The sequence below is a fragment of the Streptomyces sp. NPDC001348 genome (assembly GCF_053597535.1).
Genome location: NZ_JBSFIK010000001.1, coordinates 318,601 through 376,271, shown reverse-complemented (window position 1 = coordinate 376,271; position 57,671 = coordinate 318,601). Strand labels below are relative to the sequence as shown.

General features: G+C 71.7%; 41 protein-coding genes and 1 pseudogene (1 of these 42 running past the window's edge). 30 read left to right on the top strand and 12 right to left on the bottom strand.

Annotation, left to right across the window (positions count from 1 at the left end; translation table 11 throughout):
- On the bottom strand, positions 1-4,079 hold the beginning of the coding sequence (locus ACWC21_RS01685) for an HYD1 signature containing ADP-ribosyltransferase family protein (RefSeq protein ID WP_450876972.1). 4,168 nt of this gene lie to the left of the window's left edge; 4,079 of the gene's 8,247 nt are visible here — the first part of the coding sequence; the start codon lies at positions 4,077-4,079; the stop codon falls past the left edge of the window.
- 292 nt (positions 4,080-4,371) lie between these two features.
- Between ACWC21_RS01685 and ACWC21_RS01680 the strand changes: the two genes are divergently transcribed.
- Entirely contained in the window at positions 4,372-8,796 is a 4,425-nt protein-coding gene (locus ACWC21_RS01680; RefSeq protein WP_450876970.1) for a LamG-like jellyroll fold domain-containing protein, read from the top strand.
- A gap of 149 nt (positions 8,797-8,945) precedes the next feature.
- Positions 8,946-9,923 carry a phosphotransferase gene (locus ACWC21_RS01675; protein ID WP_450876968.1) on the top strand — a complete coding sequence of 326 codons (978 nt, stop codon included), beginning with the start codon at positions 8,946-8,948 and terminating at the stop codon, positions 9,921-9,923.
- A 63-nt stretch (positions 9,924-9,986) separates the two neighbouring features.
- On the opposite strand, the gene ACWC21_RS01670 is transcribed toward ACWC21_RS01675, so the two are convergent.
- Complete coding sequence (locus tag ACWC21_RS01670) at positions 9,987-11,492, bottom strand: MFS transporter (RefSeq protein ID WP_450876966.1); 1,506 nt, start codon at positions 11,490-11,492, stop codon at positions 9,987-9,989.
- A 197-nt stretch (positions 11,493-11,689) separates the two neighbouring features.
- Between ACWC21_RS01670 and ACWC21_RS01665 the strand changes: the two genes are divergently transcribed.
- From ACWC21_RS01665 to ACWC21_RS01655, 3 genes are all read left to right on the top strand, one after another.
- Positions 11,690-12,427, top strand: a complete 738-nt coding sequence (locus ACWC21_RS01665) for a TetR/AcrR family transcriptional regulator C-terminal domain-containing protein (RefSeq protein ID WP_450876964.1) — start codon at positions 11,690-11,692, stop codon at positions 12,425-12,427.
- Positions 12,428-12,634: 207 nt separating this feature from the next.
- Positions 12,635-13,168 carry a hypothetical protein gene (locus ACWC21_RS01660; protein ID WP_450876962.1) on the top strand — a complete coding sequence of 178 codons (534 nt, stop codon included), beginning with the start codon at positions 12,635-12,637 and terminating at the stop codon, positions 13,166-13,168.
- 110 nt (positions 13,169-13,278) lie between these two features.
- Positions 13,279-13,905, top strand: a complete 627-nt coding sequence (locus tag ACWC21_RS01655; protein WP_450876960.1) for a class F sortase — start codon at positions 13,279-13,281, stop codon at positions 13,903-13,905.
- Positions 13,906-13,967: 62 nt separating this feature from the next.
- Here the strand turns inward: ACWC21_RS01655 and ACWC21_RS01650 are convergent, their stop codons facing one another.
- The gene (locus ACWC21_RS01650) at positions 13,968-14,369 is read right to left on the bottom strand and encodes a response regulator transcription factor (protein ID WP_450876958.1); all 402 of its coding nucleotides are present in this window, start codon (positions 14,367-14,369) and stop codon (positions 13,968-13,970) included.
- 466 nt (positions 14,370-14,835) lie between these two features.
- On the opposite strand from ACWC21_RS01650, the gene ACWC21_RS01645 reads away from it, so the two are divergent.
- From ACWC21_RS01645 to nirD, 3 genes are read left to right on the top strand one after another with little or no spacing between them, the layout of a single operon-like run.
- Positions 14,836-16,053: an NAD(P)/FAD-dependent oxidoreductase gene (locus ACWC21_RS01645; protein ID WP_450876956.1), complete on the top strand. Its 1,218-nt coding sequence runs from the start codon at positions 14,836-14,838 to the stop codon at positions 16,051-16,053.
- Positions 16,053-18,671, top strand: coding sequence for a nitrite reductase large subunit NirB (nirB, locus tag ACWC21_RS01640; protein ID WP_450876954.1), 2,619 nt, complete (start codon positions 16,053-16,055; stop codon positions 18,669-18,671). The genes ACWC21_RS01645 and nirB overlap by 1 nt, the downstream gene beginning before the upstream one ends.
- Positions 18,668-19,027, top strand: a complete 360-nt coding sequence (nirD, locus tag ACWC21_RS01635) for a nitrite reductase small subunit NirD (protein ID WP_450876953.1) — start codon at positions 18,668-18,670, stop codon at positions 19,025-19,027. The genes nirB and nirD overlap by 4 nt, the downstream gene beginning before the upstream one ends.
- A 3-nt stretch (positions 19,028-19,030) precedes the next feature.
- Here nirD and ACWC21_RS01630 read toward each other — a convergent pair whose 3' ends face one another.
- Positions 19,031-20,008: a DMT family transporter gene (locus tag ACWC21_RS01630; protein ID WP_450876951.1), complete on the bottom strand. Its 978-nt coding sequence runs from the start codon at positions 20,006-20,008 to the stop codon at positions 19,031-19,033.
- Between the two features lie 80 nt (positions 20,009-20,088).
- Here ACWC21_RS01630 and ACWC21_RS01625 point away from each other — a divergent pair, with 80 nt between their 5' ends.
- A complete protein-coding gene (locus ACWC21_RS01625) occupies positions 20,089-20,931 on the top strand; it encodes an AraC family ligand binding domain-containing protein (protein WP_450876949.1) in 843 nt (280 codons plus the stop codon).
- Between the two features lie 36 nt (positions 20,932-20,967).
- On the top strand, positions 20,968-21,552 hold the full coding sequence (locus tag ACWC21_RS01620; protein WP_450876947.1) for a TetR/AcrR family transcriptional regulator: 585 nt from the start codon (positions 20,968-20,970) through the stop codon (positions 21,550-21,552).
- A gap of 40 nt (positions 21,553-21,592) precedes the next feature.
- On the opposite strand, the gene ACWC21_RS01615 is transcribed toward ACWC21_RS01620, so the two are convergent.
- Entirely contained in the window at positions 21,593-22,516 is a 924-nt protein-coding gene (locus ACWC21_RS01615) for an oxidoreductase (protein WP_450876945.1), read from the bottom strand.
- Between the two features lie 304 nt (positions 22,517-22,820).
- Between ACWC21_RS01615 and ACWC21_RS01610 the strand changes: the two genes are divergently transcribed.
- Entirely contained in the window at positions 22,821-23,360 is a 540-nt protein-coding gene (locus ACWC21_RS01610; protein WP_450876943.1) for a DUF4232 domain-containing protein, read from the top strand.
- A gap of 132 nt (positions 23,361-23,492) precedes the next feature.
- Here the strand turns inward: ACWC21_RS01610 and ppdK are convergent, their stop codons facing one another.
- Positions 23,493-26,213 carry a pyruvate, phosphate dikinase gene (gene ppdK, locus ACWC21_RS01605; RefSeq protein WP_450876941.1) on the bottom strand — a complete coding sequence of 907 codons (2,721 nt, stop codon included), beginning with the start codon at positions 26,211-26,213 and terminating at the stop codon, positions 23,493-23,495.
- An 818-nt stretch (positions 26,214-27,031) separates the two neighbouring features.
- Between ppdK and ACWC21_RS01600 the strand changes: the two genes are divergently transcribed.
- From ACWC21_RS01600 to ACWC21_RS01590, 3 genes are all read left to right on the top strand, one after another.
- Positions 27,032-27,820 carry a DUF4397 domain-containing protein gene (locus ACWC21_RS01600; RefSeq protein WP_450876939.1) on the top strand — a complete coding sequence of 263 codons (789 nt, stop codon included), beginning with the start codon at positions 27,032-27,034 and terminating at the stop codon, positions 27,818-27,820.
- 10 nt (positions 27,821-27,830) lie between these two features.
- Positions 27,831-28,622 (top strand): class F sortase, encoded by a 792-nt coding sequence (locus tag ACWC21_RS01595; RefSeq protein WP_450876937.1) that lies wholly within the window; start codon positions 27,831-27,833, stop codon positions 28,620-28,622.
- 75 nt (positions 28,623-28,697) lie between these two features.
- Positions 28,698-29,216 (top strand): universal stress protein, encoded by a 519-nt coding sequence (locus ACWC21_RS01590; RefSeq protein WP_450876935.1) that lies wholly within the window; start codon positions 28,698-28,700, stop codon positions 29,214-29,216.
- A gap of 98 nt (positions 29,217-29,314) precedes the next feature.
- Here the strand turns inward: ACWC21_RS01590 and ACWC21_RS01585 are convergent, their stop codons facing one another.
- Complete coding sequence (locus tag ACWC21_RS01585; RefSeq protein WP_450876933.1) at positions 29,315-29,653, bottom strand: helix-turn-helix transcriptional regulator; 339 nt, start codon at positions 29,651-29,653, stop codon at positions 29,315-29,317.
- A gap of 158 nt (positions 29,654-29,811) precedes the next feature.
- Between ACWC21_RS01585 and ACWC21_RS01580 the strand changes: the two genes are divergently transcribed.
- The 3 genes from ACWC21_RS01580 (at position 29,812) to ACWC21_RS01570 (ending at position 31,750) form a co-directional block, all read left to right on the top strand.
- Positions 29,812-30,312 carry a universal stress protein gene (locus ACWC21_RS01580; protein WP_450876931.1) on the top strand — a complete coding sequence of 167 codons (501 nt, stop codon included), beginning with the start codon at positions 29,812-29,814 and terminating at the stop codon, positions 30,310-30,312.
- A gap of 77 nt (positions 30,313-30,389) precedes the next feature.
- Positions 30,390-31,427 carry a TerC family protein gene (locus tag ACWC21_RS01575; protein WP_450876929.1) on the top strand — a complete coding sequence of 346 codons (1,038 nt, stop codon included), beginning with the start codon at positions 30,390-30,392 and terminating at the stop codon, positions 31,425-31,427.
- On the top strand, positions 31,424-31,750 hold the full coding sequence (locus ACWC21_RS01570; protein WP_450876928.1) for a hypothetical protein: 327 nt from the start codon (positions 31,424-31,426) through the stop codon (positions 31,748-31,750). Before ACWC21_RS01575 ends, ACWC21_RS01570 begins: the two co-directional genes overlap by 4 nt.
- Positions 31,751-31,824: 74 nt before the next feature.
- Here the strand turns inward: ACWC21_RS01570 and ACWC21_RS01565 are convergent, their stop codons facing one another.
- Complete coding sequence (locus ACWC21_RS01565; protein ID WP_450876926.1) at positions 31,825-33,027, bottom strand: ROK family protein; 1,203 nt, start codon at positions 33,025-33,027, stop codon at positions 31,825-31,827.
- Positions 33,028-33,150: 123 nt separating this feature from the next.
- On the opposite strand from ACWC21_RS01565, the gene ACWC21_RS01560 reads away from it, so the two are divergent.
- The 3 genes from ACWC21_RS01560 (at position 33,151) to ACWC21_RS01550 (ending at position 39,165) form a co-directional block, all read left to right on the top strand.
- Positions 33,151-34,644, top strand: coding sequence for an MGH1-like glycoside hydrolase domain-containing protein (locus ACWC21_RS01560; RefSeq protein WP_450876924.1), 1,494 nt, complete (start codon positions 33,151-33,153; stop codon positions 34,642-34,644).
- An 18-nt stretch (positions 34,645-34,662) separates the two neighbouring features.
- On the top strand, positions 34,663-36,600 hold the full coding sequence (locus tag ACWC21_RS01555; RefSeq protein ID WP_450876922.1) for an amylo-alpha-1,6-glucosidase: 1,938 nt from the start codon (positions 34,663-34,665) through the stop codon (positions 36,598-36,600).
- A 948-nt stretch (positions 36,601-37,548) separates the two neighbouring features.
- Positions 37,549-39,165, top strand: coding sequence for a sulfatase-like hydrolase/transferase (locus tag ACWC21_RS01550; RefSeq protein ID WP_450877025.1), 1,617 nt, complete (start codon positions 37,549-37,551; stop codon positions 39,163-39,165).
- Between the two features lie 86 nt (positions 39,166-39,251).
- Here the strand turns inward: ACWC21_RS01550 and dusB are convergent, their stop codons facing one another.
- A complete protein-coding gene (dusB, locus tag ACWC21_RS01545; protein ID WP_450876920.1) occupies positions 39,252-40,439 on the bottom strand; it encodes a tRNA dihydrouridine synthase DusB in 1,188 nt (395 codons plus the stop codon).
- Positions 40,440-40,522: 83 nt separating this feature from the next.
- Between dusB and ACWC21_RS01540 the strand changes: the two genes are divergently transcribed.
- Entirely contained in the window at positions 40,523-41,965 is a 1,443-nt protein-coding gene (locus tag ACWC21_RS01540) for an MFS transporter (RefSeq protein ID WP_450876918.1), read from the top strand.
- 160 nt (positions 41,966-42,125) lie between these two features.
- Here ACWC21_RS01540 and ACWC21_RS01535 read toward each other — a convergent pair whose 3' ends face one another.
- Positions 42,126-43,031: a helix-turn-helix transcriptional regulator gene (locus ACWC21_RS01535; RefSeq protein WP_450876916.1), complete on the bottom strand. Its 906-nt coding sequence runs from the start codon at positions 43,029-43,031 to the stop codon at positions 42,126-42,128.
- Positions 43,032-43,131: 100 nt separating this feature from the next.
- Here ACWC21_RS01535 and ACWC21_RS01530 point away from each other — a divergent pair, with 100 nt between their 5' ends.
- Together ACWC21_RS01530 and ACWC21_RS01525 are read left to right on the top strand one after the other, a co-directional pair.
- A complete protein-coding gene (locus tag ACWC21_RS01530) occupies positions 43,132-44,559 on the top strand; it encodes an MFS transporter (protein WP_450876914.1) in 1,428 nt (475 codons plus the stop codon).
- Positions 44,560-44,854: 295 nt separating this feature from the next.
- On the top strand, positions 44,855-46,054 hold the full coding sequence (locus ACWC21_RS01525) for an IS701 family transposase (protein WP_450876912.1): 1,200 nt from the start codon (positions 44,855-44,857) through the stop codon (positions 46,052-46,054).
- A 2-nt stretch (positions 46,055-46,056) separates the two neighbouring features.
- On the opposite strand, the gene ACWC21_RS01520 is transcribed toward ACWC21_RS01525, so the two are convergent.
- Complete coding sequence (locus ACWC21_RS01520) at positions 46,057-47,964, bottom strand: helix-turn-helix domain-containing protein (RefSeq protein ID WP_450876910.1); 1,908 nt, start codon at positions 47,962-47,964, stop codon at positions 46,057-46,059.
- 395 nt (positions 47,965-48,359) lie between these two features.
- On the opposite strand from ACWC21_RS01520, the gene ACWC21_RS01515 reads away from it, so the two are divergent.
- Both ACWC21_RS01515 and pabB read left to right on the top strand, forming a co-directional pair.
- Positions 48,360-49,034, top strand: coding sequence for a methyltransferase domain-containing protein (locus ACWC21_RS01515; RefSeq protein WP_450876908.1), 675 nt, complete (start codon positions 48,360-48,362; stop codon positions 49,032-49,034).
- Between the two features lie 61 nt (positions 49,035-49,095).
- Positions 49,096-51,240, top strand: a complete 2,145-nt coding sequence (gene pabB / locus ACWC21_RS01510; protein ID WP_450876906.1) for an aminodeoxychorismate synthase component I — start codon at positions 49,096-49,098, stop codon at positions 51,238-51,240.
- Positions 51,241-51,564: 324 nt separating this feature from the next.
- On the opposite strand, the gene ACWC21_RS01505 is transcribed toward pabB, so the two are convergent.
- Positions 51,565-52,536: a transaldolase family protein gene (locus tag ACWC21_RS01505; protein WP_450876904.1), complete on the bottom strand. Its 972-nt coding sequence runs from the start codon at positions 52,534-52,536 to the stop codon at positions 51,565-51,567.
- A 296-nt stretch (positions 52,537-52,832) separates the two neighbouring features.
- Here ACWC21_RS01505 and ACWC21_RS01500 point away from each other — a divergent pair, with 296 nt between their 5' ends.
- From ACWC21_RS01500 to ACWC21_RS01480, 5 genes and pseudogenes are all read left to right on the top strand, one after another.
- Complete coding sequence (locus ACWC21_RS01500; RefSeq protein ID WP_450876902.1) at positions 52,833-54,002, top strand: 3-deoxy-7-phosphoheptulonate synthase; 1,170 nt, start codon at positions 52,833-52,835, stop codon at positions 54,000-54,002.
- Positions 54,003-54,043: 41 nt separating this feature from the next.
- Positions 54,044-54,814, top strand: coding sequence for a 2,3-dihydro-2,3-dihydroxybenzoate dehydrogenase (locus ACWC21_RS01495; protein ID WP_450876900.1), 771 nt, complete (start codon positions 54,044-54,046; stop codon positions 54,812-54,814).
- A gap of 43 nt (positions 54,815-54,857) precedes the next feature.
- Complete coding sequence (locus ACWC21_RS01490; protein WP_450876898.1) at positions 54,858-55,538, top strand: isochorismatase family protein; 681 nt, start codon at positions 54,858-54,860, stop codon at positions 55,536-55,538.
- Positions 55,535-57,424: an anthranilate synthase family protein gene (locus tag ACWC21_RS01485; RefSeq protein ID WP_450876896.1), complete on the top strand. Its 1,890-nt coding sequence runs from the start codon at positions 55,535-55,537 to the stop codon at positions 57,422-57,424. The genes ACWC21_RS01490 and ACWC21_RS01485 overlap by 4 nt, the downstream gene beginning before the upstream one ends.
- A pseudogene (locus ACWC21_RS01480) lies at positions 57,421-57,671 on the top strand (hypothetical protein); the annotation flags it as partial. The gene ACWC21_RS01485 and the pseudogene ACWC21_RS01480, both read left to right, overlap by 4 nt.

Below are 57,671 nucleotides of genomic sequence, written 5' to 3'. Positions count from 1 at the left end.
TGGCCGAGGGCGTTGGTGAAGGTCGCGGTCGCCGAACCACCGGCCGGCGGAATCGTGTCGGTTTCGTCGGCGCCCGGATACGTCGTGCCGGTGCTCCACTGCTTGACGGCCTGGTGCCACAGGGTGCTCGCGGTGGCGCGCCCCTGGCCGTCGTACGTCGTCGTGGTCTCGGCCGGGATCTCGTTCTCGTTGGCCGCGTACAGGGTTGTGGACGGGGCGTGGTCCGGCTCGGAGTAGGGGGCGTAGGAGGCTGATTCCCAGCCGTGGGAGTCGTAGAAGGAATCGGAGATGATCCGGCCGGAGTCCGAGTCGCCGTCGGCGGTCGCCTGGGTCTGGCGGGGCTGGAGCATCCCGTCGTAGATGCTGATCGAGGTGGAGTACGCGCCGTCCTCGCGCAGGGTGCGCGTGGTGACCGAGGTCGGGTCGCCGGGCTGGGTGATCGTGCCGCCGGGAGCGGGCACCGCGCCCGGGTTGATGGAGTACGCGAACTTCATGTTCGCGCTCTGGGTGGCCTTGTCGCGGCCGGGCAGCCAGACGGCGGTGCGGCGGCCGAGGGCGTCATAGGTGATGTCGGTGACGCGGTTGTTGGCGTCGACGTTCTCGGTGGTCAGGCCCCGCAGTGGGTCGAGGGTGGAGCTGACCTTCCACCTCTTCTCGTTGGTGGAGACGATGCTCGTCGGGTTGGTGTTGCCGCCCGCTTTGCTCCACGGGGGCGCGTAGTCGGTGTGCGTGTTGTTGCCGACGGCGTCGAGGGTGTCGGTGGCGCGGCCGGCGCCGTCGTAGGCGATGCCGCTGGTGGTGCGCCAGTTCTCGGCGCCGTCGCTGCCGTAGCCGGTGGCGAGCTGGGTCGCGGTGACGTGCGGGAGGGTGAGTGTGCCGTAGGCGCCGAGGTCGGTGATGGAGCCGTCGCCGTCGTAGTAGATCTTCTTGTCGGAGAGCAGCGTGTCGGTGCCGGGCTTGGTGCCGCACGGGCCGGAGACCGTGGTGATCCGGGACGGGTAGGAGAGCAGCATGCTGTTGCCGGCCGAGGACGCCGGGGCCGCGTAGTCGGTGCTCGTGCACCTCTCCTGGGCAGGCACGGACACGTCTCCGTGGGTGTCGACCGATTCGACGCGGCCCTGATCGTCGTAGGACGCGTCGGTGCGGGTGTGCCGCCAGGTGCCGTCGGCGAGCAGTGCGTAACCGTGGCTCTGGGCGGCCTGGATCCGGTGTGCGGTGAGGTCGGGCAGCGTGGAGGTGTCCGGCTTGCTGTCACCCGGGTTGTCGTCCTGGGTCCAGCCGGTCCACGGGGTTCGGTCGACGTGAGCGGTGGTGGTGAAGGTGAACGGGCCGTTGACGGTGGAGGCGTTCACGGTGCCGCCCGAGGCGGTGTAGGTGTCCGACTGCACTGCGGTACCGGCGAGTTGGTCGGCGTCTGTGACCGTTTCCACGGTCTTGCCGCCGACGGTGGCGTCGACATCGACCGAACGGCGGGTGCCGTCTGCCTTGTAGTCACCGTCCATGCCCTGCAGATAGGTGGTGGTCTCCTGGGTGACCGGCTCGGGAGCCTTTCCGGTACGGACGGTGACGGTGCGGAAGCCCCGGAACTGGTCCCAGGTCCGGTACTGGTCGTCGGTGTATTCGGAGTCGTCCCGGTGCCAGGCCGGCCCCGAGTAGGAGTACGTGGAGACCTGGGCTTCGGAACCGGCCGGAATCTCGGAGGCGTCCGGGTTGTACTGGGCGGCGATCGTCAGGTCGGCGACGGTGACACTGTGGACGGTGGTCTTGTTGAACCAGTCCGCGATGGGCTTGGAGTCGCCGGGCACCGTCCAGTACGCGGGATAGCAGGAGCTGGTGTTGGAGTCGGCCTGCTTGATGTCGAGCTTCTTGCCCGCGCACGGGTTCTGGTTGTACTCGACGGTGATCGACTCGCCGGTCTCCGTCTGCACGTTGGAGATGCGGGGCCGGTAGAGCGGCGGCGCGGACGGATGGTCGTCGTCGACCCTGTTGTCGATCTCGGTACCGGTGAAGGAGACCTGGTTCAGCTTGATGTCGCTGTTGCCGTTGTTGTAGGTGCCCTTGCCGGTGTGCCGGATGGACTGCAGCCACATCACGGCCTGGAGCGAGCCCGCGTCCTTCGGGTCGACGGTGGTGCCGGTGACGGGGTCGACGCTGCCGCCGGCGTCGGAGTAGACCTGGCCGAGGTCGTAACCGTCGACAGGGACCAGCTTGTCGGTCGAACCGTCCTTGACGTGCACCTCGGTGGTGATGGAGTCCAGTCGGGTGGTGGACCAGAAGGTGGGCGAGGAGACGATGCAGACGTCCGTCGGCACCTTGGTCGCGTCGTCCGGCAGCTTGGTCTTGTCGGTGGAGTCGCAGTGCAGGTCCCACGGCACGTCCGGCCAGTGCGGGGCCGTGTTGTCGTCCAGGTTCCCGGCCGAGCAGTCGGTGAAGGTGGATGTGGTCTGGCAGCGCTGCTTGGAGGTGAACACCACCTGGGCGGCCGGGGTGCGGCCGGCCTGCTCGTCGTCGAGGGTGTAGCCGTAGGAGATCGAGGTGAGTGTGCCGCCTCGGGTGTACGAGGTGAGGGTGCCGGTGTCGTCGGTGTCGCTGGTCGCTGCCGCCTGGCCGCCGCCGAGGTCGTAGTAGCCGGTCTCGGTGGAGTAGTCGTAGCGCTGGACGAAACCGGTCGGCGAGACGACGAAGTCCAGGTTCCAGCGCCAGCCCTCGGGCTTGTCGCAGCGCGATTTCTTGCCGTCGCCGTCGCTGTGGCAGGGGTCCGAGGAGCGGGGGTGCAGCACTGGTACACCCCAGGCGGCATGGGTGGAGTCGTCGCCGGAGGTCGAGGAGGCCTTACCGGCGGTTCCCGGTGCGGTCGGGGCGTGGTCGGCGCCGAAATAGGCGGCGGCGCCGTCGGTGGTCAGGACCCGGAAGTAGACGCCGTCGTGCAGGCCGTTGGCAGCGCCGGAAAGCTCCTGCACCACCGTGCCGTTGTCGCCCTGAAGCCTGAACTCCTTTATCTCGCCTGGTACCCCGGAAGAGGTGGTGGGCACGAGGCGGCCGGAGTGGGAGCCGAAGGAGACGGTCGCATTGTCGCCGCCCCAGCACTCGTCACCCGAGCCCTTGAGGATCTTCTTGCCGTCCGAATCGAGGAGTGAGCCGCAGGGGCGGTACGCCCGCTCCACGAATCCCGGCTGATAGCCCCAGCCGTCACCGATCCAGGACGCCTGGGAGTTGCGGGCGGAGGTCTCGCCGTCCACGGACTGTGAGTCGTACGACAGCGCCACCGCGGGCCCGGTGTCGCCGACGGCGGCGGGTACGTCGATCGGGTACGAGTACGTGTAAGCGCCGGTACCGCTGGCCTGCCAATTCCCCGCGGGGGTGAGTGAGGTGGCGGAGTAGTCGCCCTGGGAGCCGCGGCTGCCCGAGCTGACCGCCACCGCGGAGTCGCCGCTGGTGGTGGCGGTCAGCTGGTCGGCGGTGGCCCGGTTGGTGGACTTCAGGGGGGTACGGGTGCGGCAGGTAGGCAGTTGGGGGGTGGTGAGGGCGCAGGCGGGAAGGCGCGTGAGGGTGAGGCGGGAGCCGTAACCACCGCCGTAGGCCTTGGCGATCGAGGAGTAGTCGACGACGACGCGAATCTTGGCGGTGGGGGACTTCGCGCGACCCAGGCCGAACAGCAGCCCGGCGTCCGCTCCTGCGCGCAACGCTAGACCGTGGGAGGCCAGTTGGACCCTGATGCGCCCGGCCTTGTCCGTCTTGGCCTTGCTGGACGTATCGGCGGACGCGACCCACATGGGCAGGGACCCCGCCTTGACCGGCTTTGCCGCGAGCCCCACCGTGCTGGAACCGGCCTGCGGCCCGCGCGGCTTGACTACGGGCTGGTAGCGGGTGAGGGCGTGGTAGCCGCGTGGGCGGACTGCCTGAGGGCGTCGAAGAGGATGGTCGCCGACGCCCGGTGTGACGGGCAGAGGCTTCGGGTTCCACAGTTCCCCGTGGAAGACGTGTGGACCGATACCGTCCGCGGCGACCGCGCCGGTCACCAGTAACGCCATGACGGCGACGAAAGCCGAGACAAGCGTCAGCGTTCTTCTCACAGCCACGCGAGAAGTCCCCCCGTATGAAACGGATTTGACGATCCGTTGAATGAAAGGTCACGTGGTCGGCGTGATCCAGGAGGGGAGATTAGGAAGTACTTTGACCGACTCTCAAGACTTTTTGCCAATGCCATGACAATTATGTGATCGCCCTTGGCTTTTACTGTGTACGTTCTGTGCCGGGGGAGCGACCATCACCGTCGCACGTCGTCGCCGAGGCGTCCTGACCACCGCCCAGCGACCCGCTTCCTGCAATGCCTGAAGTGTCTGTCGTGCCGTCGTGTGAAGGAGCTCTGCCGTGCTGCCCTCGTCCGTCCGCAGACTCACGCTGATATCCGCAGTCGCCACGCTGCTACTGACCGGGCTGGCTATGCCCGCGGCCGGGCTGGCCTCGGATGATCCGGTCGACACCTCGGAGCCGCTGCTCGCGGCACAGGCACAGGCAGTCGCCGACGGCACGACCGTTCCGGTGGACGCGCTGACCAGTGAGACCGACACGGTGACCGCCGAGCCGGACGGCTCCTTCACCAGGACATCGTCCGTACTGCCGGTGCGTGTTCGCAAGGACGGCACCTGGGTGCCGGTGGATGCCACGCTAGCCGCCAACGCCGACGGCACCTACTCCCCCGAGGCCACTCCCAGCGGCGTGTGGCTGTCGGGGGGCGGCAATGGGCCGCTGGCCACACTCACCGACCCGGCTGGGCACAGCATGAGCTTGACGATGCCCTTCACCCTGCCGACTCCCCAGGTAAGCGGTGACACCGCGCTCTATGCCTCAGTGCTGCCCGGCGTGGACCTGTCGGTGTCCGTGACGGACCAGGGCGGATTCAGTGACGTCCTGGTGGTCCACGATGCGAAGGCCGCTTCCGATCCACGCGTCCGCAGACTCGCCGTTGCGACGGACACCGACGGTCTGAGCCTGTCCGCCACTGCGGCAGGCGGCATGACGGCGACCGCGCCCGACGGCTCGGTGTCGTACTCCAGTCCGCCGCCGCTGATGTGGGACTCGAGTACGACGGGCGCCGCGTCGGCGAGTGTCAAGCGCACAGCCCTCGGCCACACCGCGCCCGACACCGCGGGCTCCTCGGGCGCCTCCTCCGTCACCGGCCCCGGTCCCGGCGCCCAGGTCGGCCAAGTGCCCATGAAAACCACCGCCGACAGCATCACCCTGGCGCCGGACACGACCCTGCTGGACGGTCCCGACACGCACTACCCCGTCTACATAGACCCCTTCGAGGACCCCGTCACCAGCAAGTCCGGTGCCTTCGACGAGGTGTACTCCAGCTCCGACTGCTCCGACGCACCTCAGTACAACAAGCCGCAGACCAACGGGGAGGGCGTCGGCTACCAGCGGTGGGGCGGCCCTTGCGGCAGCGGCCTGGAACGCTCCTACTACGCGGTCAACACCAGCGGCCTGGACCCGTCCATGAAGGTGATCAAGGCCGAGGTCAAGGTCAAGACCACCTACGCGGCCAGCCTCGACTGCTCCCACGACCAGCCGATCACGCTGCACACCACCGGGTCCATCAACTCCGACACGGACTGGAAGCACCAGCCCGACACCCTCGACGACAACGGCTACCCCGCCGTGAGGACGACCGTTCCCAGTGGCGCGAACAGCAACTGCAGCAACAGCACGGCGAGCTTCCGCGTCGACGACCAGATCCAGAAGATCGCCGACGGCAACAAGGGCACCTGGACGATCGCCCTCTTCGGCAACGAGTCCAAGACCAGCTCGAACGAGGACTACCTGCGCATGTCACAGGTCCTCAGCCTCACCACGAACTTCGACATCCCGCCCGACACGCCCACGAAGCTGCACACCACGCCGAAAGCCCTCGGCGCGGACAGCGACTGCGCGACGGGCAGCGACGCGATCGGCTGGATCGGTGCGACGACGTACGACGACGCCGGCAGCAGGGTCCAGTTGCACTCCACTGTCGTCACCCACATCTCCGGCGAGCACGCCGAGGCCCACTACCGCGTCTGGGACCGCACCGACCTGGACGCCGACGGCAACGCCGTGGACAAGGGCACACCGGACAGCGACATGGTGGCCTCGGGCCAGGACGCCGACGCACCCATCGGCTTCACCCTCAAGGACGGCCACGAGTACGGCTGGGACGTCTACGCCCAGGACAACTCCTCGCTGCACATGAAGTCCCCGATCAGCGACCACTGCTGGTTCGACACCGACTTCACCCCGCCCCAGACTCCCGCCATCGCCGACAACCCGCACTTCCCGCCCGTCGGCAGCGGTGCCGGCGACACCTACGCCGGCAGCGGCGTGACCACCGGCTTCTCCGTCTCCGCCGCTGACGGCACCCCGGCCGACACCTGCGATCCGGCGGGCTGCAAATCCAGCGGAATCGACCACTTCCTGTGGCAGTTGGACAGCCAGCCGACCGCCACCACCGGCCACACCGCGAAGGTGGCCTCGGCCAGCGGCAGCACCGCATCCGGCACCGTCACCGTGCCGGTGACCAACTGGGGTGTGCACACCCTGTACGTCGCCGCCGTGGACAAGGCCGGAAACATCTCCCAGAGTCCCGCCGGCTACACCTTCACCGCCCCCTGGAACCCCAAGACCAAGATCGCCCCCGGTGACGTCACCGGCGACGGCAGCCCCGACCTGCTGGCCACCACCAGCACCGGCGACCTGGAGCTGATCCCCGGCGACAGCGACCCGGCCCAGGTACCCGCCCCCGCGCAGGACGGCCCCGTCAGCGGCACGCCGCCCGCCATCACCGGCCCGGTCATCGTCTCCACCGCCGAAGACGCACCCCCCACCGACGGCTCGGCAGCCCGCACCTGGAAGGACTACCTCGTCGCCCACCGCGGCAACCTGCACGGCGACGCCCATGACGACCTGTTCGCGTACAACGTCAAGAGCCACAAGCTGTTCGTGGTCAAGAACGACCTCGACCCCAAGGACGACAGCGCGGTCCCGCGCGACCCGTACTCCACCTTCCCCGGCTTCCTCGGCAACCGGTACGACGTCGTTACCAAAGACCCCTGCGAGTCCACCACGACCGTCCCCGCCGACCGATGCGCGGACGCGGGCTACGACCCGAAAGCGCCCTGGGACATCTCACAGTTGGTGGCCGCAGGCGATGTCTACGGCAACAATGACCATCCCGCTGTGATCACGGTCGAACACGGCAAGTTGTGGATCTACCAGACCTACGGCACCGGCCACATGGGACACCCACGGCTACTCGGCGACGGTGACTGGTCCGGCCTGACCCTGATCGCACCGGGCCGCGTAGGCGGCACGTTCACCGTGGACGCCGGCGGCAACGGCAAGGTCACCGGCGGAACCCCCACCCTCTGGGCCCGCGACGACACCTCCGGCACCCTCTACACCTTCCCGATCGACAGCGGCTCTCTCACAACCCCTCCCAAACTGCTGCACGCTCCCATACGCACCGCTTTTGTCTCCGCCCTCAAGACCACGGCCGGCGGCAGCGTCTGCCTCGACGACGCGAGCTCCCATACCGAAGACCACACCAAGATCCAGATCTCCACCTGCAACGGCTCCGCCGCCCAGAAGTGGGTCCTGCACGACGACGGCTCCCTGCGCGTCCTCGGCAAGTGCATCGACGTCACCGGCGGCGACACCGACAACGGCACGCTCGTACAGCTCTACACCTGCAACGGCAGCGCCGCCCAGAAGTGGACGCCCGGGGCATCCGGCAGCCTGGTCAACCCGCAGTCCGGCAAGTGCCTCGACGACCCGGGCGCGAGCACCACGAACGGTACGCAGGTCCGTATCTACACCTGCAGCGGCAACGCCGCCCAGAACTGGACGAGCAGCGCCGTCACGGGGTGGAACGCGCACCCTCCGACCGCCCTGCCCATGGTGCTGCGGGGGCATGACCACCCCACCATCGCCTCCCCCGGTGACGTCAACGGCCCTACCGGCGACCCCGACGGCAACCCGGACCTGTACGCCACCGACGCCGCGGGACAACTCACCGAATACCCCGGAGCAGCCCCCTCCGGCACCACGGCCGACTTCTCCGACCCGGTGGGGCTGGGCACGGTCACCGACACGAGCGCGCACCGCTGGAAGCTCACTGACGGCTCCGACACCACAGCTGCCGATTCCACCGGCGACCTTGGAGCAATGCTGGCAGGCGGAGCCTCCTGGGCCGCCGACACCGGCCGCGGGACAGCGCTGGACCTCAACGGCACGTCTGCCTACGCGTCCACGAACGCATCTGGCGTCGACACCAGCGGCAGCTTCACCGTCTCGGCCTGGGTCAAGCTCAACTCCCTATCCGGCGGCAATTCCACCTTCGTCTCACAGTCGGATGCGCCATCCGTCAGCGCCGCCAACGGATTCCAGCTCTACTACTCGTCCGGCGCCCAGGTCTGGGCCTTCGCACGTCACAACGACGACAGCACCGGCACATCTTTCACCGCCGCGTACGGCGCCAAGGCCGTGGCCGGCAAGTGGACCCACCTCGTCGGCGTCTACGACGCGGACGCCGGGCAACTCCTGCTCTACGTCAACGGTCACCTGTCCGCCGTGAAGGCGTACACCGGCACCGTCTGGGACGCGGACGGCCCCGTTCAGTTCGGACGTCGGCTCTCTCAGGGCACCTACGGGGAGTACGCGAACGGCCGTCTCGGTGACGTCCGCCTCTATGGCACCGCCCTGCCCCCGGCGGACGCGGCGGCGCCGGGCGGTGGTGCGGGGCTGTTGCAGCTCGGCTGAGTGTGCGTGGTACGGGAGGGACCCGACCTGCCCGGCAAGTCACCGACGCCGCGCCGGCCGCCAAGAGCTCATCGACGTAATGAGTTGCTGCACCCGAGACTCCGCATGCCATAGTCACGGTCGGCCATCGGCATCCGGAGAGGTACTGAATGCACCACGCAGTCGACTTCATAGCGGAGACCTACGAACTCGGCCCCGGGGCATGGACGATGACGCCCGTCGCCCGGGGCGCGTTGGGGCAGATCTGGAAGCTGTCCGGGAACGGCTCCTCGTGGGCGGTGAAGGAACTCCTCTTCGGCTGCGACGAAGAACAGGTCCGGCGGGAGGCCGCGATACGAAGTGCCATGGAGGGTCTGGGTATCGCGTCGCCACGGCTCATCCCCAATCGCCATGGCACGCACGTCTCACAGCTCACCGCTTCTTCGGGCGGGCCCTACGTGAAGTTGTACGACTGGGTCGACGGCACGGCGGCGGATGCATCGGATGCGGACATACTGGACTGGTTCGGCCGCACCATGGCACTGCTGCACACAGCGGGAGAGGGCGCGAGCGAGATGCCGGACTCCTGGTACGAGCAGTGCCCACAGGACACCGACTGGAAAGACCTGCACCAGAAGGTGTGTCGGGCCGGCCTGCCGTGGTCGGAGTCGCTGGGCCGGTTCATCGGCACGTCCGCGGCGGAGCTGGCGCGGTGGGTGACCGCGTCCGACCCCGGTGATCTGGTGACGTCGCATCTCGACCTGCAGCCCCAGAACGTTCTGGTCGGCCCCGACGGGCCGGTCCTCCTCGACTGGGACAACACCGGGCCCGTCTCGGCGGAACGGGAGTTCGCACGTGCCGTCTTCGTATGGTCGGGTGGCAATCGGGCGAACCTGGATTCGGCCCGGCGACTGGCGCGGGCCTATCGGAGCGCCGGAGGTCGCGCCACCGTCACGGGACCGGAGTCCTTCTCGATGCTTTTCGCGACGGCCCTCAACTACATCCGCGTCCAGGCCGAGTGCGCCGTCGACCCGACCGTGACGGCCGCGCAGCGCGCGTTCGCGAGCAAGCAGGTCGTCGCCTCCTTGCGCAGTGTGCCGGACCTGACGGCCGTCTCCCGGTTGGCTGCCGCGCTCGGGGAGGCGTAGGCGCGCACGCGGGCGGGCCGGTGCCTGTTCAGGCACCGGCCCGCCCGCGTGACGCTCCGCCGCTCAGGCGACCAGTTCCGGCTCCCGGGCGAGGGGCTCGGCCGGCTGCTCCGGCTTGGCGTCGCGCATCACCAGGGTGGCCAGGACCGCCGCCGCGAGGACGCCCGCCGCGCTGAGGGTGAAGGTGGTCGACATCGAGGCGGTGAAGGCCTCGCGGGCCGCGTGGAGGAGGGCCGGGTCGGCCGTCATGGACGCGCCGGCCATGGACTGGCGGGCCGTGGCGGGGGCGTCGGCGGGCATCCGGTTCGCGTAGCCGCTGGAGAGGAGCGAGCCGAGGATCGCGATGCCGAGGGCGGTGCCGGCCTGCTGGATGGTGTCGTTGAGGGCCGAGCCGACGCCCGCCTTGTCCGCCGGGATGGTGCCCATCAGCGCGCCCACCGCGGCCGGCATCGCCAGGCCCGCGCCGAGTCCGAGCAGACCGAGGGCGATCGCCGGGACGGTGAAGCCGGAGTCGGCGTCGACCGTGGTCAGCAGGGCGAAGCAGACGACCATCACCAGCATGCCGGTCAGGATCACGAAGCGGTTGCCGATCCTCGCCGCCAGCTTGGCGCCCCCCGTGTTGCCGATCAGCGCGGTCACCGCCAGCGGCAGGAAGGCGAGGCCCGCCTTGACGGGCGAGTAGCCGAGGACGAACTGCAGGTACTGGGTGAGGACCAGCAGCAGACCGCCGTTGCCGATCTGCACCAGCGACAGGGAGAGCGAACCACCGCTGAAGTTGCGGTGCTTGAACAGGGCCATGGGGACCATCGGGGCGGCGGCCACGTTCTGCCAGACGACGAAGGCGGTGAGCGTGACCACCGCGGTCGCCAGGGTGAGCAGGGAGCGGCCCGCGAAGGCGCCGTGCTGCGGGATCTCGATGATCCACCAGACCAGGGCGGTCATACCGGCGGCGGACAGCACCGCGCCCAGCGGGTCGGGCTTCTGCCAGGGTGCCTTGGACTCCGGCATGAGGAGCACGCCCGCTACGACGGCCAGGGCGACGACGGGCACGTTGAGGAAGAAGATCGAGTGCCAGGAGAAGTGGTCGATCAGGACACCGCCGAGGACCGGGCTGCCGACCAGGCCGAGCATCGACACCGAGCCCCACGCCGCCATCGCCCTGCCGCGCTCCTCCTCGTCGAAGACGGTGATGAGGATCGACAGGGTGGAGGGCATGATCAACGCTCCGCCGACGCCCATGGCCACGCGTGCGGCGATCACCTCGCCGGGGTTGGCGCAGAACACCGCGGCCAGTGAGGCGGCCCCGAAGAGCAGCAGACCGATCAGCATCACCTTCCGGCGGCCGAAGCGGTCACCGAGGCTGCCGGAGGTGAGCAGCAGGCCCGCGAAGACCAGGATGTAGGAGTCGAGGATCCACTGGGTCTGCTGGGCGTTCGCGCCGAGGTCCTCGGTCATGGAGGGCACCGCGACGGTGAGGGCCATGCTGTCGATCACTATGACCAGCGTGCTCAGGCACAGTACGACGAGGATCCACCAGCGGCGTGGATTGCGGGCTTCGCGGGTTTCCATCGGGGTTTCCTTTCGGACTGCCGGGTTGCGCACACTGTTCCCGCGATGCGTACACCGTTCCCACAGCGGGTGAGAACACTGTACGCAGACGAGAACAGCGTACGCAAGAGCTCGATCGGAACAGTGTGCGCAATAACCGATCGCTGTACGCTGGCCGCGTACGACGTACGCAGCAGGAGTCGTGAAGGAGAGCGCCCATGGCCGCCCCCAGGAGCAAGCAGCCGAACCCCGTCCCCTCCGTCTGGGCGAGGCAGCGGCGCGAACCCGACCAGCCCTCGCTCAGCCGGGAGGCCATCGTCCGCGAAGCAATCGCGATGCTGGACGCCGAGGGAGTGGAGGCGCTGAGCATGCGCAAGCTCGGGGCCCGTCTGAACGCCGGCGCGACCTCCCTCTACCGCCACGTGGCCACCAAGGACGAGCTGATGGAGCTGGCCGTCGACCAGGTCGTCGCCGAGATCCACGTACCGCCCGCCGACAGCCCCGACTGGCGGATGGCCGTCACCGAGGCGGCGAGCTCATTCCGCGCGACCGTCCTGCGGCACCCCTGGATGTCGTCGGTGCTCGGCCAGGCGGGGCTTGCCTACCTGGGCCCCGAGTACATGGCGTTCACCGAACGGCTCGCCGCGCTGTTCACCGCGATCGGTTTCCGCGAACCGGACGGCGGGATCTCCACGGTGCTGTCGTACGCGATCGGCATCAGCATCACGGAGGCCGCGTGGCTGACCACGGTGGCCCGCTCCGGGGAGACCGAGGCCGGATTCGTCGCGCGTCTGCTGCCCGCCGCCCAGCAGGCCGCGGCCGGACACGACCACCTCGCCGGCTCCTACGCCACAGACGCCGCCGCGGCGGAGGACCCCGCCGAGATCCGCGAGGCCAAGTTCCGGTACGGGCTCGAGGTCGTCCTCGACGGGCTGGCGCTGCGGTTGCCGCGGTAGGGCCCGTTCACCCGGCCCGCCCATCCGTTCGGGTGCTCTTCCGCCGGGCCACTCGCCCGGCCTTGACCTGGCGGAACACCGTCTGACGGGCCGGGCGGGGACACCCGTTCATCCCATCCCCGGCATCCCGTTCGACAAGCGCGCGCGGCCATGTGCCACTTACCTCGGAAGAGCACGTCAACGAGTCGGACGAGCTCGAGGAGCACCATGCGTCGCACCGCCCGTCTGCTGACCGGTACCGCGCTCGCCGTCACCGCCGCCGGTCTGGCCACCGCGCCCGCGCGCGCGGACAGCGGCGGCAGTCTGCAGGTGTCCCCGGCCGGCGTGGCACCCGGCGACACGGTCACGGTGAACACGTCGGCCTGCCCGGGACGGGGCACGGCGGCCGGTGACGCCACCGCGGTGGGCGGCGGGACGTTCACGCTGGCGCCCGGGACGCACCAGGGCGAGGCGTCCGGGCAGTTCCGGGTGCCGCCGAGCGCGCAGCCGGGGACGTACGAGATCGTCGCGCGGTGCGCCGAGGGCGACAAGCGGGTGACGGGCGACCTGGTGGTGACGCTGATGACGGCGGGGGCGCCGGCGCACGAGCAGGTGGAGCCGCGCGGAAGCGTGAAGACGGGGGTCGGTGGCGCACTCGGGCCCGACCCCGTGCATACCACGGCGGGTGTGGCGGCTCTGGCCGTCGCCGCCGCGGGCGGTACCTGGCTCCTGCATCGCCGGGCGAGAGGCGACGGGATCTGACGGACACCCTCCGCTGTCCGTCCGCCGGTACCGCAACTCCCGTCCCCTCCGGGCCCGATGCCCCTCGCGGCCCGGAGGGGAACGGGGCCCAGCTCCGGGAAGGGGTGCAGATGCGCAGGATCGGTGACACCGCCATAGCCGCCGTCACCGTGGTCGCCCTGGGCTCGGGGGTGTGGCTGCTGGGCGGCGGCTCCGGGACGCACGCCCCGCCGCAGCCGTCCGCCGCCGAGGGCCGCCCCGAGCCGGCCGAGGAGCGGCTCGGGTCGCCCGCGCTGGCGCCCTCACCGCCCACCCGGATCCGTATCCCCGCGATCCACGTGAACGCCCCGCTGATGGGGCTGGGGCTGACGAGCTCGGGCAGCCTGGACGTGCCGCCCGCGGGGAACAAGAACCTCGCCGGCTGGTACGAGGCCGGCATCACACCCGGCGAGCGGGGCACCGCGATCGTCGCCGGGCACGTCGACAACACCGAGGGCCCCGCCGTCTTCTACTACCTCGGCGGTCTCAGGCGCGGCGCCGCGATCGAGGTCGACCGGCAGGACGGGAGCGTGGCCGCGTTCACCGTGGACGCGGTGGAGGTCTACTCGGCGCGCGACTTCCCCGACAAGAAGGTGTACGGCGCGGCGAAGCGCCCCGAGCTACGGGTGATCACCTGCGGCGGGGGCTACTCCAAGCTGACCGGGTATCAGGGGAACGTGGTCGTGTTCGCCCATCTGACGGGGAGCCGTCAGGCGTGACGGCTGCCGTCAGAGGTGAGGACAGACGTGACGGGCAGCCGTCAGGACGGGATGCGGATCGGTCAGGGCCTCGGGGAGCCGTCAGGGCCGGGCCCCGGCCCGGACCCCCGTGCGCTCTCCAGATGACGCAGCACCGCCAGCACCCGCCGGTGTCCGGTCTCCGAGGGGGGCAGGTCGAGCTTGGCGAAGATGTTGGCGATGTGCTTCTCGACGGCGCGGTCGGAGACGGTGAAGGCGGCGGCGATGGCCTGGTTGGTGCGGCCCTCGGCCATCAGGGCGAGCACCTCGCGTTCGCGGCGGGTGAGCGTGTCGAGGGCCGTGGTCCGGCGGCTCGCGCCGAAGAGCTGGGCGACCACTTCGGGGTCGAGCGCGGTGCCACCGCCCGCGACCCGTTCCAGCGCGCCGACGAACTCGTCGGCGGCAGGTCGACGCCCAGGAAGCGCCGCACCAGCGCCCGCTGCCACCGTCCCGTCGGGGCTCCCAGCAGCGCCGGCGGGACGCACGCCACACCGACCGGCAGGGCGAGCAGCGCGTAGCCGGCCCGGCGCCAGGTGCCGGCCGTGAAGGGCTCGCGGACGATCCGCCAGACCAGTACGGCGGCGGTGTCCCGGCTGATGAGGGTCGAGGTGCTGTCCATGTGCTTCCCCCTGACGGTGAGCTGCGGTGGTCCGGTCCCTCCAGGCTGCCGCCCGCGTCCGCCGTGCACGATGGTGCCCGCACGGAACCGGGCGGTTCGGTCAGCCCCACCTTCGACCCCACCGTCGGCCCCACCCCCCCCTCCCGGCCCCACCGTCGGCCCCACCTCACAGCCCCTCTCCGGCCCTCGGTCAAGGCCCTCACACCCCCTCCGCCTCCCCGCTGAGGGCAGCGTTCCTCACGGGAAACAGATGCGATGCGGCCGGGTAACGTCCGCACCGCACGCTCGAGCACATGACCTCGAATAAGCGTGTGGTGGTGATCGGCGCCGGCCTCGCGGGCGTACGGCTCGCCCGGCGGCTCGGTGAGCTCGGCACGCCCGCGCTGCTGGTCGGCGAGGAGGAGCACCGCCCCTACAACCGGGTGCTGCTCGCCGAGGTGCTGGCCGGCCGTTACGCCCCCGAGGTGATCGCGCTCCCGGCACCGGACGGCATGGTGCGCACCCGGGTCGTCGGCATCGAGCGCGCGGCGCGCCGGCTGCGGTGCGCGGACGGCTCGGTGATCCCGTACGGGACGCTGGTCCTGGCCACCGGCTCCAACCCCGTGCTCCCGCCGCTGCGCGGTCTGTTCACCCCGGACCACGAACCCCCCGAGGGCGTGCACGCGTTCCGCACCATGGACGACTGCCTGGGACTGTCCAAGGCGGTCCGGCCGGGGGCGCGGGCGGTCGTCATCGGCGGCGGGCTGCTCGGGGTGTCCGCGGCGCGGGCGCTGGCGGTGCGCGGCGCGCAGGTCGTCCTCGCCCAGCAGGGCGAGCGACTGATGGAACGCCAGCTCGACCCGGCCGCCTCCAAGCTCGTCCGGCGCCATCTGACGGACCTGGGCGTCGAGGTGCACACCGAGTGCCGGGTGCGGGACGTGCGCTGCGTGGCCGGCGCGGTCCGCTCGGTGGAGATGGCCGACGGCTACGCCCTCGACGCCGACCTCGTCGTCCTGGCCTGCGGGGTGCACCCGCGCACCGGTCTCGCCGAGGACGCCGGACTCGCCGTCCACAAGGGCATCCTGGTCGACGACGAACTGCGCACCTCCGACCCGCACATCCACGCGGTCGGCGACTGCGCGCAGCACGACGGCACGGTGTACGGCCTCGCCACACCCGCCCTCGAACAGGCCGAGGCGCTGGCCGAGTTGCTCGCCGGACGCACCGGCGCCCGCTACACCGGCACCCGCTCCCTGACAAGGCTGACCCTGACCGGCCCGGACTCCCCCTTCGACCTCGCCGCCTTCGGGGAGCTCGAGCCGCTTCCCGGCGACGACGTCGTGCAGCTCGCCGACGCGACCCGGGGCACCTACCGCAAGGTCGTCGTCCGCGACGACCGCCTGGTCGGCGGGGTCCTGGTCGGCGAACTCGGCACCGTCGGCGCGCTCGCCCGCGCCTGGGAGGGAGCAGAGCCGCTCCCCTCCGACGGCGGCCCCCTGCTCCACCTGCTCACCAACGACGGAGGCTCCTGATGACCGCCACCCTGGGGGGCACCCCCACGATCGTGCTCGTCGGCCACGGCATGGTCGGCCAGCGCTTCCTCGAAGCGCTGGCCGAGCGCGGCCTGACCGCCACGCACCGCGTGGTCGTGCTCTGCGAGGAGCCGCGTCCGGCGTACGACCGCGTGCAGCTCACCTCGTACTTCTCGGGGAAGACGCCCGAGGAACTGTCCATGACGGACATGGAGTTCATCAAGGACCACGGCATCGAGCTGTACGTGGGCGACCCCGCGGAGACCATCGACCGCGAGGCGGGGAAGGTCACGGCCAGGTCCGGTCAGGTCTTCGCGTACGACACCCTCGTCCTCGCCACCGGCTCCTACCCCTTCGTGCCGCCGGTCCCGAACAAGGACGCCGAGGGCTGTTTCGTCTACCGCACGATCGAGGACCTGCTCGCGATCGAGGAGTACGCGAAGGCCAGGGCGACGACGGGTGCGGTGGTCGGCGGCGGTCTGCTCGGCCTGGAGGCGGCGGGCGCGCTCAAGGGCCTCGGACTCGACGCGCACATCGTGGAGTTCGCGCCGCGGCTGATGCCGGTGCAGGTCGACGACGGTGGTGGCGCCGCGCTGCTGCGCACCATCGAGGGCATGGGCCTGAGCGTGCACACCGGGGTGGGCACGCAGGAGGTCGTGGTCGGTGCGGACGGCGCGGTCACCGGGATGAAGCTGTCCGACGGTTCCGAACTGGCCACCGACATGGTGGTGTTCTCCGCCGGTGTCCGCCCCCGCGACCAGCTGGCCCGCGACTGCGGTCTCGCGGTCGGCGAGCGTGGCGGCATCACGGTGGACGAGCGGTGCCGCACGGTCACCGACCCGCGGGTGTTCGCGATCGGCGAGTGCGCGCTGGCCTCCGACGGCCGGGTGTACGGCCTGGTCGCGCCGGGTTACGAGCAGGCCGAGACGGCCGCCGCGGCCATCGCGGAGGACGAGGGCGAGCAGTTGACGTTCACCGGCGCCGACCTGTCCACCAAGCTGAAGCTCCTCGGTGTGGACGTGGCCTCGTTCGGTGACGCGCACGGCGCCACCGAGGACTGCCTGGACGTCGTCTACTCCGACTCCCGGGCCGGCCTGTACAAGAAGCTGGTCATCGGCCGGGACGGCACGCTGCTCGGCGGCATCCTGGTCGGTGACGCGGAGGCGTACGGCACCCTGCGCGCGCTGACCGGTTCGGTGCCGCCGATCGCGCCGGAGTCCCTGGTACTGCCCGCCGGCTCCGGTGGCGGCGCCCAGCTCGGCCCGTCCGCCCTTCCGGACGAGGCGGTCATCTGCTCCTGCCACAACGTCAGCAAGGGCGCGATCCGCGGAGCGGTCACCGAGCACCGGTGCACCACGGTGCCCGAGGTGAAGAAGTGCACCAAGGCCGGTACCGGCTGCGGCTCCTGTGTGAAGGTGCTCGGCCAGCTGGTCACCGCCGAGCTGGAGGCGAGCGGCGTCGAGGTCGACAAGGGCCTGTGCGGCTGCTTCTCCCAGACCCGCGAGGAGCTGTACGAGATCGTCCTCGCCCTGCGCGTCACCTCGTACCAGGACCTGCTCGACCGGTACGGCCGCGAGGGCGCCCGGGGCGGTGACGGCTGCGAGGTCTGCAAGCCGGCGGTGGCCTCGATCATCGCCTCCCTCGCCCCGTCCATCGGCGCGAGCGGCTACGTCCTGGACGGCGAGCAGGCGGCCCTGCAGGACAGCAACGACCACTTCCTCGCCAACCTGCAGAAGAACGGCTCGTACTCGGTCGTGCCGCGTATCCCCGGCGGTGAGATCGCCCCGGAGAAGCTGATCGTGATCGGTGAGATCGCACGGGACTTCGGCCTCTACACGAAGATCACCGGCGGTCAGCGGATCGACATGTTCGGCGCCCGGGTCGAGCAGCTGCCGCTGATCTGGGCCCGGCTGGTGGACGCCGGCTTCGAGTCCGGGCACGCCTACGGCAAGTCGCTGCGCACGGTGAAGTCCTGCGTGGGGCAGACCTGGTGCCGCTACGGCGTGCAGGACTCCGTGCGGATGGCGATCGACCTGGAGCTGCGCTACCGCGGGCTGCGCTCCCCGCACAAGCTGAAGTCGGCGGTGTCCGGGTGCGCCCGCGAGTGCGCGGAGGCGCAGTCGAAGGACTTCGGCGTCATCGCCACGTCCAACGGCTGGAACCTGTACGTCGGCGGCAACGGCGGCGCCACCCCGCGCCACGCGGACCTGCTGGCCCAGGACCTGTCCGACGCCGAACTGGTCCGTCTGATCGACCGGTTCCTGATGTTCTACATCCGCACCGCCGACCGTCTCGAGCGCACCTCGACCTGGCTGGAGCGGATCCCCGGCGGCCTGGACCACGTACGGGACGTGGTGGTGCACGACTCCCTCGGCATCTGCGCGGAACTGGAGGCGCTGATGGCCGCGCACGTCGGCAACTACCGCGACGAGTGGGCCGAGACCATCAACGACCCCGAGAAGCTGGCCCGGTTCGTGTCCTTCGTGAACGCCCCGGACACCCCCGACCCGGTCGTCGGCTTCGTCCCCGAACGTGACCAGATGAAGCCCGACCTGCCGCTGCTCTCCATCGGCATGCGCCCCACCCAAGACGTTCTGGAAGGAAGCGCCCAGCGATGACCCTGGCACCCGAGACCACCGACCTGAAGGTCCAGTTGCAGCTGGACACCGAGGACGACGACTGGTTCACGGTCTGCGACCTCAGCGCCCTGACCCCCGGCCGCGGTGTGGCCGCGCTGCTGCCGGACGGCCGCCAGGTCGCCCTGTTCCGCGACCGCAACGGCCAGTTGTACGGCATCGACAACCGTGACCCGTTCGTCGGCGCGGCCGTCCTCTCCCGCGGCCTGACCGGCACCGACCGGGGCCGGCCGTACGTCGCCTCGCCCCTGCTGAAGCAGCGGTTCGACCTGGTCACCGGGCAGTGCCTGGACGACGAGTCGGTGCAGGTCGCCGCGTACGAGGTGCGCGCCTACTGACGCTCATGTCCTGGCCGTCGCGCGCCGCCCGCGCGCGACGGCCAGGACCGCGCCCGCCACCAGGATCCCGGCGCCCGCCGACTGGGTGCCCGTGAAGGACTCCCCGAGGAAGACGGCGGCGCACAGCGTGCCGACGGCGGGAACGAGGAACATCATCAGCGAGGCGGACGCCGGTCCGACCGCCTTGACGCCCCGGTAGTACAGCAGGTTGGCGAGGGCCGCCGGGCCGAGGGCCAGGAAGACGACGTTCAGCCACACGCCGGGGCCCGTGGCGGACCAGTGGGTGCCGGCCCAGTCGGGCGCGGAGTACGCCCCGAGGAGCAGCGCACCGGACACGGTCGCGTACGTGGTCGCCCGCAGCGGCTCGATCCCCACCAGCACCCGCGGCCCCAGCAAGGTGAACGCCGCCCAGGAGGCCGCCGCCGCGAGGAACAGCAGGTCACCGGCGAGCCGGCCCGATCCGCCGCCTGCCGCGCCGCCCGCGCCGACCGCGCCGAGGAAGAACACCACCGCGCCCGCGAGCCCCAGCGCCAGTCCGGCCACCCGTCCCGCGGACGCCGTCTCCCGTCCGGTCAGCAGCACGGCGGCCGAGGTGAGCACCGGGCTCAGCACGGGGATGATCAGGCTGCCGTCCATGGCAGGCGCCAGGGACAGGCCCCAGAAGAAGCAGATGTTGTACAGGAAGACGCCGAGCACCCCGGCGAGCGCCGCCCGCCCGCGCTCCCGCCACCCCGGCCGCGTCCGCCGGTCGCCGGACAGCCTGAGGGCGACCAGCAGGGCCAGCGCGCCGCCGCCGAAACGGAGGAACGCGGCGACGGAGTGCGGGACCTGGCCGACGACGACCTTGGAGGAGGCGAAGGCGCAGCCCCACAGCACCATGGTGACGGTGAGCAGGAGATGCGCCGACGGGCCGTCGGAGCCGGGCCGCGCCGCCCCGGTGGGTGCCGCCGTGGTGGACTCGTACTCGGACTCGGTGCTCATGGGCCGAGCCTGCCGCCCGCCACGGACCCCGGTCTTGAACGCTCGTGCGGGCCCCGGACACGGCGTCGCACAATGGGCGCATGCACGGCGAGGCCTGGACCCGGTACTGGCGTGATCCCGAGCGTCCGCTGGAGGCGATGCACGCCCACTTCTACGAGCACGTGTACGCCCCGCACCGCCATGACACCTACTCCTTCGGCTTCACCGAGAAGGGCGCCCAGCGCTTCCGCTGCCGGGGGGCCTCACACGTCAGCGGCGCCGGGATGGTGATGGCGTTCAACCCGGACGAGCCGCACGACGGGCGGTCCTCCTCCGACCTCGGCTACCAGTACCGGATCGTGCACATCGGCCCCGACCTGGTCCGTGCGGTCCTCGCCGACGCGGCGGCCGGCGCCGGTCGGCCCGCGCCGCTGCCCCTCTTCGCCGAGCCGGCCTTCCACGACCCGGTGCTCAGCCGCGCCCTGACCCGGCTGCACGCCGCCCTCACCTGCGGCGCGGAGGAGCTGGTGCGCGAGGAGCGCCTGATCGCGGCGGTCACGGCGATGGCGGCCCGGGGCGCGACCCGCCCGGTCCGGGTCCGTACGCCGCCCGGCGGAAGCGGGCAGGACCGGGCCGTGCGCCGGGCCCGGGACGTGCTGCGGGAGCGCTTCGCGGAGCAGGTGTCCGCGCGGGACCTGGCGGACGCGGCCGGTGTGAGCCGTTTCGCGCTGTACCGGGCGTTCCGCGAGGAGTACGGCATGGCGCCCAGCGACTACCAGCGGCACCTGCGGCTCAGCCGGGCCCGGCAGCTGCTCGCGGCCGGTCGTCCGGCCGCCCTGGTCGCGGCGGAGGCGGGCTTCGCGGACCAGAGCCACCTGCACCGCTGGTTCGTGCGCAGCTACGGGGTGACGCCGGGGGTGTTCCAGCGGGCGGGCCGACGCTGATTGACCGGTCGTTCTGGAAACCTTAGGGTGCGCCGCATGGCGAGGACCAAGGAGTTCGACCCGGACGCCGTGCTGCAGTCGGCCGTGGAGCTGTTCTGGCAGCGGGGGTACGAGGCGACGTCGATGTCCGACCTGGTGGAGCACCTGGGCATCGGGCGGGCGAGTATCTACGCGACCTTCGGCAGCAAGCACGAGCTGTATCTGAAGGCGCTGGACCGCTATCAGCGGGGCTGCGACGGACCGCTGCTGCGGGAGCTGTCGCAGCCGGGGCCCGCGCTGCCCGCCGTGCGGGCCGTCGTACGGCGGTTCGCGGCGGAGGCCGCTGCCGAGGAGCGACGGCTGAGCGGTTGCCTTGTCACCAACACGGCGGCCGAACTGGCCCCGCACGACCCGGCGGCGGCCCGCCGCGTCGAGCACAGCTGGGACCAGCTGGAGACCCTGTTGCGCTCGGCACTGGTGCGCGCGCAGGCGCAGGGGGAACTTGCCGCCGACCGCGATCCGCTCACCCTCTCCCGGATGCTGCTGGTGCTGATGCAGGGCCTGCGGGTGGTCGGCAAGGCGTCGGCGGACCCGGCCCGGGTCCGGGACGCGGCGGAGCAGGCGCTGGCCCTGCTCGACTGAGACGCCAGTACTGGACCGATCGGTCAGGAAAATGGAGTCGCTACTTCAACGCGTCGTACGTGACACCCGTCAGCCGCTCGGACTCCGTCCAGAGCCGCTCCCCCATCGCGTCGTTGAGCGTCCACGGCGCTCGCCAGGACGGTGCCGGCGCGCCCCGCCACATCGCGAAGGACGGGCCGAGGAAGGCGTCGGGCCGTACATCGGGGGCGGTCGCCGCGTACAGCGTCGGCAGGGCCCCCGCCTCGGCGGGCTGGGCGACGACCCGGTTGCCGAGCTCCACGAGCCGTTCGGCGATCCGGCGGCCCTCGGCCCGGACACCGGCGGTCTGCAGGTTGGTGGCGGCGTAGCCGGGGTGAGCCGCGGCGGCCACCACATCGGCCCGGTGTGCCGAGAGCCGGCGGGCCAGCTCGTGCGTGAAGAGCAGGTTGGCGGTCTTGGACCGGGCATAGGCGACCCAGCGCCGGTAGCGGCGCACGCTGTTCAGGTCCGAGGGATCGATGTTGGCCAGTGCGTGCATCAGGCTGGACACGGTCACGATCCGGGCGCCGGGCGTGGCGAGCAGCGCGGGCAGCAGCAGGCCGGTGAGGGCGAAGTGGCCCAGGTGGTTGACGCCGAACTGGGTCTCGAAGCCGTCGGCCGTGGTCCCGTACGGGAGCGCCATCACTCCGGCGTTGTTGACGAGCAGGTCGACCCGCTCGTACGGCAGCCGGTCCGCGAACTCCCGTACGGACGCCAGGTCGCCCAGGTCGAGCCGCATGAACTCGGCGCGCGCCTCCGGCACTTCGGCCACGATCCGGTCGGCCGCGGCGTTCCCCCGCGCCTCGCTCCGGCAGGCAAGCACCACCCGGGCCCCCCGGCGCGCCAACTCCCGTGCGGTGACGTACCCGAGGCCGCTGTTGGCACCGGTGACGACAGCGGTGCGGCCGGTCTGTCCGGGGATACGGTCGGCAGTCCAGGCGGGCATGATCGAGTCCTTACGTGGGGCGGAGTGCCGGAAACCTCTGGCCCCAAGGATGTCCCCTCGGGGATCATGCGGTCCATGACCACATGCCGAAAGGCCGATGCCCCGTAACCGGCCCGGCGCCCTGCGCGACGCCCTCCGGTCCCAGCGCCCCCGCTTCCGGGACGCCCCCCCCGGCCGACCCGCATCCACGCCCCCGAGTCGTCATGTACTGACCGATACGCGTCCTGTACAACCTTTTCCGCCGCAGCCGCGTCCAACATACCGACCCAATCCACTCATTCACCCAGATGGAGGCGGATGCGCCATGGCGCTGCACTCTCACCACCTCTCCCGGCGCGGCATCGCCGTCTCCCTGACCGCCGTCCTCGCGGGCCTCGCTACCGCGGGGGCCACATGGAGCGTGACGACGGCGGCACAGGCGCAGCAGGCGTCGAGCAGTACGCGTACCTGCACCGTGAGCGACCTGTACCTCTCGATGGGCCGCAAGGAGGGCGCGGCGGGCTCGCTCTACTGGCCGGTCCGGTTCACCAACACCAGCACCACCAGTTGCGCCCTGCGCGGTTACCCGGGCGTCAGCGTCCTCGACTCCGCGCACCGGCAGATCGGGGCGGCCGCCACCCACAGCGGCTCGTCCTACTCCACTGTCACCCTGGCACCCGCCCACTCCGCGTCGGCGGTCGTCCGCACCACCAACGGTCCCGTCGGCGGGCCGTGCCTGCGTACCGGAAGCTATCTCAGGGTCTATCCGCCGGCCTCGACCAAGGCGGTCCTCGTTCCGGCCGGCTGGAAGACCTGTTCCGGCGTCTTCCAGGTCGGGCCGGTCAACACCGACGGCACCTTCTGACGCCTTCTGGGCAGAACCGAAGGGACGGCACCCCCGCACAGGGTGCCGTCCCTTCGGTTTCCGTGCTCCGGAGCCGCCGCCGATCGGTGAGGGTCGGGTGACAAGCGACGGCTCCGGGGTCCTTGCGGCCGGTCAGCGGTGGTCGCTGCCCTCCGACTGGGTGGCCGCGCGGCCCGCCTCGAGGCGGGCGACCGGGATGCGGAACGGGGAGCAGGAGACGTAGTCGAGCCCGGCCTCGTGGAAGAAGTGGACGGACTCGGGGTCGCCGCCGTGCTCACCGCAGACGCCGAGCTTCAGGTCGGGACGGGTCTCGCGGCCCGCCTTCGCCGCGGCCTTCACCAGGGAGCCGACGCCGTCCTTGTCGATCGTCTCGAACGGCGACACCCCGAAGATGCCCTTCTCCAGGTACGCCGTGAAGAACGAGGCCTCGACGTCGTCCCGGCTGAAGCCCCACACCGTCTGGGTGAGGTCGTTGGTGCCGAAGGAGAAGAACTCGGCCGCCTCGGCGATCTGTCCGGCGGTCAGCGCGGCACGCGGCAGTTCGATCATCGTGCCGATCGCCAGCTTGAGCCGGGTGCCGGTGGCCGCCTCCACCTCGGCGACGACCCGGTCGGCCTCCTCGCGGACGATCTCCAGCTCCTGGACGGTGCCGACGAGCGGGATCATGATCTCGGCGCGTGGGTCGCCCTTGGCGTTCTTGCGCTCGGCCGCGGCCTCGGCGATCGCGCGGACCTGCATCGTGAACAGGCCGGGGATGACCAGGCCGAGCCGGACACCGCGCAGACCCAGCATCGGGTTCTGCTCGTGCAGCCGGTGGACGGCCTGGAGCAGGCGCAGCTCGTTCTCGTGCGGCTCCTGCCGGGACTCGGCGAGGGCGACGCGGACCGAGAGCTCCGTGATGTCGGGGAGGAACTCGTGCAGCGGCGGGTCCAGGAGGCGGATCGTCACCGGGAGGCCGTCCATCGCCGAGAACAGCTCCACGAAGTCCTGCTTCTGCATCGGGAGCAGCGCCTTCAGGCTCTCCTCGCGCTCTTCCTGCGTGTCGGCCAGGATGAGGCGCTCGACCAGCTCCCGGCGGTCACCGAGGAACATGTGCTCCGTACGGCACAGGCCGATGCCCTGCGCGCCGAAGCGACGAGCGCGCAGCGCGTCCTCGGCGTTGTCCGCGTTGGCCCGCACCCGCAGCCGGCGCTTGCGGTCGGCGAAGGCCATGATCCGGTGCACGGCCTCGACGAGTTCGTCGGCGTCGTGGGCGCCCGCGTGCATCCGGCCCTCGAAGTACTCCACGACCGGGGAGGGGACCACCGGGACCTCGCCCAGGTAGACCTTGCCGCTCGACCCGTCGATGGAGATGACGTCGCCCTCCTCGACGACGTGTCCGCCCGGGACCGTCATCCGGCGCCGCTTGGTGTCGACCTCCAGTTCCTCGGCGCCGCAGACACAGGTCTTGCCCATGCCGCGCGCGACGACGGCCGCGTGGGAGGTCTTGCCGCCGCGGGAGGTGAGGATGCCCTCGGCCGCGATCATGCCGTCGAGGTCGTCGGGGTTGGTCTCGCGGCGGACCAGGATGACCTTCTCGCCGGAGCGGGACCACTTGACGGCGGTGTAGGAGTCGAAGACCGCCTTGCCGACCGCCGCGCCCGGCGAGGCGGCGATGCCCCGGCCGACCTGCGCGGCCTTGGCGTGCTCGTCGAAGCGGGGGAACATCAGCTGGGCGAGCTGGGCGCCGTTGACCCGCTGCAGCGCCTCGGTCTCGTCGATCAGGCCCTGGTCCACCAGCTGGGTGGCGATGCGGAAGGCGGCACCGGCGGTGCGCTTGCCGACGCGGGTCTGCAGCATCCACAGCTGGCCGCGCTCGATGGTGAACTCGATGTCGCAGAGGTCCTTGTAGTGGTTCTCCAGGGTCTCCATGATCTGCATGAGCTGGTCGTACGACTTCTTGTCGATGTTCTCCAGCTCGGCGAGCGGCACGGTGTTGCGGATGCCCGCGACCACGTCCTCGCCCTGCGCGTTCTGCAGGTAGTCGCCGTAGACGCCCTGGTGGCCGGAGGCCGGGTCGCGGGTGAAGGCGACGCCGGTGCCGGAGTCGGGGCCGAGGTTGCCGAAGACCATGGAGCAGACGTTGACGGCCGTGCCGAGGTCGTGCGGGATGCGCTCCTGGCGGCGGTAGAGCTTGGCGCGGTCGCCGTTCCAGGAGTCGAAGACCGCCTTGATGGCGAGGTCCATCTGCTCGCGCGGGTCCTGCGGGAAGTCCCGGCCGGCCTCCTTCTTGACGATCTTCTTGAAGGTGGTGACCAGCTTCTTCAGGTCCGCGGCCTCCAGCTCGGTGTCGACCGTGACCTTCTTGGCGGCCTTGGCCTTGTCGAGGGCCTCCTCGAAGAGGTCGCCGTCGACGCCGAGCACGGTCTTGCCGAACATCTGGATGAGTCGGCGGTAGGAGTCCCAGGCGAAGCGCTCGTCGCCGGCCTGCTTGGCCAGGCCCTGCACCGACTTGTCGGAGAGGCCGATGTTCAGGACGGTGTCCATCATGCCGGGCATGGAGAACTTGGCGCCGGAGCGGACGGAGACGAGGAGGGGGTCGTCGGCCTGGCCGAGCTTCTTGCCCATCTTCTGCTCGAGGGCGTCGAGGTGCGCACTCACTTCGTCACGCAGTGCCGCCGGCTCGTCGCCGCTGTCGAGGTAGACCTTGCAGGCCTCGGTGGTGATGGTGAAGCCGGGCGGGACGGGAAGACCCAGGTTGGTCATCTCGGCGAGGTTGGCGCCCTTGCCACCGAGCAGGTCCTTGAGGTCCTTGTTGCCCTCGGTGAAGTCGTAAACGAACTTCGCTACGTGGGGTTCTTTGTTTTCCGACACGGGTCTCGACTCCTTGAGGCCGCGGTGGCTGCCCTGACGGCGAGGAACATACCCAGATCCAAGGTGCCTGGGTACGTCCACTTGCGTGTCATGGGCCCGTAACCAGCCGTCCGCCAGTGGATCGAAAGTCAAAGCTTGGCAAGTGGTGACGGCGCTGTGTTTTCACTTCTTGAACGCCCAGGGGCCCACAGGTGTAGTTTTTCGCTCAGGTGAGCGGGTCGCGCCACGTATGATTTCGATCGATGAACGATCGGGAGATGGCACCCAGTGCCACCCCTTGGAGAAGTGCAGCCGCTCAAGATCCGCTCATTTGAGCGCAACCCTTATCAAGGGTGGCGAGAATCACGCTGCCACAGCGGACCGGATTTCACCATGCGGACGGGTGCCCGGACGACAAACACGAACGAAGTTCGGCGCGCCGCACTCGCGTAAGGCATGCGTGACATATGGGACGTAAGTGGCGAAATATCTAAAGGGCATGTCAAACTCGATCAGGCGTTGCGGGAACAGTCCGCTCGAGGAAGAAGCCTGCCTCGCACCGGCCGGGCTCGACACGCCGGCTCGGTTCAGGGCACCAGGAGCCGCCCCCCCTCTCACTACAGGCAGCACCCGCCGCGTTGTGCCGAGCGACAGCCCGACGGACGCGGGTACGGGGCCGGTGAAGGACCGACCGGGCATCCGGCCCACGACCTCATCGCGTGCATCGAAAGGCGCCTCCACAGCCGGGCCAGACGTGCGCCCGGGTCCCCCACGAAGGGAATTCCACTGATGAGTCACGCAGCAGGAAGGCAGCAGCCACCACCGCCAGTGCCTGCGTAATGTCCCTGGCGATAGCCGTTCCCGCCTCCGCGGACGCCGCGGCGCAACAGGGCGGCAAGGCATCCGTGTCCGTCTTCCACGGCGTTCCCGGCCTCACCGTCGACGTGTACGCCAACGGGAAAGAACTGATCCCCGACTTCAAGCCCGGCACCGTGACCGCGCCCCAGCCACTGGACGGGGGCACCTATGACATCAAGATCTTCCCCGACGGCGAGGGCCCCGACGGCAAACCCGTCATCCAGAAGAGCGTCGACGTCCCGGCCGGGGCGAACGCCACGCTCGCGGCCCACCTCGACGCGAAGGGCAACCCCACGCTCACCGCGTTCGTCAACGACACCGCCAAGGTCCCGGCCGGTCGGTCGCGGCTGACCGTCCGGCACGTGGCCGCGGCACCCGCCGTGGACGTCCGCGCGGGCGGCAAGCCGATCATCAAGGGTCTGACCAATCCGAACGAGAAGTCGCTCGAGGTGCCCGCCGGCACGGTCAGCGCCGACGTCGTCCTGGCAGGGACCAGCACCGTGGACATCGGCCCCGCCGACCTCGACCTCGCCGAGGGCGTGAGCACGGTCGTCTACGCCTGGGGCAGCGCCAAGGACAAGAACCTCGCGCTGGCGACACAGACGATCAGCGGCACGGACTCCGCGCCGAAGGGCGTGAACGCCGGTGAGAGCGGCGCGATGGCCGCCGACAACGATTCCGCCACCGCCTGGCTCGCCGGGGGCACCGCGGGCGCCGTCGCGGTCGCCGGTCTGCTGGCCGCCCGTCGCCTGCGGACCCGGAGAGACTGACGGCGGATCCGTGCGTTCCTCACGCAGGGGCGGGCGATCCTCCGCGGCGGCCGCCGCGGTCGTCGCCGTCGTCCTGGCGGCGCTGCTGGTCTGGTCGCTGTGGCCGTCCGGGGCCTCGGCGCCGTCGGACTTCGGTGCCCGGCCGCGGGCCCAGGAGCCCACGGCCGGGCACTCGTTCGGGACCCACGACGGCGGACCGGGTGAGGCGGAGGACGCGTCCGGCCCCGCACCCGAGCCGACGGCACTGCGCGTCCCACGGGTCTCCCTGGACGCCCGGGTCCTGAGCGTCGGCGTCGCGGACGACGGCACCGTGGAGATCCCCGGCGACGCCGGGCAGGTCGGCTGGTACCGCTACGGCCCCGCGCCGGGCGCGCGGGCCGGATCCGCCGTCCTCGTCGGCCATGTGGACGACCGCACCGGCCGCCTGGGCGCCTTCGCCAAGCTGTACGGGGTCCGCAAGGGCGATGACGTCACCGTCGCCCGCCGGGACGCACCCCCCGTCCGGTACGAGGTGACGGCGCGCGAGGTGGTCGACAGGGACAGGCTCCCCGAAGAGGTGTTCCGGCGTCACGGGCGGCCGGTCCTGACCCTGGTCACCTGCACGCCCCCGTACGACCGCGAGCGCGGGGGCTACCAGCGGAACCTGCTGGTGTACGCCGTTCCCGTCCAGGAGCCGGGCCCCGCCCGCGGCTCCCTGGCCCCGCTCCGCAGGAGAGCGGCGGGAATCCGCACACCTGTCGCAGAAGACGGGCACCCCACCCCAGACATGCGATATGCGATACGCGAAAAATCTTTCGCGTAAGTCTTGACGCGCTTTACGAGCGGTGGAGACGCTGGAAGTGCCCATCCTTCCGCCCTCCCGGAAAGCGCGATCGCCATGGACACCACCTGCCCGAACTCCTCGCCCACCCCGGCCGCTCCCTCGCTCGTCCGTCGGCGGTTCCCAGTGGCCGCAGTGCTGGCCGACCGCCTGGATGACACCGCCGTGGTGGACGCAGCCGTCCGGCTCGCCGCCGCGCGCGGCGCACCGCTGCTGCTGATCGCGGTCATGCCTCCGCCGCCGCCCAGGGCCGGGGCCGTGCGCCCGGACTCGACGGCGGCCCGCGCCGCGCTGGGACGGGCCATGCCGCGCCTGGCCCGCGCGGGGATCGCCCACCAGGCGGCCGTCTACCACCGCCCTGCTCTCCGCGGAGGCGGGCGACTGCACGCGGCGAAGGCCCTGCTGGACACGGCGGTCCTGCACGGCTGCTCACTGCTGGTGGTCTCGCGCAGCGGGCCGGCGGGCCTGGACGCCTGCACGGTGATGGAGGCCGCCACCATCCGCGGTGGCCCGTTCGTCCACGCGGCCTCGCCGGTGCCGTGGGCGCCGCTGGCCGCGCCCTGCCCCAGCCGCTGAGGCTCGGGCAAAGGATCGGTCCCGGCCGCCCCACGGGGAGCGGGCGGCCAGGACCGGCTGCCGCACACCCTGGCGCCGCCACGCTCGGGGGGACCGGTTTACGAGGCGGCGCGTTCGCGGTCGTCGGCGGGGGTGTCCTCGCGGTGCAGGAAGGTGGCCAGGAGGTCGCCGACGGGGTGGTCCGCCTCGCTGGGGTGACGCAGGGCGACGGTGGGATCGATGGTGTAGCGGTTGCGGCGGCCGACGCGCTCGCGGGTGAGGTATCCCGCCGCTTCGAGGTCGGCGACGATCAGCTGGACGGCGCGTTCGGTGATGCCGATGGCGTCGGCGACGTCACGCCCGCGCGCTTCGGGGTCGCGGGCGAGGGCGATCAGGACCCGGGCGTGGTTGGTCAGGAAGGTCCACTGAGCGCCGCGCGGGCTGGAGGGCTGGCTCATGGCCTTCATCATACGAAGCCGACTTCGCACAACCAACATCACTTCGCGAAAAATAATTGCCGAAAAAGTTTTCGCATAACATGGACGGGGATGAAAGGGTCAGGTGACGCTGGACGTACCGCCACCACCCTCTTCGCTCCCGCTGAAAGGGGGTCACGATGTCCACCCAGACCTCCGCCCCGGCCCTGACCCGCCACGCGGAAACCGGATCTCCGGTGCTGCCGCTGTCCCTGCCGCACCCGGTCACCGCGCCGGTGACCAACCACTCCGACGACCTGGCCGTGGTCGACGCTGCGGTCCGGCTGGCCACACCGCGCAAGGCACCGGTGCTGCTGGTCGCCGTCCTGCCCGCCCGGCGGCAGATTCCGAAGCGTGCCCGCCTGGACGCGCAGGCGGCCCGGGTGTTTCTGGCCCGCGTGCTGCCCCGGCTGCGTGCTGCCGGGGTCGGCTACATCCCCGTCGCCCACCCCGTCCCAGCCCATGGCGGCGGACAGATGCGGCTGCGGGCCGCGGGCGGGGTGCTCGCGTTGGCCGCACGTCATCGCTCCCCACTGGTGGTGGCCTCCGGCCGGGGTCCGGCCGGCCTGGACGCGCACAGCCTGACCGAAGCCTCCGCCGTACGCGGCGGACCCTTCGTCCACGCCGTCAGCCCTCCGTAACCCGCCAGGGCCCGGGGCACCCCGACTCTCTTCTCCGTCTCTGTCCTTTCGCCCCCGCTCGAGGAAGCCGATCCACCATGAATGAAATGTCGTTCGCCGTCCCGCTGTGGGTGTGGGCCGCGGTCACCTTCGGCATCGGCCTCATGCTCGCCGTCGACCTGATCACCCACCGCGACAACCACGTGATCGGCTTCCGCGAGGCCGCCCTGTGGAGCGGCCTGTGGATCGCCATCGGCCTCGGCTTCGGCCTCATCCTGTGGGCCTGGCAGGGCGGCGACGCGTCCTCCACCTACTACGCCGGCTACCTGATCGAAAAGGCCCTGTCTATCGACAACGTCTTCGTCTTCGCGCTGGTCTTCTCCTTCTTCGCCGTGCCCGACGCCTACCAGCACAAGGTCCTGTTCTGGGGCGTCATCGGCGCGCTCGCGGCCCGCCTGGTGCTCATCTTCATCGGCGCCGAACTGCTCCAGGTGTTCGCCTGGACCGCCTACCTGTTCGGTGCGTTCCTGATCTGGACCGGCTACAAGATGGCCGTCTCCAAGGACGAGGAGGTCCACCCCGACCGCAACCCCGTCGTCCGACTCGTCAAGAAGATCATCCCCACCGACCCGCGCTTCCACGGCGACAAGTTCTTCATCCGCGTCAGCGGAAAACGAGTGGCGACGCTGCTATTCGTGGTGCTGGTCGCGGTCGAGGCCACCGATCTGATCTTCGCCGTCGACTCCGTCGCCGCCGTCCTGGCGATCACCACCAACACCTTCATCGTGTGGACCGCCAACGCCTTCGCCGTCCTCGGCCTGCGCAGCCTGTACTTCTGCCTGGCCGGACTCCTGCGCCGCTTCGCCTACCTGCACTACGGGCTCGCGGTCCTGCTCGCCTTCGCCGGCGTCAAGCTCATCCTGTCCGAAACCCCCGTCGGCAAGCTTCCCCTCCCTCTCACCCTCGGCGTCATCGTCGTCACCGTCACCGTCTCCATCGCCTGGTCTCTGATCGCCACCCGCGGCGGAGGCAGTGACAGCGGCGAGGCGACGCGCGGGGTGGACGACGTGACCGGCACCGAGCCGGACACCGCGGCCCCCAGCACCAGCCGGCACCATCCGGAAGGGCCGTCATGACCACCCTCAGCCGCCGCAACATACCTGCCGCACCCCGCACCAGGTTTGTGGCCGCCTACACCGTCACCGGCCGACCGTCCGCAGGTGGCGTCCTGGCCATCCTCACAGGCGCCCGCGCCGATGCGGACGTGGCCGCCTACGCGGGCCGGCCGGCAACCTGTACCGGCCGCAAGGTCACCGCAGCGGTCGCCTTCCGCTCCACCGGCACCCGCATCAACGCCCTGCTCCCCCTCGCCCGCAACCGGCGCCTGACCCACCAGGCCGACGCCGTCCTCGACCCTCCCCACCGAATCCCTCGCCGCAGCCGGTCACTACCGCAGTGACATCGTCCTGTTGCCCGCCCGCACCCTGGCGCGGTTCTGTCCCGGAGACCGGGCGCGGGCCGAGAGGGCCGGGGTCACACCCCCAGCGCAAGCAGCCGTTCCTCCACCCGCTCCGGCGCGTACAGGTGTTCCACGACCAGCGCTCCGGCCCCCACCAGCCCCGCCCGCTCCCCGAGCCGTGAGGTGACGACGTCCAGGTGGGCCGTGGAGCGCGGCAGCGCCCGCTGGTAGAGCAGCTCCCGCACACCGGTGAGGAAGGGCGTGCCCGCGAGGTCCCCGGCGATCATCAGCACCCCCGGGTTGAGCAGTGTCACGACGGTCGCCAGAACGTCCCCGACCCGGCGCCCGGCCTCCCGGGCCAGCGCCGCCGCCTCCGGGTGCCCGGCCGCCAGCAGGTCCCGTACGTCCGAGCCGCTGGCGGCCGGCACGCCCGTCTCGGCGAGCCGCCGGGCGACCGCCCCGCCACTGGCGATCGCGGCCAGACAGCCGTACGACCCGCACCGGCACAACGCCCCGGCGCCCTCCGGCACCCGGATGTGCCCGATGTCCCCGGCCCCGCCGTCGACGCCCCGGAAGATCGAGCCCCCGACCACGACGCCCGCGCCGATACCCGTCGACACCTTGACCAGGACGAACGCCGAGCAGTCCGGGTGCCCGGCGCGCTGCTCCCCGTACGCCATGAGGTTGGCGTCGTTGTCGACCAGCACGGGGACGGGCGGCGCGCCCGTGTGCTCGGTGAGGGCGCGGGCCAGGCGGCCTCTTATGTCGTAGCCGTCCCAGCCGGGCATGATCGGTGGCTGGACGACCCGGCCGGTCTCGCTGTCGACGGGCCCGGGGACCGCGAGCCCGATGCCGCAGACCTCCTCGGCCCGGTGCCCGGCCTTCTCCAGCAGCTCGGCGAACCACCGGCCCAGCTCGCCGAGCACGTCGTCCGGGCCGTCCTCGACGGCCAGCGCGCCGGAGTGCTCGGCGAGCATCTCGCCGGTCAGCGTGAGGACGGCCGCGCGCGCGTGCCGGGTGTCCAGGTCGGCGGCGAGGACGACGGCGTGCGCGTCGTCGAACTCCAGGGTGATCGAGGGGCGGCCGCCCAGCGGGGAGTCGACCGGGCCCCCGGCGCCCTCCCTCAGCCAGCCGGCCCGGAACAGGCGGTCCAGGCGCTGGCCGACGGTCGCCCGGGACAGACCGGTGACCTGTTGGAGGGCACCGCGCGTGGTGGCACGCCCGGTGCGCACCAGTGCGAGCAGATCGCCGGCGCTCGCCTGACTCCGACCGCTCATGCGTCGCACCCCCTTGTGCTTCTCAAGCCTGCATTACATAGTGAGTTTTGCGTGTTAAATAGACGTAACTCTATGGTAGCCACGGCCGAACCCGTCGGCCGGACGTCGTTCGGGGAGCCCCGAGTGGATCGCACTGCCCAGCTCGCCACCGCCCGCACCGAGGGCGGGATCGCATACGATCTCCCGCCCACGGCGGGATCGGGCGGGTCGCCGCACGTCAGCGCCGTGCGCGTGCTGGAGCGCAACTGGACGGGCAGGTCGACGGTGCCCTCGCGCAGCCTGTATCCGCACCAGTGGTCCTGGGACTCCGCCTTCATCGCGATCGGCCTGCGCCACATCTCGCCGTTACGGGCGCAGACGGAGCTGGAGACGCTGCTGGCCGCCCAGTGGGGCGACGGGCGGGTGCCGCACATCGTCTTCAACCCCTCCGTGCCGTTCGACGCGTACTTCCCGAGCCCCGACTTCTGGCGCTCCTCGACCGCGGGGCGCGCTGCGGGCGCCCCGCGCACCGTACAGACCTCCGGGATCGTGCAGCCACCGGTGCACGCGCTGGCGGCCTGGCTGGTGCACCGCGCCGACCCGGGGCTCTCGCGCGCCCGGGGCTTCCTGGCCGGGGTGTACCCGCGGCTGGCCGCCTGGCACCGCTATCTGCTGCACCGGCGGGACCTGGGCGGCGGCGGACTGGCGTCCGTGGTCCACCCCTGGGAGCAGGGCATGGACAACAGTCCGTGCTGGGACGCGCCGCTCGCCCGGGTCACCCCCGCCCCGGCCCGCTCCTTCCGCCGCGCCGACCTCGCCCACGGCTCTCCCGAGGACCGGCCGACGGACCTGGACTACGGGCGGTACGTGCGGCTGGCGGCGGACTACCGGGACCGGGGGTATGCCGACGGCGCGGGCGGGTTCGCCGTCGAGGACCCCGCCTTCAACGCCCTGCTCATCGCCTCCGAGCACGCGCTGGCCCGGATCGCGGGGGAACTGGGCGCGACCGCCACGGCCCGGCACGCGCGCGCGGAACGCCTCACGGCGGCGCTGGTGGAGCGGCTGTGGGACCCGGCGCGGGGGATGTTCTTCTGCCGGGACCTGCGGGGCGGTTGTCTGGTCCCCGAGCGCGGTGTCTCCGGTCTGGTGCCGCTGATGCTGCCCGGCCTGCCCGGCGAGGTCGCCGGCGCGCTGGTCGGCACACTCACCGGGCCGCACTTCGGCCTGGGCGGCGCCACCCGGCTGGTGCCCAGCTACGACCTGCTCGGCGAGGCCTTCGACCCGCACCGCTACTGGCGCGGCCCGGCCTGGTTCAACACCGGCTGGCTGGTCGAGCGGGGCCTGCGCGCGCACGGCGAGCGGGAGCGGGCCGACGCCCTGCGGGAGGCGCTCGTGCGGACCGCCGGGGCGACCGGTTTCGCCGAGTACGTCGACCCGTACACCGGCGAGGCCTGCGGCGCCCTCGGCTTCGGCTGGACCGCCGCGCTCACGCTCGACCTGCTGCACGGCTCCCCCGGGCACGCCGTGTCCCCCGAGGAGACCGGCACGTTCGGCGGGAGCGACCCGGACAGGGACGGCTTCGGCGGGGACGAGCTCGGCAGGAACGGGCTCGGCAGGAACGGCTTCGATCAGGAGTGACAAGGGAGGGGACCGAGGATGACCGACCGGCATCATCTGCTCGTGTACGGCACGACGTTCGCCGCCGTGGGCGACCGGGGCGACATCATCGGCGGCCGGGGCGGCGGCTTACCGGACGGGTTGTTCGTCCGCGACGCCCGGCACCTCAGCCGCTGGCAGCTCACCGTCGACGGCGCGGTGCCCGAGGTGCTCACACCGGTCGCGGACGGGGACGGCGCGCGGTGCGTGCTGGTACCGCGCGGCGGCCGGCAGGAGCCGCCCGCGCACACTCTCTTCCGTGAACAGGCCGTCGGGGACAGCTCGTTCGTGGAACTGCTGCGGGTGACCAGCAACCGCCCGGTGCCCACCACGGTCCGCCTGGCGATCACCGCCGACGCCGACTTCACCGACCAGTTCGAGCTGCGCTCCGACCACCGCACCTACACCAAGACCGGTGCCGTGCGTTCCCGTAAGGTCCTGGACGACGGGCTGGAGTTCGGCTACCGGCGCGGTGAGTGGCGCTCTCGTACGACCATCACGGCCGACCCCGCGCCCGACGGCGTCGAGGAGACCGGCACGGGGGCCCGCCGGCTCGTCTGGAGCCTCGGCCTGGAACCGCACGGCACGGCCGAGTTGGTGCTGCGTGTGATCGCCCGGCCGCACGGCGACAGGCGGGCCCTCAGGGTGCCGCGCTCCCCCGCCGCCCTGAACGAGCGGCTCCTCGCGCTGGAGGGCGAGTTCGTGGAGGGGGTGGCCTTCCCGACCGGCTGGCCGGAGCTGGCGGCGGCCTGCGCCCGGGGCCTGTCCGACCTGGCCTCGCTCCAGATCCCGGCGACCGGACCGGACGGGGAGGAACTGCGCGTCCCGGCGGCGGGTGCGCCCTGGTTCCTCACGCTGTTGGGCCGCGACGCCCTGCTGACGTCGCTGTTCACCCTCCCCTACCGCCCGCGGCCGGCCGCCGACACGCTGGCCGCGCTCGCCGCCGCCCAGGCGACGGGCACCGCCGTGGAGTCGGTCGCCCAGCCCGGCAAGATCGTGCACGAGGTGCGGCACGGGGAGCTGGCGCACTTCGGGCAGGTGCCGTACGGGCGGTACTACGGCTCGGTCGACGCGACCCCGCTGTTCCTGGTGCTGCTCGGCGCCTACGTCGAGCAGACCGGGGACACGGCCCTCGCCCGGCGGCTGGAGCCCCACGCGCGCGCGGCGGTCGGCTGGATGCTCGACCACGGCGGGCTGACCTCGCGCGGCTATCTGGTCTACCGCGCCGACCGGGGCGGTCTGGCCAACCAGAACTGGAAGGACTCCCCCGGTGCCATCTGCTCGGCCGACGGCACCCGCCCGCACGGGCCGGTGACGGCGGCGGGCGCCCAGGGCTACGCGTACGACGCGCTGCGCCGCACCGCGTGGGTGGCGCGCACGGTGTGGGACGACGAGACCTACTCCGCCCTGCTGGAACAGACCGCCGCCGACCTGCGTGACCGCTTCCAGCGGGACTTCTGGATGGCGGAGCGCTCCTTCCCGGCGCTCGCGCTGGACGGGGAGGGCCACCAGGTCGACGCGCTGGCCTCGGACGCGGGGCACCTGCTGTGGTCGGGGCTGCTGGACAAGGAGTACGGGGAGGTGGTCGGCCGCAGGCTCCTGGAGCCGGACTTCTTCTCGGGCTGGGGCGTGCGCACCCTGGCGGCCGGGCAGCCGGCGTACCACCCGCTGTCGTACCACCGCGGTTCGGTCTGGCCGCACGACAACGCGCTGCTCGCGCTCGGCCTGGCCCGCTACGGACTGCACGACGAGGCCCGCACGGTCGCCCACGCCCTGGTCGACGCGGCGACGGCGACCGGCCACCGGCTGCCGGAGGTGCTCGCCGGGTACAGCCGCGGCACCCACGCCGAGCCGGTACCCTACCCGCACGCCTGCATCCGCGAGTCCCGCTCCGCGGCGGCCCCGTTGGCGCTGCTCACGGCGGTCGGGGGCGCATAGCGGCCGTCCTGCTGAGCAATTGACGAGCCGTTTGCCGGGTGTTTGCAAAGGGCCCTGAACAGGCACCGGGGACGAACCGTACGGAATGACGGCGGGCCCCTGCCTCCCCGCGTGGCCCGCCGTAGCCGTCCACGGGCCCCGCACGGAAGGACCTTCGGGTTGCCTCAGCACACGAGCATCAGCCAGTCACCGGAAACGGCCGGCGACGCCGGCCGTCCGGAATCCGAGGGGCCCGGGGTCGAGACCGAGGCCGAATCCGTGCCGCGCGTCCCGGCACAGGCGGGCCCCGCCGACGGCGAGAGGGCCGCCGGGCCGGAGGACGCCGCCACGGAGGTGACCGCCCCGGGAACGGAAGCCGCGCCCGCGGCCGCCACCGAAGCCGACGATCCGGAGCCCACCCCGGAGGCCACCACCGTCCCGGAGGCCGACCTCCCGTCCGCTCCCCCGGCCGACGGCCGGAAATCCGCGCCCGAGGGGGCGGCGGAAGACGCGGCCGCCGCCCCGGGCACCGCACCCACGGACACCCCCGGAACCGAGGCTCGCGAAAGCGGCACCGAAGGCACCGAGCACGAGCCCGCACAGGAAGCCGCCACCGACCCGGGCACCGCACCCGCGGACGCTCCCGGCACCGAGGCTCGCGAAAGCGGCACCGAAGGCGCCCAGCAGGAGCCCGCGCAGGAAGCCGCCGCCACCCCGGGCACCGCACCCGCGGACGCTCCCGGCACCGAGGCCGGCGAAGGCGGCGCCGGGACCGGTGATCCCGAGGCCGCGGCGGAAGACGCGGCCGAAGGCACCGACCCGGCCCCGGAGGACAGCCGGGCCCAGGAGATCGCGTCGCCTCCCCGGCCGGTCCGGCGCAACTGGCCCGGCTGGAGCGGCCGGGCCCGGCTGCGCGGGCGGCGGGAGGCGTGGCGGGCGGCGCATCCCGGCGCCGCGGCCGTGCTGTCGGTGACCGTCTCCGTGCTGGCCGCCGCGCTGGTGGTGGCCGCGCTGCTGCTGCCGAACACCGTGGTCGGGCTCAAGCCGATGAAATTCGCCCGAATACCGGCGGAGGCCATCATCGGGGCCGCCGTGATGCTGGCGCTGCCGCGCCGGCCCCGGATTGTGCTGGCCGCCGTCTCCGGAGTCGCCCTCGGGGCGATGACCTTGCTGAACTTCCTCGACATGGGCTTCAACCAGTACCTCGGCCGGGGCTTCAACCCCATCCTCGACTGGAGCCTGCTCGGCGACGCGCAGTCGTACCTGAACGACTCCCTCGGGAAGACGGTCACGCTGGCCGCCACCGTCGGCGTCGTCGTCCTCGTGCTGCTGCTGTTCATCCTGCTGGCCCTGTCCACGGTCCGGCTGAGCAACCTGCTCGCCCGGAACACCGGAACGGCCACCCGGGGCACCCTCATCGCCGGCGTCGCCTGGATCACCTGCTCCTCCCTCGGCATCCAGTTCGGCGGTGTGCCACTCGCCTCGGACCGCACCGCCTCCGCCCTGAAGCTCCAGGCGCACCAGGTCGTGAACACCCTGCACGACGAGGCGGAGTTCCAGAAGGTCGCCAAGGTCGACGCGTTCGGCAACACGCCGGCCGACCAGCTGGTGCCCGACCTGCGCGGCAAGGACATGATCTTCACGTTCATCGAGAGCTACGGGCGCAGCGCCATCGAGGACCCGATCATGGCACCCGGCGTGGACAGGACGCTGGACGTGCGGACCAAGGCGCTGGCCAAGGCCGGTTTCCACGCCAAGAGCGGCTGGCTGACCTCGGCGACGTACGGCGGCAGCAGCTGGCTCGGCCACTCCACCACCATGTCGGGCCTGTGGATCAGCAACCAGCAGCGCTACCGCACCGTCATGGCCAGCGACCACTTGAGCCTCACCGACGCCTTCAAGAAGACCGGCGCCTTCGACACGGTCGGCGTGATGCCGGGCGTGCAGAAGGGCTGGCCGGAGCAGCAGTGGTACGGCCTCGACAAGGTCTACAACGCCTTCCAGCTGGGCTACAAGGGCCCGAAGTTCAGCTGGTCGACCATGCCCGACCAGTACGCGCTCCAGCAGTACCAGGAGCGGGTGCACAGCAAGCAGCCCGCCGACGGCAAGTCGCGGATGTCGCTGCTCATCCTGACCTCCAGCCACCAGCCCTGGGCGCCCATCCCGAAGATGGTCGGCTGGGACCAGCTGGGCGACGGCTCGGTCTTCAAGGACATCGAGGCGGCGGGCAACAAGCCGGAGGACGTCATCGCCGACACCACCAAGTCCCGCGAGGAGTACGGCAAGTCCGTCCAGTACTCGGTGACCGCCCTCACCCAGTGGCTGGAGCGCTACGGCAACAAGAACACGGTGCTGGTCTTCCTCGGCGACCACCAGCCCATCGCCCGGGTCAGCGGCAACCACGCCAGCCGTGACGTGCCGGTCTCCATCGTCGCCAAGGACCCGAAGGTCCTGGACAAGATCGCCGACTGGAACTGGACGGACGGTCTGCGCCCCGCGCACGACGCCCCGGTGTGGAAGATGAGCTCCTTCCGCGACAGGTTCCTGACGGCGTACGGGTCGACCCCGCATCCCAGGACGCGCTGAGCACTGCCCTGTTCAGGGCACAGCCGCGCGCTCGCTTCGACGTCGAAGCGAGCGCGCGCTCTGCTGTGGGGCTCGGCCGGCCCGCGTCAGCCGCCGGAGGTGTCCAGTTCCGCGTCCTCGCTCACGCCCGCGCAGTCGTACGGGTCCTTCAGCCAGCCGTCCGGCAGGACCACCCGGTTGTTGCCGGACGTACGGCCGCGGGGGCCCTCGGCGCCGGTGGGCCAGGGCTGGTCGAGGTCCAGTTCGTCGAGGCCCGCCCGCAGCTCCTCCAGGGACGACGTGATCGCGAGGCGCCCCCGCATCTCCGAGCCGACCGCGAAGCCCTTCAGGTACCAGGCGACGTGCTTGCGGAAGTCGACGACGCCCTTGGACTCGTCGCCGGTCCACTCGCCGAGCAGGGTGGCGTGGCGGACCATGACGTCGGCGACCTCACGGAGGGACGGCCGCGCGATGTCCTGCTCACGTCCCTCGAAGGCGGCGACCAGGTCCGCGAACAGCCACGGCCGCCCCAGGCAGCCGCGGCCCACGACCACGCCGTCGCAGCCGGTCTCCCGGACCATCCGCAGCGCGTCCTCGGCGGACCAGATGTCGCCGTTGCCGAGCACGGGGATCTCCTGGACGTGCTCCTTCAGCCGGGCGATGGCGTCCCAGTCCGCGGTGCCGCCGTAGTGCTGGGCGGCCGTGCGGCCGTGCAGGGCGATGGCCGTGACGCCCTCCTCGACGGCGATGCGTCCGGCGTCGAGGTAGGTGATGTGGTCGTCGTCGATGCCCTTGCGCATCTTCATCGTGACCGGCAGGTCGCCGGCGCCCGACACCGCCTCGCGCAGGATCGCGCGGAGCAGGTTCCGCTTGTACGGGAGGGCGGAGCCGCCGCCCTTCCGGGTCACCTTCGGGACCGGGCAGCCGAAGTTGAGGTCGATGTGGTCGGCGAGGTCCTCCTCCGCGATCATGCGGACGGCCTTGCCGACGGTCGCCGGGTCGACGCCGTACAGCTGGATCGAGCGCGGCCTCTCGGTCGCGTCGAAGCGGATCAGCTGCATGGTCTTCTCGTTGCGCTCGACCAGCGCCCGGGTCGTGATCATCTCGCTGACGAACAGGCCCTTACCGCCGGAGGCCCCATCCTTTGCTTCGCCTCCGGCGAAGGCTTCGCCTTCGGCGAAGTGCCTGCACAGCGTGCGGAAGGGCGCGTTGGTGATGCCCGCCATGGGGGCGAGCACGACGGGCGGCTGGACGGTGTGCGGGCCGATCGGCAGGGGCGGCGTGGGCGTGGACATTGCCCCATTGTCACCCATCGGGACCGGACCCTGGAGTAATAATTAGTTAGACGCACTATCGAAACCGTCGTACGATGGAACGCATGCCCGAGCTCAGCCATCGCCGACGTCTGCTCGTGCTCGCGATCTGCTGTATGAGCCTGCTGATCGTCAGCCTCGACGTCACCGCCCTGAACGTAGCCCTCCCCTCCATGCAGCGCGACCTGCACGCCACCACCTCCGGCCTGCAGTGGACGATCGACGCCTACACCCTGGTGCTGGCCTCGCTGTTGATGCTCGCGGGCTCCACCGCCGACCGGGTCGGCCGCAAGAAGGTCTTCATGACCGGCCTGACCGTGTTCGTGGCCGGCTCGCTGCTGTGCTCCCTCGCGCCCAGCCTCGACGCGCTGGTCGCCTTCCGCATGATCCAGGCGGTCGGCGGCTCCATGCTCAACCCGGTCGCCATGTCGATCATCACCAACACCTTCACCGACCCCCGCGAACGCGCCCGCGCGATCGGCGTGTGGGGCGCGGTCGTCGGCATATCCATGGCCGCCGGCCCGCTGGTCGGCGGACTGCTGGTGGAGTCGGTCGGCTGGCGCTCGATCTTCTGGGTCAACCTCCCGGTCGGCCTCGCCGCGCTCCTGCTCACCCTGCGCTTCGTCCCCGAGTCCCGCGCCCCGAAGGCCCGCCGCCCCGACCCGGTCGGCCAGCTGCTGGTGATCGCCCTGTTCGGCTCGCTGACGTACGCGATCATCGAGGCGCCGGACACGGGCACCACCGCGGTGCTGCCCTTCGCGCTGATCGCCCTCGCCGCCCTGCTGGGGCTGCTGTGGTACGAGCCCCGGCGCGCCGAACCCCTCATCGACCTGCGGTTCTTCCGGTCGGCGCCGTTCAGCGGTGCCACGGCGATCGCCATCAGCGCGTTCGCGGCGCTCGGCGGCTTCCTGTTCCTGTCGACCCTGTACCTGCAGAACGTGCGCGGCCTCGACGCCCTGCACGCGGGCCTGTGGATGCTTCCGATGGCCACCCCGATGTTCCTGTGCGCGCCGCTGTCCGGGCGGCTGATCGGCAGCCGCGGGCCGCGCCTGCCGCTGCTGGTCGCCGGGTTCGCCATGACCGTGAGCGGAGTGCTGTTCGCCGCGTTCGAGGCGGAGACGTCCGACGTCACCCTGGTCCTCGGGTACGTGCTGTTCGGCATCGGCTTCGGCTTCGTGAACGCGCCGATCACCAACACGGCGGTGTCGGGGATGCCCCGTGCGCAGGCCGGGGTCGCCGCGGCCGTCGCGTCCACCAGCAGGCAGCTCGGGCAGACGCTGGGGGTCGCCGTGATCGGGGCGGTGCTGGCGTCCGGGGTCGGCTCGTCCTCGTACCGGACCGGGTTCGTGTCGGCGGCCCGGCCGGGGTGGTGGATCCTCACGGCCTGCGGGCTCGCGATCCTCGCGCTCGGCGCGCTCACCAGTGGCCGCTGGGCCCGTGGCACGGCCGAACGAACCGCTCGGCGGCTTCAGTCCAACGAGGTCCGGGAGGCGGCCGGCGTCGGCTAGGAGGGTGCTGAAGATCTTGACCGGATCAGCGAGCGGCGGCTGGTGCGTGCAGCTGCAAGGCGCCGGGATGCCCTCGTAGCGGAGCTACCAGGGCATTTCGGCAACGCGGCAGATGTACGTGCCAGGCGTCGGGAGCCCGGCCAAGATCTTCAGTGCCCTCCTAGGCCTCCTGTTCGAGGGCGAACGCGTACAGCTTCTCCACGCGCTCCCGGCTCTCCTCGTTCGCGGGCACGTACGTGACCATCCGCGCCCCGAGCTCCGGGCTCAGCCACAGGTCCGTGTGGTCCAGGGTGAGCAGGCCGACGTACGGGTTCAGGAACTGCTTGGTCTTGCTGCGGGCCGCGACGACCTCGTACCGGTCCCAGTGCTCGCGGAACTCCGGCGCGGCGGCCTCGAGCCGCCTGAGCAGCATCTTCCAGGCGGGCTCACCGAGGTGGCCGGCCATGGAGGCGCGCAGCTTGGCGGCCATCAGGCGCCTGGTCTCCTCCAGGTGGACGGTCGCGGCCCGCCACTCCTCGCTGGTGTAGACGAGCAGCATGCAGTTGCGGTCCTCGGGCGGGACCGCGTCCAGGTCGCCCATCAGCCGGGCGTAGGTGCGGTTGTAGGCGAGGATGTCGTACCGGCTGTTCTGGATGCAGGCCGGGACGGGCTCCAGCCGGCGCAGCAGCTCCAGCTGGGCGGGGGTGACTCCCGAGCAGTTCGAGGCGGGCGTGGGATCGGCGGCGCCGGCCAGCTGGAAGAGGTGGGCGCGTTCACTGCCGTCCAGCATGAGGGTACGGGCCAGGGCGTCGAGGACCTGCACGGAGACCTGGATGTCCCGCGCCTGCTCGAGCCACGTGTACCAGGTGACGCCGACCGCGGAGAGCTGGGCCACCTCCTCGCGGCGCAGCCCGGGAGTGCGGCGGCGCAGCCCGCGGGGCAGCCCCACCTGCTCGGGGGTGATCCGCTCGCGGCGGCTGCGCAGGAAGGCGGCCAGCTCGTGGCGGCGGATGTCGGCACCCGTCTCCGGACCCGTGTCCGCACCGCTGTCCGGCCGGGTCGTGGTCTCCTGGGCCGTGGTCGTCATGTCACCAGCCTGCCGTGTTCCGGATCCTGTTGCCAGGTAGTGCTGGTACCAGGATGAGAAGACTCTGGTACCAGTCTGGGGGCGGACGCAGGCTCGCACCATGACCGAAACCGTCACCACGCCCACCGTCCGCGCACCGGCCGCGCCACCCACGCTCGGCTCGCTCGGGCTGCTCACCGTCCTGCTGGGCGCGTCCCTGCCCCTCGTCGACTTCTTCATCGTGAACGTCGCCCTGCCCACCATCGGCACGGACCTGCACGCGGGCGAGGCCGTCCTGGAACTGGTCGTCGCCGGGTACGGGGTGGCGTACGCCGTCCTGCTCGTCCTCGGCGGACGGCTCGGCGACCTCTTCGGCCGACGCCGGCTCTTCCTGGGCGGCATGGCCGCCTTCGGCCTGACCTCGCTGGCCTGCGGACTCGCGCCGGACGCCTGGAGCCTGGTCGCGGCGCGGGTCGCGCAGGGCGCGTCGGCGGCCGCGATGCTGCCGCAGGTGCTCGCCACCATCCAGGCGGCCACCGAGGGCCCCCGGCGGGCCCGTGCCATGAGCCTCTACGGCGCCACCGCCGGCCTGTCCATGGTGGCCGGCCAGATCCTCGGCGGCGTCCTGGTCGCCGCGGACATCGCGGGCACCGGCTGGCGCTCGGTGTTCCTGGTGAACGTGCCGGTCGCGGTCGTCGGCCTGGTGCTCGCCGCCCGCGCCGTCCCGGAGACCCGCTCGCAGCGCCCCGAGCCGGTCGACACCGCCGGCACGGTCCTGCTCGCGCTGTCCCTGCTCACGCTGCTCGTCCCGCTCACCGAGGGCCGGGCGGCGGACTGGCCGCTGTGGACGTGGCTGTCGCTGGCGGCGTTCCCGGGTGTCGCCTCGGCGTTCTACGCGGTGGAACGGCGCGCGGACCGGCAGGGCCGTACGCCGCTGGTGCCGCCGAGCCTGTTCGCCCTGCGGTCGCTGCGCCGCGGGCTGGTGCTGATGGTGCCGTTCTCCATCGGCTTCAGCGGGTTCATGTTCGTCATCGCGGTCGCGTTGCAGCGCGGCGCGGGCCTCGGCCCGGTGCCGGCGGGACTCGCGCTCGCCCCGATGGCGGTGGCGTTCCTCGTCGTCTCGCTCGCCGGGCCGCGCCTGGTCACCCGCTACGGCAGCCGTGTCGTCACCTTCGGCTCGGTGGTCCAGGGGGTCGGCCTGGTGCTGATCGTGCTGGCCGCCTGGCGGGACTGGCCGGACCTGGGCCTCGTCGAACTCCTCCCCGGCGCGGCGGTCGCCGGCGCCGGTCAGGCGCTGCAACTGCCCGTCGTGATGCGGATCGTGCTGTCCGAGGTGCCGTCCGTCCGGGCCGGTGTCGGCAGCGGGGTGATGGTCACCACCCAGCAGTCCGCCCTGGCGCTCGGCGTGGCCACCCTGGGCACCCTGTTCCTGTCCCTCGTCCCGGGCCACGGCATGCGGGACGCCCTGGTGACGACCCTGCTGGTGCAGCTGGCCGGGGTGGTCCTGACGGGGCTGCTCAGCCTGCGGCTGCCGCGCCGGGTGGGGTGAGACACGTCAGCGGCCGTGGCGGGCGGCCGGTGCCCGCCGGGGCGCCGGCGCCCGGGCGGGACCGTCGGCGGCCCCGCGCCCGCCCGTCGGCAGCCGTCGGTCCCGCCGGCTGCCGCGGAAGTCTCTTCCACCTGCTCAAGGGGCTTGTCCACGCCCTCGCGGTGGCCGGACCAGCGCCCCGGTGCGCAGGTGTGTGGCCTGCTCACCTGTTGCCGCGGGCCTCTCGCGCAGCACCGTGAAGGCACCCCCTCCGCTCCGGATAGCGGGGGTGCCGAGTTTGGGGGTGCTGGGAGAGATGACAACCATGAACGCCGTGCGACACCTCGAGCACGAGGTGCCGGACGCCACCGTCGAGGAGTTGTGTGCCGAGCTGTTCGCACCGCTGCCGCGTGCCGACCAGCGGGTCAAGGGCGCGCAGTATCTGTACGGGCTGCTGACCGCCGACGGACGCAAGACGGTGCGCAACATCGCCGCCCATGTCGGTGGCGGTTCGGCCGAGCAGAGCCTGCATCACTTCGTGTCCTCGTCCACCTGGGACTGGACGCCGGTACGGGCCGCCCTGTGCCGTTATCTGGTACGGGTGCTGCGGCCCCGGGCCTGGGTCGTGCGGCCGCTGGTCATCCCGAAGGCCGGGCGGCACTCGGTGGGCGTGGCCCGGCGGTTCGTGCCCAGCCTCGGACAGGTGGTCAACAGCCAGGAGGCGCTGGGGGTCTGGGCCGCGAACGAGGAGATGAGCGCGCCCGTGCACTGGCGGCTGATGTGCCACGAGGAACGGCGGCGTGCCGGTGCCGCCCTCGGACTGCGCCGCTCCTGGGCCGAGCAGCCCGAGGGCGCCGACGCGGAGTGTGTCGCGACCACCGCCATGGAGGTGCGTGAGTGGGCTCTGGGCACCCCCCGGCCGGTCGTCGTGGACCTCCCGGACTGCGACGCCAGGGCGCTCGCACAGCTGTTCGCCGCCGAGCGCCAGCCGATGCTGACGGCGGTCAGCGGGGCCACCCGGCTCGTGATCGCGGACCGGTCCCGGCTCCCCGGCGACACCGACCGCGAGGTCTCCGCACAGCAGTTGCTGAAGATGGTGCGGTCCCTGCGCCGGCCGGTCACGTGGTTCGACCCGCACCTCGGCCGCGACCGGACCAGTCTGGCGGCGACCGTGCAGGTCCGGCTGGCGCCGTCGTCGGAGCCGCTGCTGCTGGTCGGTGAGTGGGACGATCCGCACGGCTGGCCCCGGCGGCAGTGGGTCACGAACCTCACCGCCGGGCCCGTCGGCGCACTGCTGCGGCTCACCAAGCTGGCACTGCGCGCCGAGGCCGACTTCTCGCGGATCTCCGTCCCGGTCGGACTCGTCGACTTCGAGGGCCGCTCCTTCAACGGCTGGCACCGGCACACCACCCTGGCGTCCGCCGCCCACGCCGTCCGTTCGCTGACGGCGGCCCCGGCCGGCGGCGGAGCGGTGCCGCAACTCGTTCCGGCGGACGGCGGCCTGCGCTCCGCCTGACGTCAGCCCCTCGCCGGGTCGGTCTGCCGGCGCTGCTGGTTCCTCTGGAGCACCCTGCGGGTGCGGTAGAGCTGCAGGGCCAGCTGCACCTCGAGTGCCTGCGCCGGTTCCTGCCACTTGTCCCCGAGGAGTTCCGTGATGCGTTCCAGACGACGGGAGACCGTATTGGGATGCACGTGGAGTCGCTCCGCGGCGTAGGTGGGACTGCCGCCCGCGGCGAAATACTCCTCCAGAGTGCGGGCCAATTCCGTGCGCTGCAGATTGTCGTAGTCGAGAACCGGACCAATGGTGTTGCTGATGAACCCGCTCGTGTTGGGATTCTCGGACAACAGGAGACCGAGAAAACCGAGTTCCTGCGGTGAGGCGGTGCTGCCGATGCTGCCGAGGGCCACCACGGCGTCCAGACAGCGCTTGGCCTCCTGGTAGGTCCGGGCCACGGCCGCGGGGGTCTGGGCCGGGCCGGAGGTGCCCACGGTCACCTGGCGGTCGAGCACCGCCGCCAGTTCCTTGGAGAGAGCGGCCGCCGCGGCCTGGGGGGCGGCGCCCGGCAGCAGGAACACCAGGCATTCCCCGACCGCGCTCTTGAGCCCACCCCGCCGGTGCGCGTAGGCCGACGCCCACACCAGGGCACGGCCCTGGATGCCGCCCTCGGGACGGGCCGCCACCACGACATGGGGCTCGTCCAGGTCGAGGTTGAGCCGCCGGGCCCGCTCGGCGACGTGCTCCAGGTCCGACGGCGAGCCGCTGATCAGATCCCGCAGCAGTTCGTCGCGGGTCTGGCCCTCGACGACGGCCGCGCTGCGTTGCATCAGCAAAACGACCGCGACGCACTGGGAGACCATGCCGAGGATTTGCACATGGTGCTCCTCGGCCTGGTCGGGGGGTCTCAGGACGAGGGTGCCGAGCATCTCCTCGCCGGCGATCGCGGGGGCCACCCACAGCCCGCCGGGCGAGCGCACCGGGCGCCGTTCGGCGTGCGCGTCGAGCGAGGTGCCGACGATGTCGTCGGCGGCGGACGTCTCCGGGAAGTCGCCCACGACCACCAGTTCACGGTCCGCCGGGTCGCGTACGCTCAGCGGGCCGTCGAGTAACCGGGCCGCCTCCGTGGCGAGAACCTGCAGGTCAGCGCCTGCGAGCACCAGGTCGATCAGCTGGCTGTGGGTGCTGCGCAGCTTCTGCGCGAGCAGCGAGGAGTCCCGCTCGCGCGTGGTGTCCTCGGCCAGTTCGGCGATCTCCCGGCGGGTGCCGTCGAGCAGCCGGGCCTTCTGGATGGCGACGGCGACGAGGTCGGCCAGGGAGACCATCAGGGAGATCTCGTCGGGCGAGAAGTGGCGTACGGAGCGCCCGGAGGCGTAGAGGACGCCGAAGACCTCGTTCTCCTGCTGGAGCGGGACCGCCATCATCGCGCGCAGTCCCTCGGCCCGGACGACCTCGTCGACCTCCGCGGAATGCGTGAACGTTTCATCCGCAATGTAGTCGGCCGTCGAGAAGGGGCCCGTCTCCTTCATCGCCCGCAGCCCGAGCCCGCCCGTCATGGGTATCCGGAAGCCCACGGTGATGGCGGAGGCGTGGCCGTCCGCGGCCCGCACCAGCGACGCGTCCTCCTGGCGCTCGTACAGCGCGACCCATGACATGTCGACGCCGAACAGCAGCCGGGTGCGGCGGACGATCACCTTCAGCAGGGTGTCGAGCGAGTAGGGCAGCGTCAGGTCACGGACGGTGTCGACGAGCGCGATCAGTCCGGCCTCGCGTTGCCGTCGGCGTTCGAAGAGGGCCCGGATCCGCAGGGACAGGTCACGGGCCTGCTCCAGCTCGGCCAGCCGCTCGGGGCCGGCACCCTGCGCGCGGGCTTCCGCCACGACGTTCTCGAACTCGGCGGAGGGGGCTTCCCGGACGAGCAGTTCAAGCATTGTGAATGCACCTGCATTCGATGCGTCTGACCTCCGGATTTCCTGCACCGTGTCCGTTCCCCCCCTAGGCCGAAACACATCGCTCGCAAAATGTAAGTTGCCCGCGACGGCCGGGTCAACCAGAACCCTGGTGCAACACGCAGGTGAAACAGTACGGGCGGTGACTCGGGCACCATCGCCCGGGAGCGATGGTGTCGCCTGAGCACCTTTCGACGACGCGCTCCCACCGGCGAGGCTGACAACCGGTGCCGCGGTCGTGGCACCGGGGGCCGCACGGCGCGGTCCCGGCCGACCCTGGGGGAGATGGAATGTCGCAGGCGCAGTTGCTATCTGATGTCCCGGCTCCGGGCGCTTCCGCCGTCAGGAGCTACGAGCGGTCGATCAGCCGCAGCCGCATGTCGCGCACACGTGCGGACCGGCCCCGCGTCTTCACCCTGTGCGACCGGGAGTGGGACCTGTTCCCCGAGGTGTTCGCCCCGGTGTACTCGCCCTCCACCCGGGTCGCCGTCGAGTTCCTCGACCTCGCCCGGCCGCGCGAACGGCGGCACGGCTCGTTCCTCGAAGTGGGGTGCGGCACCGGGGTGGTGGCGACGCTGGCCGCGCTCGCCGGTCACGAGCGGGTGGTGGCCTCGGACGTGAACCTGATGGCCGTGGCGAACGCGGCCGCCAACGCCGAGCGGCACGGGGTCACCGACCGGATGCGCGCGGTGCACAGCGACCTGTTCGCGGACCTGTCGGCCGACGAACGCTTCGACCTGATCTTCTGGAGCTCCAACTACGTACTGGCGCCCGACGACTTCGCCGTGGAGACGCCGCACGAACAGGCCTACGTCGACCCCGGCTACCGCACCCACCGCCGCTACCTGGAGCAGGCCCCGCTGCGGACCACCTCGACGGGCTCCGCGCTGCTGCACTTCAGCGACCGCGGGAACGTCGCCGCGCTGTACCGCATGGCGGACGAGTGCGGACGCGAGCTCAGACTGCTGTCGGCCCGCCGGGTCCGCGAGGTGGAGTACGGCGACGACATCGTCGAGCACCTGCTGTTCGAGATCGTGCCGCTGTCCCGTTGAGCGGTTCCGCAAAGCACCTCGAAGACCTCTCCGACCAGCGACGAAGGGCCTGGGGACCACAGTGCGTACGCTGCTCATCGACAACTACGACTCGTTCACCTACAACCTCTTCCACCAGCTGACCGAGGTAAACGGCCGGGAGCCGGAGGTCGTCAGGAACGACGACCCGACGTGGCGCGCCGGGCTGCTCGCCGGCTTCGACAACGTGGTGGTCTCGCCCGGGCCCGGCACCCCGCACCGCGCCGCCGACCTCGGGATCTCCGCCGAGGTCGTGCGGGAGTCCCGGCTGCCGCTGCTCGGGGTGTGCCTCGGGCACCAGGCGATCGGGCTGTTCCACGGCGCGTCCGTGCACCGGGCGCCCGAGCCGCGGCACGGGCGGACGTCGCCGGTGCTGCACTCCGGTACCGGCCTGTTCACCGGGGTGCCCTCACCGATGGAGGTGGTGCGCTACCACTCGCTCGCGGTGAGCGCGCTGCCGCCGTGTCTGGAGGCGACCGCGTGGGCTCCGGACGGCGTGCTGATGGGGCTGCGGCACCGGACGCGGCCGATGTGGGGGATCCAGTTCCACCCCGAGTCCATCTGCACCCGGGACGGGACTCGACTGCTGCGGAACTTCGCCGAGTTGAGCCACCCCTACCAGCGGCCCCGGGCGCGGCGCGCCCACCGGCCCGGGGGCACGGCACCGGCGGTCGCGGTCCCCCGGGTGCGCCGGCTGCGGGTGCTGGTGGAGCGGATGCCGACGCGCTGGCACGACGAGGCCGCGTACGCCGTGCTGTTCAAGGGCGGTGACCACGCGTTCTGGCTGGACAGCAGCCGGCCGGACGAGCGGCGGGGGCGGTTCTCCGTGATGGGGGACGCCTCGGGGCCGCTGGCGCGGGTGGCGACCGCGGACGTGTCCAGCGGGACGGTGACCGTGCGTTCGGCGGCGGGCACCGAGATGTCCGCCGGGCCCTTCCTGGACTGGCTCGACCGGGATCTGCGCGGGATACGGACCGAGGTGCCGCCGCTGCCGTTCGCGTTCGCGCTCGGGTGGGTCGGCTACCTCGGCTACGAACTCAAGGCCGAGTGCGGCGGTGAGGCGGTGCACCGGTCACCCGATCCGGACGCGGTGACGGTGTTCGCGGACCGGGCGCTGGTCCTTGACCACGCCACCGGGACGACGTATCTCCTGGCGCTCGCGGAGGACGCTGTCGCGGGCAGCGCGGAAGAGGCACGCGCCTGGCTGGCCGGGGCACGGGCAGGGCTCGAGGAGGAGGCGGCGGGCCGGCTGCCGGAGCCGGTCGGGCCCGTGCGTCCGGGCGGTACGGCGGACGGCGACGACGGGCTCATCACGCTGCGCCACGACCGGACGGCGTACCTGGATCTCGTCGAGGCCTGCCAGGAGGAGATCGCCGCCGGGGAGACGTACGAGGTGTGCCTCACCAACATGGCGGAGGTACAGGGAAGTTACGACCCCTGGCAGAGCTACCTCAGGCTGCGGCGCGGGCATCCGGCACCGTTCGCGGCGCTGCTGCAGTTCGGCGGGCTGCATGTGCTGAGCACCTCCCCCGAGCGGTTTCTGCGGGTCGGGGCGGACGGGGTGATCGAGTCCGAGCCGATCAAGGGCACCCGTCCGCGGGGGGCGACGGCGGCCGAGGACGAGGCGCTGGTGGCCGAGCTGGGCGGGGACGAGAAGGACCGCGCGGAGAACCTGATGATCGTGGACCTGGTCCGCAACGACCTGGGGCGGTGCGCGGTGCCCGGTTCGGTCGAGGCCGACGACATCTTCCGGGTGGAGACGTACGCGACGGTGCACCAGCTGGTGAGCACGGTGCGGGCGAGACTGCGGGACGGGCTCGGGGCCGTGGACTGCGTCCGGGCGGCGTTTCCCGGCGGGTCGATGACCGGGGCACCCAAGGTGCGGACGATGCGGATCATCGACCGGCTGGAGGGCGGGGCGCGGGGGGTGTACTCCGGGGCCATCGGTTACCTGTCGCTGACCGGGGCGGCGGACTGGAGCATCGTCATCCGCACGGCCGTCGTCACACAGGACCGCGTGCGGTACGGCGTCGGCGGCGCCGTCATCGCCCTGTCGGACCCGGCGGCGGAGTTCGAGGAGACGGCCGTGAAGGCGGGGCCGCTGCTCGCGTTGACGGGGGCGCGGTTCCCCGGCCGGGAGCGCGTGGGCGGGTCGCCGGTGCCGACGGCGCACCGCCCGTTGGTGTGACCGCCCCCGCGGGCTGTCGCGCCCGGGCCCCGGCACGGGCCCCCGCTCCGGTCTGAACGGCCGCGTCCTGCGACGCCGTACGGGCTCAGTACCGGCAACCACCGCCGCGGGTTCCGACCCCGGCGGTGGAGCGTTTTCGACGGCACCACCACGCGAGGCCCGGGCAAATCCGGCCTCGCGACGTCCCGACCCGCGATGTCCCGACCCGCGATGTCCCGGATCGGGACGGGCCCCGGACGAGCGCGGTCTCGGCGGTGGAGCGGTTCGCGGACGATCCGGCCCCGCCGGGCCGTGTCCCGCGGGGCCCGGCCCGGTCCGCTCCCGTCAGCCCTCGGCGCGCCCCGACCGTACGCCCTCGCCGGAAGACGCCTCGAGCCGGCGTGTCGTCTCCTCCATGTCCACGCCCCACGACACCAGCTCCTTCAGGGCGCGGGCTCCCTCGGGGGCCGTGCCCATCAGGGCCTCGCCCGCGAGTTGGGCGTGCACGGCGGCCTCCTCCAGCCTGCCGACCGTGAAGACGTGCGCCGTGTTCGCCCCCACCAGCGGGGCGACCTGGCCCGGCGTCGAGTCCGTCCAGAGCAGCAGCGGAAGCTGGGCGCCGCCCGTGCGGATGACCCGCCACCAGTCGCTGCTGAGGCGGTCCTCGCGCATCCCGTACAGGCATCGGGCCGTCGCCACCGCCGCGGTGTCCCGGGCCGCGCCCGCCCGGGTGCGGCGCACGGCGTCCAGCCGCGCGTTCACCGCCGCGTCCAGCGGCCCCACCGGCACCGAGACCACCGAGGTGATCTCCTGCAGCGGCAGCCCGGACGCCAGCGCCCGCTCCATGCCGGCGAAGAAGGCGTCCAGGACCTCCCCGTACCGCTCCGCCGAGTACACGGGGCCGGCGTGCACCCCGATCCCGCGGGCGAGACAGTCGCGCAGCGCCATCAGCCCGGCCCGGTCGGCGGGCAGGCGTACCAGCAGGTTGGTGCGGCCGACCCGGTCGTACAGGTCCCGGGCCGCGGCGACGAGGTTCTCCGCGCCTGCCCCTCTCCCCCGGCCGACGGTCACGGACACGTGCCCGTCGCGGCCGTCGGTGTCCAGGTAGACGGGGAGCAGCGCGTCGCAGGCCCGGTGCAGCGTGGCAAACGGGACCTCGTCGAGCACCGTGCCCGCGACGAGCCGTCGGCGGGCCAGATGGCTCAGGACGTCGACGGTGGCGTCGGCGCCCCCGTCGGTCCCGTCGGCCGACAGCCACGGTGCGACCCCCTCGGCTGCCAACTGGTGCAGCATGGCACTGGCTGTTCGGCTGATCATAAGCGCCAAGCGTAGGACGCCCCGAAGCACCGGGCACGCGTTCGTCGGCAAGATTGTCAAGTCGGCTCGAGGCCTGTCGATGACGGCCCTGGCGGCGCACTCCGTATTCCCTGATTCCCCGGTTCTTTCCCTCCCCGGCGACTCCGCACCCTGCTCGTGCATTTCCCCGGCAGCACCTGACTGAAAATGTGCGACCTGACGAAGTGGCCTTTCCTCGATGGAGATCCCGCGGCGGAACTTCACACACTCGACGGCGCAGTCATGCCGGGCGACCGCGAGAGCACTGGAGGTGCCACGTGCAGCAAGTCGCACTATGGGAATCACTGCCCGCAGACCAACAGCCGGACTGGCCCGACCGGAGTGTTCTGCTCCAGGTCCACGAGGAATTGCGCGATTCTCCCGCCCTGGTGCGCGGCGCGGACGTGACGGCGCTGCGCGCGCTGCTCGCCCGTGCCGCCGCGGGTGAACTGCAGGTGATACAGACGGGCGACTGCGCGGAGGATCCGGCCGAGGCGACGGCCGGCCACGTGGCGCGCAAGACGGCGCTCCTCGACGTCCTCGCCGGTCTGATGAAGGCCCGCTCGCACCGGCCCGTGATCCGGGTGGGCCGGCTCGCCGGGCAGTTCGGCAAGCCGCGCTCCAGCCCCTCCGAGATCGTCGGGGGTGTCGAACTGCCGGTGTACCGGGGGCACATGGTGAACGCCCCGGAACCCGATCCGGAACTGCGCAGACCCGATCCCAAGCGGCTGCTGACCGGCTACCGGGCGGCCTCCGACGTCGTGGAACTGCTCGGCTGGGTCGGCGACAGCAGCCCCCCGCGCGTCGAGGCACCCGTGTGGACCAGCCACGAGGCACTTCTGCTGGACTACGAGGCGGCCATGCTGCGCTCCCAGCCGGACGGCTCGCTGGTGCTCACCTCGACGCACTGGCCGTGGATCGGCGAACGCACCCGGCGGCTCGGCGGCGCGCACGTCGCGTTCTTCGCCGCGCTCTCCAACCCCGTCGCGGTCAAGGTCGGGCCGACGATGACACCCGGGGAGCTCCTCGAGCTGTGCGCGCGCCTCGACCCGGACCGGGAGCCGGGGCGTCTGACGCTCATCTCCCGCATGGGCGCGGGGAAGGCCGCGGAGCGGCTGCCCGCACTGGTGCGCGCGGTGCGCGCGGCGGGACATCCGGTGATCTGGCTGTGCGACCCGATGCACGGCAACACGGTGACCACTGCCCACGGATTCAAGACGCGTTATCTGGAATCCATCGTGCGGGAGGTGGAGGAATTCCAGGACGCTGTTCCCGCGGCGGGCGCGGTGGCCGCCGGACTCCATTTGGAAACCACCCCCGACGAGGTCCACGAATGCGTCACCGACGCATCCTGTGCAGGTGAGATCGGCGAGAAGTACACCAGCTTCTGCGATCCCCGGCTGAATCCTCGCCAGGCAATCGACGTCGCGTCCGTCTGGCGTGTCTGAACGACCGGCCGCGGTCGCGGCCGAATAAGGAGCCAACCGTCATGCAGGAAAAGACCGCTCTGGTCACCGGTGCGGCCGGAGGCATAGGGACGGCGGTGGTGGAGGCGCTCGCGGCGCAGGGGGTCAAGGTGGCCGCCGTCGACCGTGACCCCGACCGGCTCGACGTCCTCGTCAAGGAGGCCGCCGAGCGGAACCAGGTCGTCCAGGCCTTCCTCGGCGACGTCACCTCCAGCACGTTGGTCGAGGCCCTGGTCACGGACATCGAGGAGCAGCTCGGGCCGATCGACTACCTCGTCAACGCGGCCGGCGTGCTCCGGCTCGCCGAGGCGCGGGCCCTGACCGACGAGGAGTGGAGCGTCACCTTCGCCGTCAACACCACCGGTGTCTTCTTCGTGTCGCGCGCGGTGGTCAACCGGATGGTGCCCCGGCGGCGTGGCGCGATCGTCACCATCGCTTCCAACTCGGCGGGCACCGCCCGGACCGAGATGTCGGCGTACGCCGCGTCCAAGGCCGCCGCGACCATGTTCACCAAGTGCCTCGGCCTGGAGGTGGCGAAGTTCGGCATCCGCGCCAACATCGTCGCCCCCGGCTCCACCGACACCCCGATGCTCTCCGCCATGTGGACCGACCAGGGCAGCGCGCGGGCCTCCATCGACGGGGTCCCGGAGGCGTACCGGGTCGGCATTCCCCTGGGGAAGCTGGCCCGCCCCACGGACGTGGCGAACGCGGTGGCGTTCCTGCTGTCCGACAAGGCGTCCCACATCACCATGCACGACCTGACGGTGGACGGCGGCGCGGCCCTCGGCGTCTGAGCCGCCGCCCCGCCTCCCGGTCCCGGACCCAAGGAGCACGACCGTGCCAGGCATTCCTCCCATCCGCCCCTATCCGCTGCCCACCGCCGGCGAACTGCCCGCGAACACGGCGCGCTGGACGCTCGACCCCGAGCGCGCGGTGCTGCTCATGCACGATCTGCAGAAGTACTTCCTCGCGCCGTTCCCCGCGGGGCGGCAGCCCGTCGAGCAGCTCGTGCGCAACGCCGCCCGGCTGCGCGACCGCTGTGCCGCCCTCGGCGTCCCCGTCGCCTACACCGCGCAGCCGGGCGGCATGACCGACGAGCAGCGGGGACTGCTGAAGGACTTCTGGGGCCCGGGCATGACGCCGAGCCCCGAGCACCGCCAGGTCGTCGCCCCGGTGCGGCCGGCCGCCGGGGACTGGGTGTTCACCAAGTGGCGCTACAGCGCCTTCCACCGCTCCGACCTGCTGCGGCGCATGCGTGACAGCGGCCGCGACCAGCTGGTCGTGTGTGGTGTGTACGCGCACGTCGGGGTACTGATGACGGCCCTGGACGCCTTCAGCCATGACATCCAGCCCTTCCTGGTGGCCGACGCCGTCGCCGACTTCAGCAGGCGTCACCACCGCATGGCCCTCGAGTACGCCGCCACCCGCTGTGCGTCCCTGGCCGTCACCGACGACCTGCTGGCCGCGCTGCCCCTGCCCGCGGAGCGTGAACTGTCGTACGCCGGAGGTGAGTCATGACGTCCGACGACCTGCTGGCACGGGTTCTCGGCGAGCGCCCCGGGCCGTTCGCGCTGGTCCACCGGCCCGACACCACCGGCCCCGACCGGCTGGACGTACTGCTCGGCGAGGTGGGCGAGGCCGCCACCCTGGCCGACGTGCCGCTCACCGGTCCCGCCGGGCCGGCCGGCGGTCCGCGCCAGGACGTCCTGGTCCTGATCCCCTACCGGCAGATCGCCGAGCGCGGCTTCGCGGCGGTCGACGACGGGACGCCGCTGCTCGCGATGACCGTTGAGGCCCAGACCACCATGGGCGTCGCCGAGGTGATGCGGCGCATACCGGACACGCCCGTCCGGCTGGAGGCCGGCGGTGGTTTCGACGTGGACGACGACGCCTACGCCGACATCGTGCGCCGGGTGATCCGGAGTGAGATCGGCACCGGCGAGGGCGCCAACTTCGTCATCAAGCGCTCCTTCACGGCCGACATCAGCGACTACTCGGTGGGCGCCGCCCTGCGGCTGTTCCGGCGGCTGCTGGAGCGTGAGTCGGGCGCGTACTGGACGTTCGTCGTGCACACCGGGGAGCGCACGCTCGTCGGCGCCTCGCCCGAGCGGCACGTGAGCGTGTCCGGCGGGCGGGCCGTGATGAACCCCATCAGCGGCACCTACCGCTACCCCGACTCGGGCCCCACCCTGCCCGGCGTCATGGAGTTCCTCGCCGACCGCAAGGAGGCCGACGAGCTGTACATGGTGGTCGACGAGGAACTGAAGATGATGGCCCGGGTGTGCGAGACCGGCGGCACGGTCGTCGGCCCCTATCTGAAGGAGATGGCCCGGCTCGCGCACACCGAGTACTTCATCGAGGGCCGCACCACCCGCGACCCGCGGGAGGTGCTGCACGAGACCCTGTTCGCGCCGACCGTGACGGGCTCCCCGCTGGAGAGCGCGAGCAAGGTGATCGAACGGTACGAGCCCCGGGGCCGCGGCTACTACAGCGGGGTCGTCGCCCTGATCGGCCGGGACGAGCGGGGCGGGCGCACCCTGGACTCGGCGATCCTGATCCGCACCGCCGACATCGACGCGCGGGGACGGATGTCACTGGGCGTCGGCGCGACCCTGGTGCGGCACTCCGACCCGCTGTCGGAGGTCGCCGAGACCCGCGCCAAGGCCTCCGGCCTGCTGACGGTGATGGGCGATCCGGAGCCGAACCGACTGGGTGACCACCCGGAGGTACGGGCCGCGCTGCGCGGGCGCAACGACACGCTCGCCGGGTTCTGGCTGAGCGGGGAGGAGACCAGGAAGCGGCGGGTGTCGGCGTTGGAGGGGCGTCGTGTGCTGGTGGTCGACGCCGAGGACACGTTCACCGAGATGATCGCCCATCTGCTGCGCGCCATGGGCGCCGAGGTGAGCGTGCGCCGCTACGACGAGCCGTACTCCCCGGACGGCGCCGAACTGGTCGTCATGGGTCCGGGACCGGGGGACCCGCGCGACGGCGGCCACCCGAAGATCGCGCATCTGCGGTCGGCGGTGGACGCACTGCTCGCACGCCGGCAGCCGTTCCTCGCGGTCTGCCTGAGCCACCAGGTGCTCAGCACCCGGCTCGGCTTCCCGCTCGTCCGCCGTGCGCACCCCAGCCAGGGTGTGCAGCGCGAGATCGATCTGTTCGGGCACCGGGAACGCGTCGGCTTCTACAACACGTTCGCCGCGCACAGCGAGGACGACAAGGTCGAGCGCCCCGGCCTCGGCACGATCGAGGTCAGCCGGGACCGGGCCACCGGCGAGGTGCACGCGCTGCGCGGGCCGGGCTTCCGCTCGATGCAGTTCCACGCCGAGTCGGTGCTCACCGAGGACGGTGTCCGCATCATCGCGGAGGCGCTGACCGGGCTGCTGGACGAGCAGTTCGTATGAGCGGGGAGGGGGAGGCACCGGGGCGCGGCGGTATGAAGGCGTCCGTCGTGTGGTGGGACCTCACGGGTACGGGGCGGACGATCGCGTCGCTGCGGGACTTCCTGCGGGAGGAGGCCGTCGACCGGTTCGCGCGGGTGCCGGGGCTGCGGCTGAAGGTGTGGATCTCGGACCCGGTCGCCAACCGGTGGGGCGCCGTGCTGCTGTGGGAGTCGGCCGAGGCCGCCGCCCGGCCGCTGCCCGCGCGGGC

Bases quoted from the DNA above. Each gene is read 5' to 3' on its own strand.
- ACWC21_RS01675 (WP_450876968.1), top strand. From the start codon at position 8,946: ATGCACCACGCAGTCGACTTCATAGCGGAGACCTACGAACTCGGCCCC.
- ACWC21_RS01670 (WP_450876966.1), bottom strand. From the start codon at position 11,492: ATGGAAACCCGCGAAGCCCGCAATCCACGCCGCTGGTGGATCCTCGTC.
- ACWC21_RS01665 (WP_450876964.1), top strand. From the start codon at position 11,690: ATGGCCGCCCCCAGGAGCAAGCAGCCGAACCCCGTCCCCTCCGTCTGG.
- ACWC21_RS01660 (WP_450876962.1), top strand. From the start codon at position 12,635: ATGCGTCGCACCGCCCGTCTGCTGACCGGTACCGCGCTCGCCGTCACC.
- ACWC21_RS01655 (WP_450876960.1), top strand. From the start codon at position 13,279: ATGCGCAGGATCGGTGACACCGCCATAGCCGCCGTCACCGTGGTCGCC.
- ACWC21_RS01645 (WP_450876956.1), top strand. From the start codon at position 14,836: ATGACCTCGAATAAGCGTGTGGTGGTGATCGGCGCCGGCCTCGCGGGC.
- nirB (WP_450876954.1), top strand. From the start codon at position 16,053: ATGACCGCCACCCTGGGGGGCACCCCCACGATCGTGCTCGTCGGCCAC.
- nirD (WP_450876953.1), top strand. From the start codon at position 18,668: ATGACCCTGGCACCCGAGACCACCGACCTGAAGGTCCAGTTGCAGCTG.
- ACWC21_RS01630 (WP_450876951.1), bottom strand. From the start codon at position 20,008: ATGAGCACCGAGTCCGAGTACGAGTCCACCACGGCGGCACCCACCGGG.
- ACWC21_RS01625 (WP_450876949.1), top strand. From the start codon at position 20,089: ATGCACGGCGAGGCCTGGACCCGGTACTGGCGTGATCCCGAGCGTCCG.
- ACWC21_RS01620 (WP_450876947.1), top strand. From the start codon at position 20,968: ATGGCGAGGACCAAGGAGTTCGACCCGGACGCCGTGCTGCAGTCGGCC.
- ACWC21_RS01615 (WP_450876945.1), bottom strand. From the start codon at position 22,516: ATGCCCGCCTGGACTGCCGACCGTATCCCCGGACAGACCGGCCGCACC.
- ACWC21_RS01610 (WP_450876943.1), top strand. From the start codon at position 22,821: ATGGCGCTGCACTCTCACCACCTCTCCCGGCGCGGCATCGCCGTCTCC.
- ACWC21_RS01600 (WP_450876939.1), top strand. From the start codon at position 27,032: ATGTCCCTGGCGATAGCCGTTCCCGCCTCCGCGGACGCCGCGGCGCAA.
- ACWC21_RS01590 (WP_450876935.1), top strand. From the start codon at position 28,698: ATGGACACCACCTGCCCGAACTCCTCGCCCACCCCGGCCGCTCCCTCG.
- ACWC21_RS01585 (WP_450876933.1), bottom strand. From the start codon at position 29,653: ATGAGCCAGCCCTCCAGCCCGCGCGGCGCTCAGTGGACCTTCCTGACC.
- ACWC21_RS01580 (WP_450876931.1), top strand. From the start codon at position 29,812: ATGTCCACCCAGACCTCCGCCCCGGCCCTGACCCGCCACGCGGAAACC.
- ACWC21_RS01575 (WP_450876929.1), top strand. From the start codon at position 30,390: ATGAATGAAATGTCGTTCGCCGTCCCGCTGTGGGTGTGGGCCGCGGTC.
- ACWC21_RS01570 (WP_450876928.1), top strand. From the start codon at position 31,424: ATGACCACCCTCAGCCGCCGCAACATACCTGCCGCACCCCGCACCAGG.
- ACWC21_RS01565 (WP_450876926.1), bottom strand. From the start codon at position 33,027: ATGAGCGGTCGGAGTCAGGCGAGCGCCGGCGATCTGCTCGCACTGGTG.
- ACWC21_RS01555 (WP_450876922.1), top strand. From the start codon at position 34,663: ATGACCGACCGGCATCATCTGCTCGTGTACGGCACGACGTTCGCCGCC.
- dusB (WP_450876920.1), bottom strand. From the start codon at position 40,439: ATGTCCACGCCCACGCCGCCCCTGCCGATCGGCCCGCACACCGTCCAG.
- ACWC21_RS01540 (WP_450876918.1), top strand. From the start codon at position 40,523: ATGCCCGAGCTCAGCCATCGCCGACGTCTGCTCGTGCTCGCGATCTGC.
- ACWC21_RS01535 (WP_450876916.1), bottom strand. From the start codon at position 43,031: ATGACGACCACGGCCCAGGAGACCACGACCCGGCCGGACAGCGGTGCG.
- ACWC21_RS01530 (WP_450876914.1), top strand. From the start codon at position 43,132: ATGACCGAAACCGTCACCACGCCCACCGTCCGCGCACCGGCCGCGCCA.
- ACWC21_RS01525 (WP_450876912.1), top strand. From the start codon at position 44,855: ATGACAACCATGAACGCCGTGCGACACCTCGAGCACGAGGTGCCGGAC.
- ACWC21_RS01520 (WP_450876910.1), bottom strand. From the start codon at position 47,964: ATGCTTGAACTGCTCGTCCGGGAAGCCCCCTCCGCCGAGTTCGAGAAC.
- ACWC21_RS01515 (WP_450876908.1), top strand. From the start codon at position 48,360: ATGTCGCGCACACGTGCGGACCGGCCCCGCGTCTTCACCCTGTGCGAC.
- ACWC21_RS01505 (WP_450876904.1), bottom strand. From the start codon at position 52,536: ATGATCAGCCGAACAGCCAGTGCCATGCTGCACCAGTTGGCAGCCGAG.
- ACWC21_RS01495 (WP_450876900.1), top strand. From the start codon at position 54,044: ATGCAGGAAAAGACCGCTCTGGTCACCGGTGCGGCCGGAGGCATAGGG.
- ACWC21_RS01485 (WP_450876896.1), top strand. From the start codon at position 55,535: ATGACGTCCGACGACCTGCTGGCACGGGTTCTCGGCGAGCGCCCCGGG.